The following is a 55983-nucleotide window of genomic DNA, read 5'->3' as shown; positions in this document are numbered from 1 at the left end:
GCGCCGCGGCGGCGGGCCTCATCGCGCGACGGCTGCGGCGGTCCTGGCTACCTGCGCCGACCGTGGACGATGCGCAGGCCGATGCGCACTACGTGGTCGACCGCATGCTCGCCCGCGGCGATGCGCCGCATACGCGGCCCTCGCACCTGCGGGCGGCGCTGCTCGCGATCGGGATGCTCGCACTCTGGATCGCGCCGGTGCTGGCGGCCGTCGCCTGGCTGGGGCCGACGCACGTGGTCGCCGCCGAGGGCCGCTTCTTCGGGCAGGCCGCCGTGCTGACCTTCGGCGGTGCGTATGCGGTACTCGCCTACGTGGCGCAGCGCGCGGTCGAATCGTTCGGCTGGCTGCGCCCGGGCGAAATGATCGACGGGCTCGCGCTCGCGGAGACGACGCCCGGCCCGCTGATCATGGTCGTGCAGTTCGTCGGCTTCGTCGCTGCCTACCGCGCGCCCGGCGGGCTCGATCCGTGGCTCGCCGCGGTGCTCGGCGCGCTGATGACGACATGGGTGACGTTCGTCCCCAGCTTCCTCTTCATCTTCGTCGGCGCGCCTTACGTGGAGTCGTTGCGGCGCCACGCCGGCCTGCACGCGGCGCTGTCCGCGATCACCGCGGCGGTGGTGGGCGTCGTGCTCAACCTGTCGGCGTGGTTCGCGGTGCACACGCTGTTCGGCCGCACGACCGCGCTGCGTTCGGGACCGTTGCGGCTCGACGTGCCGGTCTGGTCGACCCTCGACCCCGGCGCGCTGGTGCTCGGCACGCTCGCGATGCTCGCGCTGCAGCGTTTCCACATCGGGCTGGCGCGCGTGCTCGCCGGATGCGCGCTCCTCGGCGCGGCGTATCGCCTGGCGATCGCCTGACCGCACCGTGGCGCGCCGGGCGTGACGCGGCGCGGGCGGTTTATTCGATGTCCGGATCCGACAGCAGCAGCGCGGCCGCGGCGGCCGCCCACCATGGCCGGGCGCCCGCCGCGACCGTGGGGTCGAGATGCACCTGGCGCCCGTCGACCACGTCGACCAGCATCAGGCTGCGCGCCGGTTCGCCGACGATGTACCCGGTCGGGCTGGCGAGCGGCAGCGACGTGCCTTCCAGCGCGCGCGTGCTGCGCACGGGCAGTGGCGCGGTTTCTGGAAGCTCCAGTCGGCCTTCGAGGTCGCCGCCGGTGCGGGCGAGCGTGAGCCGGCCGCGGCGGTCGCCGTCGCGCAGTTCGCAGTCGAGCAACGGACCGGCGAGGCGGGTGAGGTCGACGCTCAGCCGTTGCGCATCGCCGCGGCCAGCGGTCCACGCGCGGTTGACGCAGGCGACTTCGATCGTGGGCGCATCCGACGATTGCAGCGAGAACGCGTAGCGGCGCGCGGCGCGCCCGACGTCCGCCCCGCCGAGCGGCACCGCCCAGGCGAACGTGCCGCCGTCGTCGACCTCGCGGGCCGTGTACGGCCCGATCGACACCGGCTGCCCGGCGCGGCGCGGCGAGATGCCGCGCACGTCGAGCACGGTGGCGGACGCGGCGAGGCTCGCGGGGTGTTGCACGCGCGCGGCGGTGCAGGCGGACAGCAGCGGCGCGAGCGCGAGTGCGCAGGCGAGGGTGACGTAGGTACGCGGCATCGATCGGCCTCCGGACGGTGGCCGCAGCCTAGGACGACCGCGCGCGGGCGACGCGACCGTCCATCGTCACGCCACGGCCGGTTCAGCGGCCGTTCGCGGCCCCGACGCGGCGCCGGATGCGCTTACTTGGGCGTCTTGCGCGGACGCTGCCAGCCTTCCAGCGTCGACTGCCGCGCGCGCGCGATCGTCAGCTCGCCCGCCGGCGCGTTCTTGGTCACGACCGAGCCCGCCGCGATCGTCGCCCCGCGCCCGATCGTGACCGGCGCGACCAGCGCGCTGTTCGAGCCGATGAAGGCCTCGTCCTCGATGGTGGTGCGGTGTTTGTTCGCGCCGTCGTAGTTGCAGGTGATCGTGCCGGCGCCGACGTTGACCTTCGTGCCGATCACCGCATCACCGACGTAGCTCAGGTGATTGGCCTTGCTCGACACGCCCATCAACGTGTTCTTGGTCTCGACGAAGTTGCCGATGTGCACGCCGTCGGCGAGCACCGTCCCCGGCCGCAGCCGCGCGAACGGGCCGATGCTCGCGGCGCCCTCCACGACGACGCCCTCGAGGTCGCAGTGCGCGCGCACCTCGGTGCCCGGGCCGAGCTTCACGTCCTTCAGCCGGCAGAACGGACCGATGCGCACGCCGTCGCCGAGCTCGACGTCGCCCTCGAGGATCACGTCCACGTCGATCTCCACGTCCATGCCGACATGCACCGTGCCGCGCTGGTCGAAGCGTTCGGGATCGGCGAGGCTCGCGCCGGCGACGCATAGCGCCTGCGCGCGACGGCGCTGCAGCGCGCGCTCGAGCTGCGCCAGCTGCCAGCGGTCGTTCGCGCCTTCGACCTCCACGGGATCGTCGACCAGCACGATCTCGGCGGGATCGAATTCGTCCGCCGCGGAGGCGAAGACGTCGGTGAGGTAGTACTCGCCCTGCGCATTGTCGTTCGACAGGCGCGCGAGCCAGCGCGCCAGCGGCGCGGCATCGGCGACGAGGATGCCGGTGTTGACGGTGGTGAGCTCGCGTTCGTCGTCGCTCGCGTCCTTGTGCTCGACGATGCGTGCGACCTTGCCGGCGGCGTCGCGGATGATGCGGCCGTAGCCGGTCGGATCGTCGAGTTCGGCGGCCAGCATCGCGATGCGGCCCTCGGCAGCCAGCAGTCGCGTGAGCGTCTCGGTGCGGATCAGCGGCACGTCGCCGTAGAGCACCAGCACGCGCGCCTCGCCGTCGAGCTGCGGCATCGCCTGCTGCACCGCATGGCCGGTGCCGAGCCGCACCGTCTGCTCGACCCAGTCGAGGTCGTCCTGGCCGTCGAACGCCGCGCGCACCTGCTCGCCGCCGTGGCCGTAGACCACGTGGATGCCCACCGGCTGCAGCGTGCGCGCGGTATCGACGACGTGCTGCAGCATCGGCCGGCCCGCGACCGTCTGCAGGACCTTCGGCCGCGCGGACTTCATGCGCTTGCCTTCGCCGGCGGCGAGGATGACGACGTGCAGGGGAGCGGCCATGGCGGGTTCGGCGGGGGCGAGGGCGACCGATTCTAGCGGCGCAGGCCCTGCGGCCGGCGTCGTCGTCGTGGGCGGCCGCCGGCCGAGGCCCTAGGATGCGCGCCATGTCCGCATCTCCCGCCTCGCCTCCGGGCGGCATCGCGCTGCAGCGCCGCCTCGTCGAGGCGGGCCTGTTCGCCTGCGTCGCCGGCCTGCTGGTACACCGCACCTGGCAGGCGCTGCCGGCCGCGCGCTTCGGCGAGTCGCTGGCGCTCGCGGCGCTATGGGCGGGACTGGCCGCGCTGCTCGCGCGCCTGCGTCCGCTGCGCATGGCCGAGGCGACCGCGTGGATCGGCGCCCTTGCGCTCGTCGTGATGGCCGGACCGGGGCCGGTGCTGGCCTCGTTGCTCGTCGTGGCGGCCGCGATCGCGTTGGGCCGGCTGCTCGTGGCGGACACGGCCATCGCCTTCGTCGTCGGCGCCGGCCTCATCGCCGGAGCCGTTGGCTGGGTGCTGCCGTGGCCCGTGCACCGCAGGGCGGTCTACGTCCCCCTGCTGTTGCTCGTCGTCGTGGCGCGGCGGCGCGACGTGGCGGCCTCGTTCGCGGATGCGCTCGCACGGACCCGCGCATCGATCGACGCGGCGCCGCGCGCGGCCGCGTTGGGTCTGCTGGCCGTCGGTCTCGCATCGACGGGTGCCTGGCTGCCCACGCTTCAGTACGACGATCTCGCCGGCCACCTCGCGCTGCCCTGGCAACTGATGCGGAACGGCCGGTACGCGATCGATGCGACGCATCAGGTGTGGGCCCTCGCGCCGTGGGCGGGCGACGTCCTTCACGGCGTCGTGCAGGTGGTCGCCGGGGCGGAGGCGCGCGGGCCGTGGAACGTCGCCTGGCTGCTCGCCTGCGTGGCGCTGGTCCATCGCATCGCGGGTGCACTGGGTGCGCCGGTCGCGCTTCGCTGGGCGGCGGTCCTGCTCGTCGCGACATTGCCTCCGGTGATCGCGCTGGTCGGCGGCATGCAGACCGAACTGCCGGCCACCGTGGCGATGCTGGCGCTGCTGGGCCTCGCGCTGGCACCGCAAGTACCGCGCAGCCTGCCCGGCATCGCCGTCCTCGCGGGATTCCTCGCGGCATTGAAGATCCTGCATCCCGTGGCCGCGCTCGGCGCACTGCTGTTCGCGACCGTCCGCGCGCGGCCGTGGACGGCGAAGGCCGTTGCAACGGCCGCGCTGCTGCTCGTGCTCGTCGGCGGTTCGAGCTATGCCTGGGCCGCGTGGCGGTGCGGAAATCCGGTGCTGCCGCTGTTCAACGACGTCTTCCGGTCGCCGTGTTTTGCACCCGTCGCGTTCGCCGATGCGCGCTGGCAGTCGGTGCCCGGCCTGCCGCGTGCATGGTCGATGACCTTCCTCACCTCGAAACACCTCGAAGGCTTCGACGGCGGCCTCGGTTTCGCGCTGGTCGCGCTCGCGGGCGCGGCGGTGGTGGCACTGCTCGACCGCCGCACCCGCGTGCCGATGCTGTGCGCGCTCGTCGCGATCGCCGTGCCGATGGGCGTCGTCGCGTATGCGCGCTACGTCGTGCCGGGTGTCGTCCTGCTCGTTCCGGTCGCCGTCGCGGCGATCGCGCGCACCCTGCCGCAACGGCGCGCGATGGGCCTGCTGCTCGCACTGGCGTTGCTCGACCTCGCCTTCCAGTCGAATTCGCAATGGATGCTGCACACGGGCGCGGTGAAACGCGCCGTCGCGGCCGGCGGTCGCGACGCGCCGGTGGTGGCGCGCTATGCGCCCGAGCGCCTGCTCCTCGCCCGCGTGCGCGAGCGCACGCCGGAGCTCGTCGTCCTCGATCTCGGCGGCGCCGCGCAGGCCGAGATGGCCGGTCACGGACGCACCACGCTCTGGTACGACCCGGCGCTGCATGCCGGCGCGCGGGCCGCCGATCGCGACGCGACGGGCGCCGCCTGGGCGCGCCTGCTGCGCGACGAGCGCATCGGCGGCGTCCTGCTGCGTGCCCCCGATGCGACGCCGGCGCGCCGTGCCGGGCTCGCCCGGGCCGGCGCCCACCTCGCGATGACCGAGGGCCCTGTAGAGTTCTGGGCCCTTCCGACCCGCCCCACCGAATGAGCCTGAGCCGACAGAGCCGCGCCTACCTCACGATCGGCCTCGTGCAATGGCTGGTCGACTGGGCGCTCGTCGTCGCGCTGACGCATGCGGGCATGGCGATCGAACCGGCGAACGTGCTCGGCCGCATCGCGGGTGCGTCGCTCGGGTTCTGGATGAACGGGCGCTTCACCTTCGGCGGCGACGAGACGACGATGGGGAGCACGCAGTTCACGCGCTTCGTCGTGATGTGGATCGCGACGACGATCGTGAGCACGTGGTCGCTCGGCGTGATCGACCAGTACGTCGGCCTGCACTGGGCGTGGCTCGCCAAGCCCGCCGTGGAGTTCGTGCTGGGCGTCGTCGCGTTCCTGCTCTCGCGACACTGGGTCTATCGACGCTGACATCGCGTCGCCTTGAAGCGCCGTTCATCGCCGGCGCGCTACATCCGTCTCCAGTCGGTCGCGTTCGGGCCGATAGCCGTGGCGAGGGCCGCGGCACCGGAGGTGATGCGATGGTTGACGTACGGCAGGGCGCGTCCGCCGAACTCTGGCAGGCGCTGGTGCACGAGGCGGGCGAGCGTGCGGGCTGCACGCTCGACGAATCGCGCGAGGCCTATCTCGTCTTCATGTTGCTGCGGCACCAGGCCGACGGCCGCGGGCTCGCACGCACGCAGGCGCTCGACTGGCTGCATGCGCAGTCGCTCGCCGGCCACGTCCGCGAGGATTCGCTGCGCGACGTCGGTGATCGTTGCCTGCTGATCGCAGGCCTGTATCCCGCGCTCGCCGAGCGGCGCCGCGTCAATGTCCGGTACTTCATCGACCTCGGGCGCAGCGCCTATCTCGGCATCGCCGAAGCGGGGCGCTCCGCGTACGCGGCGCTGTTCGGCCAGCTCGCGGACGGTTACGGCGAGCTCGTCTGCACGCTGCGCGCGATGCGCCCGGACATGGTCGGCGTGCCGGTGGACTACACACGCATGGCGCGGCTCATGCCCGCGCCCGGCCGGCACTGAAACGCGAACCGCCGGCTCGGGCCGGCGGTCGCGATGGCGCGGAAGCGTTCGATCAGGGCGTGTAGCGCAGCGTCACGAACAGGCCGCGACCGGGCTGGCGGTAGAACTCGACCGTCTCGTAGTCGCGGTCGAACAGGTTCTCGACGCGCGCCTGCAGGCGCCACGCCGCGGTGAACGCGTATTCGGCGCGCAGGTCGAAGGTCGCGAACGCGCCGAGGCGACGCCTGTTCGCGAGGTCGTCAAAACGTTCGCCTTCGCCCGCGGTCGTGAAACCAAGACGGAAGGCGCCGAAGCTTCGGTCGAGGTCCAGGCGGGCGCTCTGGCGCGCACGACGCGGCAGGGTGCGCGTGACGCCAGGCGTCGTGCGGTTGTCGGCATCCACCCAGCTCAGGCTGCCCGCCGCCGTCCAGCCGGCGAGCACGGTGTCGCCGCTGAGTTCGACGCCGCGCAGCTGCGCGCGCTGGATGTTCTCGGGCCGGAACGTGGTGGAGCTGTAGGCGATCAGGTCGTCCACCGAGGTGCGATAGGCATCGAGACGCAGGTTCGACGTCGCGCCCGTCCAGGCGAGCGACGCCTCCACGGTGCGCGAACGTTCCGGATCGAGGTCCGGGTTGCCGAAGCCGAACGGGTAGTAGAGCTCGTTGAACGTCGGCGCCTTGAACGCGGTGCCCGCGCCCACCGTCAGGCGCCAGGTCGGCGCGAGGTCGACGCCGAGCGCGAGGTTGCCGGTCGAGTGACCCCCGAACTGCTGGTTGTCGTCGTGCCGGGCGCTGGCCTGCAGGTCGAACGCGCCGAAGTCGCCGAGGTACTGCACGAACGCCGCGCGATCGATGCGACGGCGGAGCACGTAGTTCGTCGTGCTCTGCACTTCGTCGCGCTGCCATTCGACGCCGGTGCTCAGGCGGTGCCCGGTGGCGAGGCTGAAGTCGCCCTGCAGCGACGCGGTGTCGCGGTTCGAGGCGAAGTCGCCCATGAACGTGGCGCCGCTGAAGTTGTCCGACGCGTCGCGGTTGCGGCCGGCCTGCAGGCGCAGCGACGCGGCCTTAGAGGGCGTCCAGGTCACGCCGCCGCCGACGACCTGCTGCACCGTGGTCGAGCGGTTGTAGAAGCCGTCGTACTCGTTGTCGCCTTCGGCGCGCAGCGCGTTCGCATCGACCGTCCAGCCCGTGGCGATTTCGGCGCCGCCGCGCAGCGAGACGGAATTGCGGTTGTAGCCGTCGCGGTCGGGCTCGTTGGCGAAGCAGCCGCCGCTGAACGATCCGCGGCAGGAGTCGTAGCCCTGCGTCTGCTGGCGCGAGGCATCGACGCCGAACCAGCCGCGGCCGACGCGGCCGCCGACGCCCGCGCTCGCCTCGTAGGTGTCGCGGCTGCCCGCGCCGATCGAGAAGCGCGGGGCGAGGGCGCCGTTGTCGCGGCGCGTGAAGATCTGGATGACGCCGCCGATCGCCTCGCTGCCGTACAGGCTCGAGCGCGGGCCGCGCACGATCTCGATGCGATCGATCAGGTCGACGGGAAGGTCCTGGAACGACACGAGGCCCGACGTCGCCGAGCCCATGCGCACGCCGTCGACGAGCACGAGCACGTGGTCGGATTCGCTGCCGCGCAGGAACACGGTGGTGAGCTTGCCGAGGCCGCCCTGGTTGCCGATCGAGACGCCGGCGCGGCCGCGCAGCAGGTCGGGCAGGGACCGCGCCTGGCTGCGCTCGATCTCCTCGCGGTCGATCACTTCGACGGGCGCGAGGGCATCGCGCACGGCGACGGGCGCGCGGTTGGCGGTGACGATCACTTCGTCGAGGGTGTCGGCGTCCGAGGCGAACGCGGACGGAGCGAGCGTCGCCAGGACGGCGACGGTCAGGGTCTTCAGCATCATTCGGGAACATCTCCAGCGGGCACGGCCCCACGCCGTGCATGAGGGGAAGTCGCGTGGAGAGGAAGCACGAACGGAGCGCGCGCACGGGCGCACGAGCCGCCGCGACGCCCTCCGCATCGCAACCAGTGGGCTTCCGGGCCGGTCTCCGGACTCGCGAGGGGATGTCAGGGCCATCCGTCCAGGGCGCCTTCCCGTGACGTGTCGTCACAGTGGCCGATGCCATGGATGCACTCGCTTACCGTTGCGGGGGCAGTGCCGGGCTGGCGGATCGGATCGATCGCGCGTCACCGGCTTCCCGTTTCAACCCGACGCCGGACGGCGGCGGGTCACCCGAAAGCGCGCGCAGTCTACGTGAAAGCAGACGCGGACGTGCGCCCGCGATGGAACGCTGCCGCGATACGGCGTCAGAACGCGAGCGTGTCGGGCGCGTCCTCGGCGACGGGCGCGTCGTGCGCTTCGCCGAGCGTGGTGATGCATTCGGTCGGCACGGGGCCGCGACGCGAGGAGGGCAGCAGCGCGGTGGCCGCCTGCGCCTGCGCGGCGAGTTCGGCGCGGCGGTCGATCTCGACGTGCTGCCAGTGGCAACCGACGAGTGCGCCTTCCAGCGCGTACAGCAGGTTGAGACTCGGACGGAAGCCCGCGCGCTTGACGCGCATGAAGGCTTCGAGCGCGCCGATCGCATGCACGTCGTCCCACGTGCGCAGCCCGACCTGGCGCAGCCACGCCGCGGACTTGCCGCCGATGTTGAGGAGTCGCGGCGCGTCGGTGGTGCTCATGCGATCGATTCGACGAAGGCGCGCGCGATCGCTTCGAGGCCGGCCTGGTCGTCCGCGTCGAAGCGGTCGGGCTCCGGGCTGTCGAGGTCGAACACGCCGATGAGGCTGCCGTCCGCCGCCACCAGCGGCACGACGACCTCGGAGCGCGAGGCCGAATCGCAGGCGATGTGGCCCGGGAAGGCATGGACATCGGCGACGCGTTGCGTCTGGCGCGTCGAGGCGGCCGCGCCGCAGACGCCCTTGTCGAGCGGGATGCGCACGCAGGCGGGCAGGCCCTGGAACGGACCGACCACCAGTTCGGTGCCGTCGTACAGGTAGAAGCCGACCCAGTTGAGCGCCGGCAGCGCGTGGTAGACGAGCGCGGACAGGTTGGCGGCGTTGGCGATGCGGTCGTGCTCGCCGTGCAGCAGGCCGTGCACCTGGGTCAGCAGCTGCGCGTACTGCTCGGGCTTGCTGCCGCTGAGCGTGGAGGCGATGAAGGTCATGCCGGGAGTCTAGCGCGTCGATTCCGGCGCTCCGGGTGCCGGAAGTCGCACCAGCGGAACGCCGGGGGCGTTTGCCGGGACAGCGTGTTCCGCATGGCGTCGCATGACATGACTTTCCGCCCGCACGCCGCAGGCGGTCGATAGCTAAACTCCCCGGTGCACAAATCCCCCGCCGCCCGCCCCGTCGCGGGCGGCCGTCGTTTCCCGGAGATCCCGATGGCCTCTTCCCGTCCCTTCGTCGCGGCCGCCGCGCTCAGCCTGCTGCTCGCCGCCTGCGGCAAGGACGCCGCCCCGCAGGGCGGCGGTCCGGGCGGGGCGATGCCGCCGGCCGAGGTCGGCGTGCTCGAAGTCCGGCCGCAGGCCTTGCCGCTGCGTCGCGACCTCGTCGGCCGGCTCGCGCCGTACCGCACGGCCGACGTGCGCGCCCGCGTGCCCGGCATCGTCCAGCGCCGCGTCTTCGAGGAAGGCGCCGACGTCCGTGAAGGCCAGGCGCTGTTCGTGATCGACCCGGCCGAGCTGCAGGCGCAGTCCGGGCAGACGCAGGCGGCGCTCGCGCAGGCCGAGGCGCAGTTCGCCAACGCCCGCGCCACCGCCGCGCGCGCGCGCCAGCTCGCGCCGGGCAAGTTCATCTCCCGCAACGACCTCGACAACGCGATCGCGGCCGAGCGCAGCGCCGCCGCCGCCGTGCAGCAGGCCCGCGCCGCGCTGTCCAGCTCGCGGATCAGCCTCGGCTACTCCACCGTGCGTGCGCCGATCTCGGGCCGTGCCGGGCGTGCGCAGGTCACCGAAGGCGCGCTGGTCGGGCAGGGCGCGCCGACGCTGCTGGCCACCATCGACCAGATCGACCCGCTGTACGCCAACTTCTCGATCTCGATCGCCGAGCTCGACCAGCTGCGCCGCGCGCAGTCCGAGGGCGAGCCGGGCGACCGCGACGTGCAGGTGCTGCTGCCGGACGGCACGCCGTACGGCGCGCGCGGCAGCCTCGACTTCGAAGGCAGCGTGGTCGACCCGGCGACGGGTGCGGTCTCGATGCGCGCAAAGCTGCCGAATCCCGACCGCCGCCTGCTGCCCGGTACGTTCGTCACCGTGCGCGCCACGCTCGGCCGCCAGACCGGCGTCTTCCTCGTGCCGCAGGCCGCCGTGCTGCGCGACGCGCAGGGCGCCTACGTGCTCGTGGTGGGCGCGGATGGCAAGGCCGCGCGAAAGGACGTGGGCGCCGATCGCCAGCAGGACGGGCAGTGGATCGTCGACCGCGGCCTCGCGCCGGGCGATCGCGTGATCGTCTCGGGCATCCAGAAGGCGCAGCCGGGCGCGCCGGTGAAGGCGACCCCGTGGACGCCGGCGGCGCCCGCTACCCCGGCCGCGCCCGCCGCGCCGAAGGGCTGAGCCGCCATGTCCCGCTACTTCATCAACCACCCGGTCTTCGCCTGGGTGATCGCGATCATGATCGTGATCTCCGGCCTGCTCGCGATCCGCGGCCTCGGCGTGGAGTCGTATCCGAACATCGCGCCGCCGCAGGTGGGCGTGTCGGCGAGCTATCCGGGCGCCGACGCGCAGACCGTCGAGCGCGCGGTGACGCAGATCATCGAGCAGCAGCTGTCGGGCATCGACGGGCTCGACTATTTCAGCGCGTCCTCCGCGCAGGGCCAGGCATCGCTCAACCTGACGTTCAAGCCCGGCACCGATCCGGACATCGCGCAGATGCAGGTGCAGAACAAGGTCGCGCAGGCGACCCCGCGCCTGCCTGCCGACGTCACCCGCAACGGCGTCACCGTCGCCAAGGCGAACTCCGGCTTCCTGCTCGTCGTCGCGCTGCGCTCGTCCGATCCGGCGATCGGCAAGGATCGCCTGTCCGACCTGCTCGCCTCGAACGTGCTCGACCAGATCTCGCGCGTGCCCGGCGTCGGCGGCACGCAGCTGTTCGGTGGCGAGTACGCGATGCACATCTGGCTCAACCCGGCCAAGCTGCAGGCGTACGGGCTGTCGGCGAGCCAGGTGCTCGCCGCGGTGCGCGCGCAGAACGTGCAGTTCTCCGCCGGCCAGGTCGGCGGTGAGCCCTCGCCCGAGACGCAGATGTTCACCGCGACGGTCGCGGCGGAGGGCCGTTTCTCCACGCCGCAGGAGTTCGAGGAGATCCTGCTGCGCACGGATCCCAGCGGCGCGGCGGTGCGCCTGCGCGACGTCGCGCGCGTCGAGGTGCAGGGCTCCGCGCACGGCTTCGACCTCAAGTGGGACGGCTCGCCGGCCGCGGGCTTCGCGGTGCAGCTCGCCCCGGGCGAGAACGCCCTCGCGGTCGCGGCCGCGGTCAAGAAGCGCATGGACGAGCTGCAGCCGAGCTTCCCGAAGGGCGTGCAGTGGTTCTCGCCGTACGACAGCTCGGCCTTCGTGCGCGTCTCGGTGGACGAGGTCATCAGCACGCTCGCCGAGGCGATGGTGCTGGTGTTCCTGGTGATGCTGCTGTTCCTGCAGAACCTGCGCGCGACGCTGATCCCGACGCTGGTGATCCCGGTCGCGCTGCTGGGCACGTTCCTCGGCATGAAGGTGCTGGGCTTCACGATCAACCAGCTCTCGCTGTTCGGCATGGTGCTGGCGATCGGCATCGTGGTCGACGACGCGATCGTGGTGATCGAGAACGTCGAGCGGATCATGACCGAGGAAGGCCTCGGCCCGCGGGAGGCCACCTACAAGGCGATGGACCAGATCACGGGCGCGGTCATCGCGATCACGCTGGTGCTCGCCGCAGTGTTCATCCCGAGCGCACTGCAGTCCGGCTCGGCGGGTGCGGTCTACAAGCAGTTCGCGCTGACCATCGCGATGGCGATGCTGTTCTCCGCCTTCCTCGCGCTCGGCTTCACGCCCGCGCTGTGCGCGAACCTGCTCAAGCCGAGCGCACACCACGATGCGCGCAATCCGATCTTCCGCTGGTTCAACCGCGCCTACGACCGTGCCAGCACCACCTACGTCCGGCACATCGGCCATGCCGTGCAGCACGCGCCGCGCTGGATGGCGGTGTTCGCCGCGCTCGCGCTGCTCACCGGCTTCCTGTTCTGGAAGATGCCGGGATCGTTCCTGCCCGAGGAGGACCAGGGTTACGCGCTCGCCGTCGTGCAGCTGCCGCCGGGCGCGACCCTGCGCCGCACGCAGGCCGTGTTCGAGCAGGTGCGCAAGCAGGTCAATACGATCGACGGCTACGACGGCATGATGCAGGTCGCCGGCTTCAGCTTCATCGGCCAGGGCGAGAACGTCGGCATGGCCTTCATCAAGCTCAAGCCGTGGGATGCGCGCAAGATCACCGCGACGGAGTTCATCCAGCAGGCCAACCAGCGCCTGTTCGGGATCCGCGACGCGCAGATATTCGTCATCAACCTGCCCACCGTGAACGGCCTCGGCCAGTTCGGCGGCTTCGACATGTACCTGCAGGACCGCAGCGGACAGGGCCGCGAGGCGCTGATGGGCGCGATGGGGACGCTGCTGGCGAAGGCGGGCGAGGACAAGACACTCGTCGGCGTCCGCCCGAACTCGCTCGAGCCGTCGCCGCAGTTGAAGCTCGACGTCGATCGCGTGCAGGCGCAGGCGATGGGCCTGCAGGTCGGCGACATCTACAACGCGATCCAGATCATGCTCGCGCCGGTCTACGTCAACGACTACGTGCAGGGCGGCCGCGTCAAGCGCGTGACCATGCAGGCCGACGCGCCGTTCCGCACCGGTCCCGAATCGCTCGGCCGGTTCTACACGCCGGCCGCCGGCGCGGACGGCGCACCGTCGATGGTGCCGCTGTCGAGCGTGGTGCGCTCGCAGTGGACCGTCGCGCAGCCGTCGCTGACCCGCTACAACGGCTTCGCCGCGGTGGAGATCGTGGGCGCGCAGGCGCCGGGCAAGAGCTCGGGCGAGGCGATGGCCGCGATGCAGCGCATCGTCGAGAACGACCTGCCGGCGGGCTTCGGTTACGACTGGGCCGGCCAGTCCCACCAGGAGATCCTGTCGGGCAGCCAGACGACGATGCTGATGGTGCTGTCGATCGTCGTCGTCTTCCTCTGCCTGGCCGCGCTCTACGAGAGCTGGTCGGTGCCGGTGGCCGTGCTGCTGGTGGTGCCACTCGGCGTACTCGGCGCGATCGTGTTATCGATGGCGCGCCAGTTGCCGAACGACATCTACTTCAAGATCGGGCTGATCACGGTCATCGGCCTCGCCGCGAAGAACGCGATCCTGATCATCGAATTCGCGATCGCGGAGCGGCAGGCGGGCAAGCCGCTGCGGCAGGCCGTGGTCGAGGCCTCCAAGCTGCGCCTGCGTCCGATCCTGATGACGTCGTTCGCCTTCATCATGGGCGTGATGCCGCTGGCGATCTCGAGCGGCGCCGGCGCGAACTCGCGACATGCGATCGGCACCGGCGTCATCGGCGGGATGCTGTTCGCGACGTTCCTCGGCCTGCTGCTGATCCCGGTGTTCTACGTGATCGTGCGTCGCCTGCTCGGCGACACGCTCGACGATCCGCCGAAGCCCGATCCGAACGACCACCACCACCGCATCCCGCTCTGACGGCTGCGGCACACGAGCCCCCGCATCGCGGGGGCTTTTTTTTGCGACCGCGGTGCCGGCGCCGCATCGATGGCAAGTGCACCGGTGCCGGCATCGATCGACGCAGCGTCCGGATGGCCCCGGGCTGCGCCGCCGCGATCCGGCGCCCCGTTCCCGGGCACAAAAAAACCCGGCAGCGCGGGCTGCCGGGTTCGGGTTCCAGTGGGGACTGGAGAGAGAAACTTACTTCGCGGACTTGCCGGTCGCGGCGGCCGCGGCCTGTTCGGTCGCCTGGACGGTGCCCTTGGCGGCCTGCGCGAACTGGGTCTGCGCCTGCTGGACGGTCTCGTTCGCGGTGCGCGCGACGGCCTCGAACTGGCCCTTCGCGATCTGCGCGACGGACTCGTTCGCCTTGACCATGCGGCCGAGGACGTCCTGGCCGGTGGCGACCGACTTCTCGAGGTTCTCGCGGACGATCTGCGCGCCCTTCGGGAACAGGTTCTTGGCGCCTTCGAGGTCACGGACCTGCGAAGCCTCGCCGAGGAAGGCGAAGGTCGCGGTGGCGCGCTCTTCGACGGCCGCGAGCTGCAGGCCGAAGATCGCCTGCGCGTTCTCGAGGGTCAGGCGGTTGATGCGCGCGGCCGTGTCGGCGAACTGGCGGGTGGCGGCGGCGAACTGGTCATTCATCTGTGCGTACATGGCGGGCTCCTGAAGTGGCCGGAATTGGCCGATGCAGCGGGTTGGTGCGATGCAACATAGCTCGGTCTATGTTGCGGTGCAACAACCGCTCGTCGGCCGTTGTCGGCGGGTCAGGAAGCCCACGGCCGCTGGCTCGCAGCCGAGCGGCAGTCGGGCGGCCGCTAGGCGCCGGGGCCGCGGTAGCGGCAGCCGGAGGTGCAGGTCTCGTGGACGACCACCTCGGCGAGCAGGGGCAACTCGGGCTTGAGGCGCTCCCAGATCCAGGTCGCGAGGCGCTCGCTGGTCGGGTTCTCGAGCCCCTCGATGTCGTTGAGGTAGTGGTGGTCGAGCCGGTCGTAGAGGGGACGGAACGCCGCCTTGAGGTCGGCGAAATCCATCACCCAGCCGGTCTGCTCGCCGGGCTCGCCGCGCACGTGGATCTCCACGCGGAAGGAGTGGCCGTGCAGGCGCGCGCACTTGTGCCCCGGCGGCACGTTCGGCAGCCGGTGCGCGGCCTCGAGGGTGAAGACCTTGAAGATATCCATCGGCCCCATTGTACGGGCCACCCCCGCCGCGACGGCCCGTCGCGCGCGCTTTGCTACCGTAGCCGCGCTGCGGTCAAGGACGCTCCCGCGTGGCCGAATCTCCCGTGCTGTCCGCTTCCCCCGATCGCGCCCGCCCGCGGGTGCCGGGTGCACTGCGGACGACGGCCGGCATCGTCGCGCTCGCCATCGTCTATGCCGCGCTCGCCCTGCTGGGCCTGCGCTGGGGCATTGCGCGTGGCGTGGCCTCGCCGGTCTGGCCGGCGGGCGGCGTCGCGCTCGCGGCCCTCGTGCTGTCCCGTGGACGCTACTGGCCGGGCATCGCGCTCGGCTACCTCGCGGCAGCGGCGCTCAACCACTCGCCCAATCCGGCGTGGACGCTCGCGACCATCGCGGCCGGCAACACCGGCGCCGCGGTCGCGGGCGCATGGGTGCTCCGGTGCTGCCGCGTCAGCCCCGCGTTCGAGCGCTTCCGGGACTTCGTGGTCTTCTGCGCCGTCGCGCTCGGCGTGGCCGTGCTGGCGGCGACCGTGGGTTCGCTCGCGATCGGCCTGTCCATCCACCTTCCGTCCGAGCGCATCGGGGTCATGTGGATGCACTGGATGCTTGGCGACCTCACGGGCGTGCTGGTGGTGGGCACGCTGGTGCTGGCCTGGGCGCGCGGCCGCGAGCCGCGGCGGCTGCGCTGGTGGTTCGAGCTCGCCGCCTGCCTGATCGCCGCGGGGCTCATCGGCACCTTCGTGTTCCTGCGCGAAGGCGAGCGCATGTACACCTTCATCGCGTTCTGTCCGCTGATCTGGGCGGCGCTTTCGCTGCGGCTGCGCGGAGCGTCGGCGGCCTGCGCGCTGATGGCGGTGCTCGGCGTCACGGGCACCTCGCTGGGCACGGGCCCGTTCGCGATGCTGACGCCCCATGCGCGCTACCTCGACCTGCAGGTCTTCATCGCCGTCACCACCGTCGCCGCGCTCGTGCTCGCCGTCGTCGCGGACGAGCGCCGCTCGCAGCGCGCGCTGGTGCTGAGCGAAGCGCGGCTGCGGCTCGCGCTGGAGGCGTCGGACACGGGCCTGTGGAAGGTCGACCTGCACAGCGGTGCGGTGAACTTCTCGCCCGAATGCGCGGCCGTCACCGGCCTCACCGCGCAAGACGTGGAGCGCACGCGCAGCGGCGTGGTGCGCCTCGTGCACGAGGACGACCAGGCGCGCGTGCGGGCGGCGTTCCAGCAGGCGCTCGCGAGCCGCTCGCGCTTCGAGAGCGAGTTCCGCATCGTGCGACCGGACCGCAGCGAGATCTGGCTGCAGGCGCGCGGCCGCGCGCTCTTCGACGGCGACGGTCGCCCCACGACGATGCTGGGCACGATCACCGATGTCACCGCACGCCGTCGAAGCGAGCGCCAGCTCGAGGAGCAGGCGCGACTGCTCGACCTGACCCGCGACGCGATCCTCGTGCGCGACGTCGATGGCCGCATCCGCTACTGGAACGACAGCTCCGAGCGCCTGTACGGCTTCACGCGCGAGCAGGCGATCGGGCGCATGGCGCACGAACTGCTGCAGACCGAATTCCCGAAGCCGCTGCGCGAGATCGCCGCGGAGTTGCTGCGCGAGGATCGCTGGGAGGGCGAGCTCGTGCATCGTCGGCGCGACGGCGAGGCGCTGATCGTGCTCTCGCGCTGGGTGCTGACCCGCGATGGAACCGGCCGGCCGCAGTCGGTGATGCAGACGCAGACCGACATCACCGAGCGCAAGCGCGGCGAGCTGTCGAGCGCGTTCCTCGTCGAGCTCGACCACCGCATCGCCCAGGCCGCGAGCGCCGACGACGTGGCCGAGACCGGGCTGCACCTGCTCGGCGCGCACCTCGGGCTGCTGCGCTGCACGCTGTCGGACATCGACCTCGAGCATGCGCGCATCCGCACCCTGCACGAATGGACCGACGGCGCGCCGCGCGTGACCGGTTCGTTCGACGCGCGCGAGTTCTTCACCAGCGAACTCGGCATCGCGCTCGCCTCGGGCGAGGCAGTCGCGATCCGGGACCTGCGCGTGGATCCACTCACCGCGCCGTTCGCGGCCAACTACCTCCCGTACGGCACGGTGGCGCTCGCGGCGGCGTCGTACGTCATCGAGGGGCGTCTCGCGGGCACGCTCACCGTCGCCGCCGGCGAGCCGCGCAGCTGGCGCGTCGACGAGATGCTGTTGCTGCGCGAGGTGGTCGCGCGACTGTGGCCGGCGATCGAACGCGCGAAGGCGATCGCCGCCCTGCGCGAATCCGAACTGCGCTTCCGCCAGCTCGCCGACACCGCGCCGATCATGATCTGGGTCGCCGAGGCGGACGGCCGCTGCAGCTACGTCAGCAAGCGCTGGACCGAGTTCACCGGACGCGTCTACGAGGCCGAGCTCGACTTCGGTTGGCGCGCCGTCGTGCATCCGGAGGATCTTGCGGGCTATGCCGAAGGCTTCGAGCGCGCCGCCACCGCGCAGACGGCCTATTCCGCGGAATACCGCGCCCTGCGCTGGGACGGCGCCTGGCGCTGGCTGCACGCCACCGCGCGCCCGCGTTTCGGCGCCGGCAGCGAGTTCCTCGGCTACATCGGCGCGGTGATGGACGTGACCGAGCGTCGCGAGGCCGAGGAAGCGCTGCGCGAGGCCGATCGCCGCAAGGACGAGTTCCTCGCCACGCTCGCGCACGAACTGCGCAATCCGCTGTCGCCGATCCGCACCGGACTGCAGGTGCTCGACCTGACCGACGACGTCGAGACCGCGCGGCGCACGCGTCGCATGATGGATCGCCAGCTCGGGCACATGGTCCGGCTCATCGACGACCTGCTCGACGTCTCGCGCATCACCAGCGGCAAGGTGGTGCTGCAGCGCGAGCGCATTCCGCTGCAGGACGCCGCGCTCGCCGCGGTGGAGTCGGCGCGTCCGCAGATCGAGGCCGCGCGCCATCGGTTGACCGTCGACCTGCCCGAGGCGCCGCTGTGGATCGACGCCGATCCGACGCGCATCGCCCAGGTGATGGGCAACCTGCTGACCAATGCGGCGAAGTACACGCCGGAGGGCGGGGACATCGCGCTGCGCGTGCACGAATGCGACGGTGCCGCGTGCGTCACCGTCACCGACACGGGTCTCGGCATTCCGCCGGAGGCGCTCGGTGACGTCTTCGGCATGTTCGCGCAGGTCAACCGCACGCTGGACCGCTCGCAGGGCGGGCTCGGCATCGGCCTCGCGCTGGCGCGGCGCCTCGTGGAAATGCACGGCGGCAGCATCGTCGCCGAGAGCGCGGGCCTCGGTCAGGGCAGTGCGTTCACGGTGCGCCTGCCGATGGCTCTGCCTCCGGCCACCGTGATCGGCACGCCGTCGCGCAGCGGCCCCGACGGCGTGCGCCATCGCGTGCTGGTGGTGGACGACAACGAGGACGCGGCGACGAGCCTCGCGATGATGCTGGAGCTCGAAGGCCATGCCACGCGGACGGCCTTCGACGGCGCGGAAGGCCTGCGCCTGGCGGCCGAGTTCCGGCCCGACGTCGCCTTCCTCGACATCGGCATGCCCGGCATGAACGGCTACGAGCTCGCCCGCGCGCTGCGCCTGCAGCCGGGACTGGAATCGACGCTGCTCGTCGCGGTGAGCGGTTGGGGCGGTGCGAACGACAAGGAGCGCTCGGCCGAGGCCGGCTTCGACCTGCACCTCACCAAGCCGGTGAGCGTCGAGGCGATCGAGGACGCGGTGATGCATGCGGTGCGCACGCCCGCCGGGCCACGGCCCCAGCGCGCCGTCACGAAGTCTTGATCCGGGCTTGACCGCGGGCGTCGTAGAACGGCGGCGTCCGTTCCAGGCCCGCCGCCATGTCCGCGACCCGTTCCGACTGGACCCTTCTCCCCGCCACCTCGAGCGCCGTGCACGTCACCGGGCTGACCGTCGTCGCGCTGCCCGCGCGGGGTCGCACGCGCTACCGCACCGTTCCGCTGCCGGGCACGCTGCCGGCGCCCGGCCCGGGCCTGTCGGACGACGACGTGCAGACCGTCGCGCGCATCGTCGACCAGCGCGTGCGCGAAGGCGGACGCCTGCTGCGCGAGGCCCTGCGCCGGCGCCGACGGACGGCGACGCTGCACTGAGGGCCGCGTCACGCCGGCCGTCGCGGATCCGGTTAGACTCCAAGTTGTGCGCGCCGTCACGGTCTGCACCGTTCGACCGCGGGAAGGGGCCCTTGGTCGGATCGCATCGCATCGCATCGGGAGCCGTCGCGGCCGTGACTCTGCATCTGCTCCACACCCTCTTGGCGGGGCCCGACACGCCGGAACCCGATCCGGTCGGCCGCATGGACCGCGAGGTCATCGGCCAGGTCGACCTCGACCGTGCGAGCGCGCTCATCGAGCGCCGCAGCAGCTCCGCCCTGCTCGACGAGCTCGCCGGCATCGTGCAGGCGCTCGAGGTCGCCGACCTGCGCACCGCCCATCGCCGTCCCGGCATCGTCGCCCGGCTGCTGGCCCGCGACCTTTCGGCGCAGGCCCGGGCCCGACAGGCCCGCGACCACATCCGTATCCGCCTGCAGCTCGCCGAGCGCCGCGCGCAGGACGTGGCCGCGCACATCTGCGAACTCGACGAGGCCATCGCGCACGTCGCCCGCCAGAGCGCGCGGCTCGTGGAGATCGCCGAGCGCGGGCGGGGCGCGTTCGAGTCGCTCGCGATGCGCGGGGAATCCGGTCCCGATCCCATGGAGCGCCGGCTCGCGCACCTGGGCATGCTGATCCGTTCGTGGGACGTCGCGGTCGCGCACATGCGCCTGGTGCGCCAGTACGGCGAACTGCTGCTCGCACGCTATGCCTATGTGCGGGACGTCGTGGTGCCGGGCTGGCAGCGGGCCGTGGAAGCGCCCGGCGGCCCGGACGGCGCCGCGCCGGACGGCAGCCTGCGCGAGGCGCTCGCCTCGCTGCTGCATGCCACGTCGCCCGAGCCCGCGGTCTTCCCGCGCGGCGCGGACGTGCGCGTCTGAACGCCTAGCGCGCGAGGCGTTCCACGTCGCGCGGCGACCTCGGCCCGCGCGGATGTCGATGCCCTTCGAGGCCCGGCGCGTCGGCGCTCGCGGCGACGTCGATCGGCGTCGCCGCCACCGGCGCCGGTCGCATCGACTTCGGCGAACCGAACACCTGTTCGAGCAGCCACGGTCCCGGGGCCGGCGTCGCGGTGACGTCCGGGCCGGGCGCCACGCGGCTGCCGAGCGCCATGCCCATCGCGAGCACCAGCAGCCCGCACATCATCACCGTCCTCGGGTTGCGGACCATGGGGCAGCCTCGTCGCGGGCCTTCGAGGCTGTCATGCGTGCCTTGCACGCGGTGTGGACGCCGGGCGATCGCCGCGCACGCGTTCATGCGCGGTAGGCCGCGGTGTCGACGGCGTGACGTTTCCCGATGGCGCCCGCTCGCCTAGGATCGACGCGCGCACCACCGGAAATGGACGGGATGACCAGGACGTTCGTGATCGTAATGACAGCCACGCTGCTCGCGGGCTGCGCCGCCGCGCCCGCGCCTCGCGAGCGCCCGATCGTGGACGGCGCGTCGGTCGCGCGCGGGGTCGAGCTGTGCCGCACCCGGGTCGCCGAGATCGAGGCCCGCCTCGGTCCGCCGAGCCGCGACGGACGCCTCGGTCGTGCGCGACTGCTGACATGGATCGTCGACTGGGACCCGCTCGTGCGTTATCTCGGCGTCCTCGCCGACGCGGACGGTCGTGTCGTGGATGTCGTGTGGGACGCGCCGTCGGAAGTGCCTTGGACGCCGGTCGACCGCTGCCGATGACGCGGCCGCGATGGATGCTGGCCGCCGGCATCCTCGCGCTGCTGGTCGGTTTCGGCGCGTGGCTGCACGGGCAGCGTGCAGCGATCGTCGCTGCGACGGAAGCGCCCGCCGCCTCGGTGCCGGCCCGTGTCGAGCCGTCGCGGGCGCACCGCCTGCGCGAAGCGGAGTCGAATCGCAACGCCCAGTCGGACGACTGGAATGACGCCGCGCAGCGCGCAGTGGAACAGCACGCGCGTCGCCTCGCCGCCAGTCCCGATCCGCGGCAGCGTGTCCTCGGGCTGCGGATCCTGCTCGGCGGCAGCACCGATCGAGTGGCGCGACGCAAGGCGCAGGCGATCGCCGCCGCGCTGCTCGCCGAATCGCCCGACGACGAAGTGCTCGCGCTCGCGCAGACGTGGTTCTGCGACGACGCCGGAATCCCCTGCACCGACGCGCAACGCGAGGCCTGGGCGAAGGCGGCGCCCGACAACGCCGCCGCGTACCTGGGCCTGCTGGACGCGCATCGCGACGATCCGGTCGCCGTCGACGCGCTGCTCAAACGCGCCGCCGACGGCGACCGCTACGACGCGCAGACGGAGACGTTGCAACTCGAGACCATCGCGGCGTTCGACGGCCTGGTGCTGCCGCCTCTTTCTCCTACGCATCGTGCCGCGCTGCGGACGATGGGCTTTGGAGGCGACGACGCCAGCGTCCGGCGGATGCTCGTGCAGGGCAGCGTGTTCACGTTGCCGCTGCCGCCTCTGGGCTCGGTGACCCGCCTGTGCGTCCCGCCGATCAGCGCAACGCGTGCGCGCGATTGCCGCACCGTTCTTCTGCGCATGGTCGGCGCGCGCTCGCTGGTCGAGCACAACGTCGCGGTTGCGATGCTCGAGCGCCTCACCCGTGGCACGCCCGAGGGCCTGCACTGGCAGGCCGAAAAGCGCGACATTCGATGGCGCATGCTGAAGTTCGCGGGCGTGCGGACCGACGCCCGGTACTGGGACGACTTCCAGCGCCTCGGGGAGGTCGGCGCGATCGCGCGCGCCCTGCAGCGTGCCGGCATTCCCCTCCACGCCCCGCCCGGGTGGGCGCCGCCATACGGCTGAGCGGCGACCCCTCGTCGGCTCGACCGGTCCGCTCGCCTCCGCCGTCTTCAGCGCGACCGGGTACCGCCCGATACTGGGACAGGACCGGTGACCCCGCCGGTCGGGGGAGGGGCGCGATGGCGCGCGAGGCATCCGGACCATGCCGGCCGCGACCGACCGGCTGAGCGACGCGGCACCGCCGCGACGCCCGTCCGTACACGTCTGGCGCCTGCGCATCGCCGCCGTGCTCGTGGCGATGCTCGCGGGCATCGCTCCCGTGGGCGCGCAACAGCCCCTGAAGGACGACTTCGCCGAGGTCTGGACCACCCGTGACGGCCTGCCGCACAGCACGGTCAACGCGGTGCGCCAGACGGCCGACGGCTACCTCTGGCTCGCCACCTGGGAAGGCATCGCGCGCTTCAACGGCCGCGACTTCCGCCTGTTCCGGCGCGGCGACATCCCCGGCCTGCTCGACGACAGCGTGCGTGCCCTCGCCATCGGGCCGCGCGGCGACCTGTGGGCCGGCAGCACCCGCGGCGGCCTGGTGCGCTTCCGGAACGGTCGCTGGACCACGCTCCCGCCCGTCGACGGGCTGGTCAGCGACCTGATCGAGTTGCCGGACGGACGGCTCTGGGTCGCCACGCTCGCCGGCCTCGTCCGCATCGAGGCGGACGGCCGCCGCGTGTCCATCGGCACCGCGCAGGGCCTGTCCAGCGGCGCGGTCAATGCGATCGCCGTCGACGCGGGCGGGCAGGTCTGGGCCGGCACCAGCCGCGGGCTCGCGCGCATCGTCGGCGATCGCGCCGAAGCCGTCGCCGGCCTGCCGCCGGGCACGGTGCTTTCGCTGGCCGACACCCCGGACGGGCTCGCCGTCGGCACCGAACACGGGCCGTGGCGCCTGCGGTCCGGGCGCTTCGAACTGATGCATCCCGACCTCGCCGACGACGCGGTCATCCGCATCTGGCGCGATGCCGACGGCAGCTACTGGTTCGGCACCCTCGGCACCGGTCTCGCCCGCCTCGACCGCGGACGCATCGACCGCCTCGGCGTGGACGACGGCCTGCCCAACAACCGCGTGCTCGCGGTGCAGCGCGACCGCGAGGGCAGCCTGTGGCTCGGCACCAATGCGGGGCTCGTCCGCCTTCGCGATGCGCCGATGCGCGCGTACACGCGCGCCGGCAGCGGGCTGTCCGACGACTTCGTGCGCGCGGTGCTTGCCACGCGCGATGGCCGCGTCTGGATCGGCACCAGCAAGGGCCTGAACGTGCACGAGGCCGCGGACGCGCCGATGCGCGTCGTCGGCGCCGGCACGCCGCTCGCCACGCAGTCGATCCTCTCGCTCGCCGAATCGCCGGCAGGCGACGTCTGGATCGGCACCTTCCATGCCGGCGCACTGCGCTGGTCCGGCGGCCACGTGGTCGAGACCCTCGACACGCGCGCGGGCCTCCCGTCCAACGAAGTGCGCGCCGTGCTCGTCGGCCGCGACGGGCGCCTGTGGGTCGGCACGAAGCAGGGCCTCTACGTGCGCGATGCACGCGGCGGGCGCGTGCTCGACGTGGCGAGCGGGCTGCCGAGCGACTACGTGCAGTCGCTGCACGAATCGGCCGATGGCTCGGTCTGGATCGGCACCAACGGCGGCCCGGCGATCGTGCGCGGCGACCGCGTGCGCAGCGTCGACCTGCGCCGCGCCGAGGACGCGCGCTACGTCTTCGCGGTCTTCGAGGTGCCCGGCATCACCGGCACGTGGCTGGCGACGGACCGCGGCCTCGTGCACGTCGGCCCATCGGGTCGCGTGACCCAGGTCAGCCGGGCGCAGGGCCTGCCGTTCGAGAAGGTCTTCGCCGGGGTTGCCGACCGCGCCGGGGCGCTGTGGCTCACCGGCAACGAGGGCGTCGTGCGCACCTCCGTCGCCGAGCTCGCCGCCGTGCTCGACGGTCGGCGACGCGCGCTCGATACGCGGCTGTTCGGCCACGGCGACGGCATGATGAGTTCGCAGGCGAACGGCGGCTCCGGCCCCTCCGCCGCGCTGGATCGCGACGGCCGCGTCTGGGTGGCGACCGCGCTCGGCGTGGTGCGCGTGGACCCCGCCCGCGCAACGCACGGCCGACCCGCGCTGCCCCCGGTCGCGCTCGAGGTGTTCGAGGTCGACGGCCGCCCGCAGGCGCCGTACGCCCCGCACGTGCTGCCGGCCGGCAGCCACCGGCTCGCGGTCGAATTCGCATCGCCCAGCCTGGTCGCGGCCGGCCGCATCCGCTACCGCTACCGCCTCGACGGCTTCCGGCCCGACTGGATCGAGCTCGGCGACCATCGCGAAGTGCAGTTCACCAACCTCGATCCGGGCCACTACACGCTGCACGTGCAGGCCTACGTCCCCGGCGAGCGCGGCACCGCCGACATGCGCGTGCCGTTCACCGCGCAGCCGTACTGGTGGCAGCGCCGCGACGTGCAAATGATCGCCGCGCTGCTCGCGGGCGTGCTGCTGGCCATGCTGTACCGGCTGCGCATCCGCGTACTGCGCTCGCGCGAGCGACGCCTGCTCAGCCTCGTCGACGAGCGCACGCAGGCGCTGCAGGTGCAGACGCGCATCGCCGAGCGGCTCGCGCGCACCGATCCGCTCACCGCGCTCGCGAACCGTCGCGCACTCGACGAGGGCCTTGCCCAGGCGATCGCCGCGGCGCACGGGCAGACGCTCGCCCTGCTGCTCGTCGACATCGACCACTTCAAGCAGGTCAACGACACGTATTCGCATGCCGTGGGCGATCTCGCCCTGCGCGCGGTGGCGGAGATCCTGCAGGGGCAGTCGCGATCGTGCGACGTGGCTGCGCGCTGGGGCGGCGAGGAATTCGCGTTGCTCCTGGTGGACTGCGGGCCGGGGCAGGCCCGTGCGGTCGCCGAGCGCGTGCGAGCGGCGATCGCGATGCTCGACTGCGAGGCGTACGCGCCCGGCATGCGCCTGACCGCCAGCATCGGCGTCGCCCTCGGGGATGCCGAAGAGGGCGCCGAACGGCTCACCGCCCGCGCCGATGCCGCGCTGTACCGGGCGAAACGCACCGGACGCGATCGCGTCTGCGTGGACCGCATGGACCCCGTCGCGCACGCGGACTGATGCGCGTTGTAGATTTCGATCCGCCGGGCGGTCTGGGGCGGCAGGATCGGGACGCCGGTCGAATGTGGCCGTCGGCCGCAGGGACGCCGCTCCCTTGGCCCGGTTCACAAACAGGAACGCGCCGGCCGCGCGCTGAGACGCCGACGGGCGAGAATCGCGGCCGCTCCGCGCCGACCGCCTGCCTTCGATGACCAAGCCCGCCGTTCCCCGCGTCCTGGACGAGGCCGCCAAAGCCGCGGTGCGGCAGTCGTACGAGCAGGTCTCGACGCGCGTGCCCGGCTTCGTGCCGCGGCGTTCGCAGCGCAGCCTGATCGCCACCTCGTCGCGCGCGCTCGGCACCAGCGGCGGCTTCGCCGTGGCCGAGGCGCCGACCGGCACGGGCAAGTCGCTCGGCTACCTCATCGCCGGCATCCCGACCGCGCTGATCGGCAAGCGCAAGCTGGTGCTGTCCACCGCGACCGTCGCACTGCAGGGCCAGCTGGTCAGCAAGGACCTGCCCGCGTTCCTCGCCGCCACCGGCATCGAAGCGCGCGTCGCGCTCGCGAAGGGCCGGCAGCGCTACCTGTGCGTGCGCGATGCGATGGAGCTGGCGGGCGGACAGACCGCGCAGGCCGACCTCGGCTTCGACCTGCCGGTCGCCGGCTGGCCGCGTCCGCCGCAGCCGCTGGAGGTCAAGGCGGTCAACGCACTCGTCGGCGCCTTCGAGCGCGGCGAGTGGAACGGCGATCTCGACGAGGCGCCGCACCCGGTGCCGGAGGCCGTGCGTCCGCTGCTCAGCACCACGTCGGGCGCGTGTTCCAACAGCCGCTGCGCGCATTCGTTCCGCTGCCCGGTGCTGGCCGCGCGCAAGGATATGCGCGACGCCGACATCATCGTCGCCAACCACGCGATGGTGATCGCCGCGCTGGAGCTCGACGGCAATGCCGACCCGGAGGCGCAGTCGGAGAACTTCCTGATCGGCGATCCGGCCGCGTGCACGTTCGTCTTCGACGAAGGCCACCACCTCGCCTCGGTCGCGATCGAATCGGGCGCCTCGCGCCTGCACATGGGGGCGTTCGGGCGACGCCTCGCGAAGATGGACCCGGTGTTCGCCGCGCCGTTCCGCCTGCTCGACAAGACGAAGATCGGCAATCGCGAACTGGCCGACGCGCACGCCGACCTCAAGCGGCTCACGGATGCGGCGAAGGCCTTCGAGCGGCTGCTCGAGGCGCACTGGGTGCCCGACGCGAACGAGCGCGAGCCGATGTGGCGCGCGCGCCTCGGCGTGCTGCCCGACGACTGGCGCGCGCACGCCAAGGCGCTCGCCAGCGACACCGGCAGCCTGCTCGAATGGCTCGACGCCGCGCGCCGTCGCGTCCTGAAGGCGGAAGGCTCGCCCGCGAACGAGCGGGTCACCCGCGCGATGGGCACCGCGGTCGAACAGCTCCGCGAGGCGTTCGACCTGTTCTTCGCGTGGGGCCAGCAGGACCCGGCCGGCGAGGCGCCGCATGCGCGATGGATGACGGTCGGCCTCGACAAGGGCCTGGTCTGCCACGCCTCGCCGGTGTCGGCGGCGAAACTGCTGCGCCGCCGGCTGTGGTCGCAGGCCGATTCGGCGCTGGTGACCTCGGCGACGCTGAGCGCGGGCGGCGACTTCCGCGCACTGGCGGCGTCGATCGGGCTGCCACCGGAGGCCGAGTGCGTCTCGCTGCCGTCGCCGTTCGACCTCGACCGCCAGGCCGTCCTGCAGGTCCCCAAGTTCCCGGTGACGCCCGACAGCGAGGCGCATCCCGCGGCGGTCGCCGACTGGCTGGCGCGCGAACTCGTGTGGAGCCGTGGCTCGCTCGTGCTGTTCACCTCCCGCCGCAAGATGGACCAGGTCTTCGCGCTCATGCCCGAAGCCTGCAAGCCGGACATCCGCATGCAGGGCGCGATGGGCAAGCAGGCGCTGGTCGACGCGCACTGCGCCGCGATCGACGCGGGCGAGGGCAGCGTGCTGTTCGGCCTCGCCTCGATGGGCGAGGGCCTCGACCTCGCCGGCGAATACTGCTCGACCGTGGTGATCACGCAGCTGCCGTTCGCGGTGCCGACCGAGCCGGTGCTCGCGACGAAGTCCGAATGGCTCGAATCGCGCGGGCAGAACGCCTTCATGCTGGTGTCCGTGCCCGAGGCGACGCGCATCCTCACCCAGTACGCCGGCCGGCTGATCCGCACGCAGCACGACACCGGCCGCATCGTGCTGCTCGATCGCCGCGTGGTCGAGAAGCGTTACGGCCGCGACATCCTCGACGCGTTGCCGCCGTTCCGGCGGGACGTGGCCAAGTAATGAAGTCGGGCAGCGCTCGGGCCGTGCCCAAGCGTTCGAACCGGCTCGCAACGCGCGACGGGGCGCTTCTGCGGGCACAAAAAAGCCCGCGAATTCGCGGGCTTTTTCAGGTTCACCGACTGGTGGCTATGGGTGGACTCGAACCACCGACCCCAGCATTATGAGTGCTGTGCTCTAACCGGCTGAGCTACATAGCCATTCGGTGAACCGCGAATTCTTCCGGTTCCCCTGCCGCCTGTCAATGCGTCGCACGGCCGGTGGCGTTCGCTTGTTGTCCACGGAACCCCGTGGCAGAGTCGGTCGAAGTGGCCCCGCGCCGAGCAGACCGAGGTCCGCATCGTGATCGATCCGGACGGCTATCGCCCCAACGTGGGCATCGTGATCATGAACACCGAAGGCCGGGTGTTCTGGGCGCGTCGCGTCCATCGTGACGGCTGGCAGTTCCCGCAGGGCGGGATGAACACCGACGAGACGCCGCTGGAGGCGATGTACCGGGAGCTCCAGGAGGAGACCGGCCTGCAGCCCGACCACGTCGAGGTGCTGGCCGCCACCCCGGGCTGGCTCCGCTACCGGCTACCGCAGCGCGCGATCCGCCGCCGGGACCGCATGGTCTGCATCGGCCAGAAGCAGGTCTGGTTCCTGCTCCAGCTCAAGGGCGAGGAATCCCAGGTCCGGCTCGATGCCACGGACTCCCCGGAGTTCGACCACTGGCGCTGGGTCGACTTCTGGTATCCGCTCGACCACGTGGTGACCTTCAAACGCGGCGTCTATTCGCGGGCGCTGCGCCACCTCGCGCCGACGGCCCGGCGCATCGCCGGCCCGGCCGCGATCCCCCAGCCGACGCCGGACGTCCACGACGCGCGCGGCGCCCGCGGGCAGAGCCGGCAGCGGCCCCGATCGCCGGGACCGTCGCTTCCTTTCCCGGGCCTGACGGGCGAGCCCGCATCTAATTGACAATCATTCGCATTCGTAGTGGACTGGGCGCAGGTTCCCGACTCGTCCCGCCCGCCATGTACGTCTGCATCTGCAACGGCGTCACCGATCGCGACATTCGCCAGGCCGCGGAGGCCGGCTGCCGCACGATGACCGAGCTCACCATGCGCACGGGCGCCGGCTCGACCTGCGGCAGCTGCATCGAGATGGCGACGTCACTGCTCGACGAGGTCCACGCCTCGCGCGCGCTGCCCTTGCCGCAGTTGTCGCAAGCGGCCTGACGCCTGCGGCGATGCACTCGATTCGCGTTCCGTCGCTGCGTCGCGCCAACCGCTAGAGTGGCGGCCCCGCGTCATCGCAACGGCAGGCCGTCATGAAAGGCGATCCCAAGGTCATCGAGTTCCTCAACCGCGCGCTCTACAACGAGCTCACCGCGATCAACCAGTATTTCCTGCACGCCAAGATGCTGAAGAACTGGGGCCTGAACGAACTCGCCGACCACGAGTACCACGAGTCGATCGACGAGATGAAGCACGCGGACAAGCTGTCCGAGCGCATCCTCTTCCTCGACGGGCTGCCGAACTTCCAGGCGCTGGGCAAGCTGCGCATCGGCGAGAACGTGCGCGAACTGCTCGCATGCGACCTGGCGCTGGAGTACGAGGCGCTGCCCGCGTTGCGCGAAGGCATCGCGCATTGCGAGCAGGTCAACGACTACGTGAGCCGCCAGCTGTTCGCCGACATCCTCGCCTCCGAGGAAGAACACATCGACTGGATCGAGACGCAGCTCTCGCTGATGGATCGTCTGGGCGACGCGCTCTACCTGCAGAGCAAGATCGAATCCTGATCCATCAGCCGGCCCGCCGCAGCGCGGGCCGCCGCCGCAAGAGCGCGCGCATCCGGCGCCACAGCCACGCGAGCGCCACCGCCACGACGATCGTCAGCAGCGTGACGAGGCCCAGCGCGGCCAGCGGATGCGCGACGAGCAGCGCGAGGATGCCGACCGTCGCCACGTCCTCGCCGGTCGAGGCGGTCCAGTTGGTCACCGGCTCCGGCGACGTATTGAGCAGTGCGCGCGTGCCGGCCTTGAGGGCATGGCTCGCGAAGGCGACGCCGGCGCCCGTCGCGAGCGCACCCGCGCCGAGGTCGCCATCCGGCGACAGCGCCGCGGCCGCGAGGAAGGCGCCCACGGGGACCCGCAGCAGCGTGTGGACGAGATCCCAGGCGCTGTCCACGCCCGGGATCTTGTCGGCGAAGAATTCGACGAGCGCGAGCACGCCGGCCACGCCGAGGACCCACGGCGACTGCGCGACCTGCAGGCCCGCAGGCAGGTCCATCCAGCCGAACGCACCCGCGAGCCCGATGCCGAAGACGGTGAGGTAGACGCGCACGCCGGCGAGCCAGGCGAGCACGAGGCCGAGGGCGAACAGGGGCGCTTCGGGCATGGCGGGACTCCGGCGGCCGTGAGGCATGGAAGCGCCCCGGACGTGCAGGCGCCGTCGGCATACTAGGCCCGACCCCGTCATCGGATTCGCCATGGACCCCACGCCGCCGCATGCCGCCCGCGCCGGAATCGGCCTGGTCGTCGCCCTCGGCGTGTTCCTGGTGGCGCTGCTGTTCGGCGCCTGGGGCGTCTGGCAGGTGGCCCGCGGCGTGCGGCCGCCGCCGTGCGACACCGCGACGACCGAAGAACTCGCGCAGCGCGTGGCGACACTCGCCCGTTCGGACCAGATCAGCCGCGACGCCAACGGCCGCCTGCAGTCGGTGCTGGCCGAGCGCGAGGAGCAGATCGCGCAGCTCAAGGCCGACGTCGACTTCTACGAACGCCTCGTCGGCGCCACCGGGCGTCGGCACGGGCTCAGCGTCCACGGGCTGCGCATGCAGCGCCAACCCGGAGGCGCCTGGCACTTCACCGCGGTGCTCACCCAGAACCTCGACCGCGGCGGGGTGACCAGCGGCGAACTCGCGCTGTCGGTGGAAGGCAGCCGGCAGGGCCGGCTGGAGACGCTCGACTGGGCCGCGTTGCGCCAACAACCGCGTGCGGCGGGCACGCCGTTCTCGTTCCGCTATTTCCAGGAAGTGGAGGGCGACGTCTTCCTGCCCGCGGGCTTCACCCCGGTACGCGTGAGCGTGCGGCTGCGGCCGAGCGGCGGCAGTGCCGTCGAGCATGCGGTGACGTGGGCGGAGGCGACGGCGCCGCCGCCCTGATCCCCGCGGTACCGCGACGGCGTGCGCGGCCGCACACGGGCGTCGTCGGGCCGGACGCCGATGCGACGCAGCATCGCGTGCGTTGGCCGGAGGTTCCGCGAGGCGCTGGTATCCTCGTCGCATGGAAATGATCGACCTGCCGACGGCGCCGGGATACCAGTCGCTCGACCGGCCGCTGGTGTTCACGACCGCGGCTGCCGGAAAGGTGCGCCAGCTCATCGCGGAGGAGGGCAACGAGGCCCTCAAGCTGCGCGTCTACATCCAGGGCGGCGGGTGCTCCGGCTTCCAGTACGGCTTCGAGTTCGACGAGGCCCAAGGCGAGGACGACCTCGCGGTGGTCACCGACGGCGTCGCGCTGATCGTCGATCCGCTGAGCCTGCAGTACCTGATGGGCGCGGAAGTCGACTACACCGAGAGCCTGCACGGCGCGCAGTTCGTGATCCGCAACCCGAACGCGAAGACCACCTGCGGCTGCGGATCCTCGTTCTCGGCATGAGGCTGCCCACCGACGCGCCGTATTCGCTCGTCGGCCCCGATCCCTGCATCGCGCCGCTCGACCGTGCCGACCACCTGCGCGCCGACGCGGGCGCGCTCGATGCCGCGTGGCCGACGTCCGCGGTGCTGCGCCTCGACGGCGAGGGCCATGCGGCCTGCGACGAGGCGCGGATGCCCTCGGTGTTGCGCGGCGACGCCTGCGGTGCGCGTCCTGCCGATGCGGACTTCCTCGGCATCGACGGCGACGGCCGTGCCTGGTTCGCGACGATGCTGGGCGACGACGGCGTCGCGCGCATCGACCTGCGTTCGGCGACCGCATTGTGGCCGTGGCGCGAGGCCGGGGCCTTCGCCACCGCGCATGCCTTGCACCACTGGCACAACCGGCATCGTTACTGCGGCACCTGCGGCGGCGGAATCGAGTTCGTGCGCGCCGGCTGGCTGGGGCGCTGCCTGCATTGCGCGCGCGAACACTATCCGCGCACCGATCCCGCGGTGATCGTCGCGGTCGGCAAAGGCACGCGCCTCTTGCTCGGCCGCCAGGCCTCGTGGCCCGCGCGCCGGCATTCGGTCATCGCCGGTTTCGTCGAGCCCGGCGAAACGCTCGAGCAGGCCGTCGCGCGCGAAGTGATGGAAGAGACCGGCATCCGCGTCGTCGACTGCCGCTATCTCGGCTCGCAGCCGTGGCCCTTCCCGACCTCGCTGATGATCGGTTTCATCGCGAACGCCGCGCCCGGCGAGGTCCGCGACAGCGACGAGCTCGAATATGCGCGCTGGTTCGAGCGCGAGGACGTGGTCGCTGCGCTCGACGCGGAAGCCCGCGGCGAACCCGAGGCTGCACCGTTCCTGCCGCCGGCGCGCATCTCGATCGCGCACTGGCTGGTGCGCGAGTGGGTGGCCGCGACGGCCTGAGGCTCAGCCCGGCGCGAGCGCCGTGAACGGCGGCCACGGCAGGTTGCGCAGCAGCATGAAGACCAGCGCCGCGGCGATCCAGAACTTTCCGTTGTAGACGGCCGCGCGCCAGCGGCCCTGCAACAGCGTGCGGCCCGACCATTCGTTGAGCGCGAGCGTGCCGAGCACCGGCAACCCCGCGAGCGCCAGAACGTTCATCGACGCCGCGCGCGCGACGTCGCCGTGCACGAGCGCATGCAGCATGCGCGTCATCCCGCAGCCCGGGCAGTACAGCCCGGTCGCGAGGCGGAACAGGCACGGCGGGAAGAGGCTTCCCGCCGCACTCGGATCGAAATTCCACAGCAGCCACGCACCGACCGCGGCGACGGCGAGCGCCGTCGTCGCGAGGGCATTGCGCGGCAGCGTCGCGATCACTGGCCGCGTGCCGCCTGCACCTGCTGCATCATTTCGGCGTACTGCGCCATGCCGCCGGTCGCGATCCAGGCGATGTTCATGAGCAGGCCCACGATGATCAGGCCGGTCGTGATCCAGCACCACAGCTTGGCGGTGTCGGAGGCGCGCTTGGCTTCCGCGAAGTCGCCGCGGTCGAGTGCACCGTTGACCTTCGACGCGAACACGATCGCGACGATGCCCGGGATCGCACCGACGAAGCAGCACAGGCACAGGCCGAGGATGGTCGCGATGATCGACCACACCATGTAGTTCGGGATCGGCGCGCCGCCGGCCTGCGGCGGCATCGGGGCGGGGGGCGGCTGGATCGGCGGGGGCGTGCTCATGCGGTGCGGGCTCCGGAACGGAAAAGTGAAGACGTCGTGATCGATGCTAGCAGGGCGCGCGGTCAGGCCGCACTGCCGCGCAGGGTTCGCACCTGCGCTTCGAGCGATTCGGCGCTGACCGATTCACCCGCCACCGGCGGGGCCGCGACGACCTCGACGTGCGCCCGGAACCGGCGCGGCACGCGCATACGGCCCAGGCGGCCGTCGCGACGGCTCCACATGCTCGACCACATGCCACGCAGCGCCATCGGCACCACCGGCACCGCGCGGCGCTCGAGGATCTTCTCGACGCCCGACTTGAACGCGGCGATCTCGCCGTCCTTGGTCAGTGCGCCTTCCGGGAAGATGCCCACCAGCTCGCCCTCGGCGAGCGCGGCGTCGATCTCGTCGAACGCGCGGCGCATCAGTTCGGGATCCTCGCGCGCACCGGCGATCGGGATCGCCTTCGCGGTCGTGAAGATCCAGCGCATCACCGGCACGTTGAAGATCTTGTAGTACATGACGAAGCGCACCGGCCGCGGGATCGCGCCCGCGAGGATCAGCGCGTCCATGTAGCTCACGTGGTTGCAGACGATCAGCGCCGGGCCCTCGTCGGGCACGTGGGCCTCGATGCCCTCCGCGCGCAGGCGGTACAGCGTGCGCACCAGCACCCAGCTCACGAAACGCATTGCGAACTCGGGCACGATGCTGAAGATCCACAGCGTCACCAGCGCGTTCGCGACCGCGAGCGCCAGCAGCAACTGCGGGATCGACCAGCCCAGCAGGCGCTGCGTGCCGAGCGTGAGCCCGGCCGCGATCACGATCAGCAGCGCGTTCTGGATGTTCATGCCGGCGATCACGCGCGACATCTCCGCCTTCGGCGTGCGGCTCTGGATCAGCGCGAACAGCGGCACCACGAACAGGCCGGCCGACAGGCCGATGCCGAACAGGTCGAGCGCGATGCGCACGCTGCCGGGTTGGCGCAGGAAGCCGGCGAGGTCGAGGTGCGACGCGACCGCAGTGCCGGGCTGCCCGAAGTACAGATGCACGAGGAACGCGCTGATGCCCAGTGCGCCGATCGGCACGAGGCCGATCTCCACCGTGCGCGCCGAAAGCTTCTCGCAGAGCATGGAGCCGATGCCGGTGCCCACCGAGAACACCGCGAGCGCGAAGATGTACAGCGTCTCGTTGCCGCCGAGGTTCGCTTCCGCATACGCGGGCAGCACGGAGGTGAGCACAGTGCCCACGAACCAGAACCACGAGACGCCCAGCACCGCATTGCGCACCGCGAGCTGGCGCCGCGTGAGGCGGAGGATCGCGAGCGATTCGGGCAGCGGGTTCCAGCCGATGCGCAGGTCGGGTGCATTGGCGCCGGCGTCGGGCACGAGCCGGCTCACGAGGTTGCCCGCGATCGCGAGCGCGATGACCAGGCCGCCCGCCACGTACGGGCCGTGCGCGCCGGCGACGGTGAACACGAGCCCGCCCACCAGCATGCCGAGCAGGATCGACACCGAGGTGCCCATCTCGACCAGGCCGTTGCCGCCCGTGAGTTCCTCGGGCTTCAGCACCGAGGGCAGGATCGAATACTTCACCGGGCCGAACAGCGTGGACTGCACGCCCGTGCAGAACAGCGCGACCAGCAGCACCACGAGGTTCTGCGTCGCGAAGCCGACCGCGGCCAGCGACATGATCGCGATCTCCATCGCGGTGGTGATGCGGATGACGCGCGCCTTCTCGAGCTTCTCGGCAAGCTGCCCCGCGATCGACGAGAACAGGAAGTACGGCAGGATGAACAGTGCCGGCGCGAGGCTCGCGTAGAGCGCCTTGTCGTCGGGCGTCGCGCCCATCCAGAACAGCAGGCCGATGATCGCCTGCCGGTAGACGTTGTCGTTGAACGCGCCCAGCGCCTGGGTGAAGAAGAACGGCGCGAACCGCCGCTGGCGGAGCAGCTCGAACTGGTTGTGCGCCATGCGGCGTGGTCTCCCCCGGGACGTGGCAAGGCTAGCAGAGCGACGCGGCCACCCGACCGGCGGCCGCGCCCGCGCCGGGGCGCGACAGCATCATCGGCGTCGCGCGGGGAGCGCGAACCCGAGGACTCGACATATGAAAGGCCAGCTGTTCCTGCGGACCGGCGTGCTGCTGCTGATCGGTGGCATCGTGATGGGCATGGTGATGGGCGCCCGCCAGGACTTCACCTACGCCCCGGTGCATGCGCACCTCAACCTTGTCGGCGGCGTGCTGATGATGGTGGCGGGGCTGTTCTACAACGCGCGGCCGGACCTGTCGCCGCGCATGGTCACTGCGCACTACGTCAGCCATCTGCTCGGCGGGGCGCTGCTGCCCGTCGGCATCTACGGCTCGATCGCGGGAACGCCGTGGGCGGGCCCCGTGGTCGGCTCCGGTTCGGTGCTGACGCTGCTCGCGCTGCTGCTGTTCGCGGTGAACCTGTTCCGTCCGTTGCCGCGCGATTCGGCGTTGGCGGCACCGGACCGGGCACGCGCGCCGTAACCAACGGCGACCGGACCGCTCGCCACGATGCGAAGGCGTCGCGCGTCGCATCACGTCGCGTACGACGCCACGCTCGCGACGCGGTGCCGCGGCCGGCAAGAGCCGAGCGTCGCCCTCGCGCGCCGCAGGCGACGATCGCCGGGCGGATAGGCGCTCTTCGGCCGTGCAAACGCATCCCGCGCGACGGGCGGCGCGCCACGGCCTCGCCGATCGGCGTCGCATCTCGTCCGTCTGCCCCTGCATCCGCCACGCCCTCTTCATGAGGCTTACACGTTCAGCTGGGACCCTGTCGCATCGCCGCCGCTGGTCCCCTCCATGTCCATAGCGGCGCCGCCGCTCCACCGTCCAGGTCGCCTGCAGGTGCGCCTTGCCCGGTCGCCCGACGAAGTGCGTGCCGCGCAGCGACTCCGGCACGAGGTCTTCCACGTCGAACGCGGCGCGCATGGCGCACTCGACCGGCTCGACCGGGACCGGTACGACGAGACGATGGACCACATCGTGGTGCTCGACCCCGACCGCACCGTGGCCGACGGGCACGTCGTCGGTACCTACCGGGTGCGGGTGCACGGCTCGCTGGCCAGTGCCGCGCGGGGTTATGCGGCGCGGGAGTTCGATCTGTCCATGCTCGAACATGTCGCGCAGCCCCTGCTCGAGCTCGGCCGGTCCTGCGTGCTCGCGCCCTATCGCACGCGCGGCGTCATCAACCTCCTGTGGCGCGAGATCGGCCGCGTAGTGGCGCTGCACCGCATCGGGTTGATGTTCGGCTGCGCGAGCATCGCCGCGGAGGACATGTCCGCGGCGTACCGCCAGCTGGCCTACCTGCACCGGCATCACCTCGCGCCCGTCGGCCTCCGCCCGCGCGCGCACGGTCCCGGCGCGGTGGAGGTGGAACCCGCTGACGACGGCGCTCCGGCGCCCGAACTGGAACCCCTGATCAAGGGCTACCTGCGCCTCGGTGCCTACATCGGCGAAGGGGCCTACGTCGACCATGCGTTCAATTGCATCGACACCTGCATCGTCCTACCGACCGAGCGCCTGACGATGCGCTCGGTGCGTCGCTACCGGCCAGTCGCGGACGAGGTGCAGTCGCCGGTGCCGGCGGTCGCGCATGCGGTCGCGGGACGCTGATGCGGTGAGGCGCGCGCTGCGGGCCGTCGGCCTCATCGCATGCGTGCTCGTGCTCGGCGGCGCGCAGGCGCTGGTGCTGCTTGTCGGCGGTGCGCGCTGGCCGATCGCGACGTCCATCCCCCGCCTCTTCCACGCTTCGGCCGGGCGCTTGCTGGGCTTGAGGGTTCGGGTCGCCGGTCGGCCGATCACCGCGCCGCGAACGGTCTGGGTGTGCAATCACCTGTCCTACCTGGACATCGTCGTGCTGGGAGCACTGCTGCCCGGGCGCTTCGTGGCCAAGCGCGAAGTGCGCGACTGGCCCGCGTTCGGCGTCATGGCGAGATTGCAACGCACCGTATTCATCGGCCGTCGCGCGCGCGACAGCATCGAGGCCGTCGACGCGATGGGCGCCGCGCTCGACGAGGGCGCGAGCCTGATCCTGTTCCCCGAAGGCACCACCACGGACGGGTGCCACGTGCTGCCGTTCCGCTCAGCGGCGTTCGCGCCACTCGTCGCGCGCGCAGGCATCACCGTGCAGCCGGTGACGCTGCGCGTGCAGGGCGGATCGCCGGCCGGGCCACGGCGTGCCTATGCCTACATCGACGACGACCGGCTGCTGCCGCATCTATTGCGGTTCCTCGACCGCCGCCGCACGGACGTCGAGGTGACGTTGCACCCGCCGCTGCACTGCGACGCAGGGGGTAACGATCGCAAGGCCGTGGCATGCGCGGCGCAGCGTATCGTCGCCGCCGCGCTCGCGCTGCCCGCGCCATGAACCGGCGCCTGCGTTGGGCGCTCGGCGCGGTCGCGGCGCTCGCCGTGCTTGTCGTCGCAGGCCATGGCGTCTGGCGCGCGTCGCACGCGACGCATCTCGCCGATCTCGCCGACGCGCTGCGGACGATGCCGACCTCCGCCCTGTCGGTCAGCGCGCTGTGGACGCTGGGGAGTTTCCTCGCGCTCGGCGCGCTGGAGGCCCTCGCGTGCCGGATGCTGCCGCGACACACGGTGCCGCCGGGCGCCGCGATGGGCCATGGCGCCATCGCCCATGCCCTGTGCAACACGCTCGGCTTCCATGCCGTACTCGCGCCGGCGCTGCGGCTCGTGCTGTACCGACCGTACGCCTGGGGCGCGACGGACGTCGCCCGCCTGCTGGGCGTGGTCGCCGTCGGCATCGCTGTCGGTGTTGCCGGAGTCGCGGCGATCGCCTTCGCGGCATCGGCGCGAGACGCGGTGCCGTGGCTGCCGATGCTCATCGCCGCAGGTCTGGTGGGCGCCGCCTTGGCGTGCATCCGGCGCGGCACCGGCACAACCCTTCGCCTCGGCGCCCCGATCGCGCTCGTCGCCATCGCCGAATGCGGATGTGCGATCGCCGCGTTGTACGTGCTGCTGCCGCAGGAGGCGACCGCCGCCTGGCCGCTGTTCGCACTCGCGTTCCTCGGCGCGTCCGTCGCGGGGGTCGTGGCGCATGTGCCCGGTGGCCTTGGCGTCTTCGAGGGCATGCTGCTTGCCGCGCTACCCGGGGACCGCACCGCCGTGCTGGCGGCGCTCCTCGCGTATCGCCTCGTCTACAACCTCCTGCCCGCCGCGATCGCGGGCGTTGCATTGGCGCTGCTGCTGATCTCGCGCGGGCGGGGCGTCAGTTCGACCGTGGATACCCACGGATCGCACGTTGCTGGGCGAGGTACAGCCGCGCGAGTTCGGACAGGCGGATCGGGCGATGGCCCCGCCGGCGGTTGGCATCGCTGATGCGGAACAGCAGGCGCTGTTTCGCGAACACGATGCGGTACACGTCCCGGATGGAATAGCGCGGGTCCCACGCATGAACGGCCTCGCTGCCGGCGCCGTTCACCTCCATGATGGTGAACTCGCCCGCGCGCAGTCGATCGAGGCTCGCATAGCGGACATCGAAACGGCCGACGTGGAACGGGCCCATGTCACGGGCGATCGCATCGACGCGCCGCGTCAGCGCCGGGGTCGCGTGGACGGAGCCGTCCTCGTACGCACCTCCCACCCGGGTGGAGGCGACCGTGGACAGCCGCACCACCTCGCCCGGCGCGGGGATCCGCGACGCGTCACAGGCGATCTCGTGCGCGGCGTCCTGCGCGCCGCGGCGCAGGCGCGCGTCGCGCCGCACCAGCGTCGCGACGTCGTCGCGGCCGTTGCCGACGACCGCGGGCGCGTGGCGCAGGAGGATCCCCAGCAGGCGGCCCGTCTCCGCCCCCGGCTCGCGCACGTAGAACAGGCCCGCCTCGCCCGCTTCGCGCAGGTAGCGCTGCAGCAGGAATCGCGAGGCTTTCGGAAAGCCCGCCATGTAGTCGCCCAGATCGTGTGCGGAGGCCAAGCGCCGCACCCCGTAGCCACACCAGCCGACGTCGGGCTTGGCGACGACGGGGAACTCCAGGCCGGACGCCGCCATCGACCCGAGCACCGCCTCCATTGGGTCGCCGGGATCGACCGCGATGAATTCCGCCGTTGCCGAGCGCGCAATCGGACCCATCGCAGCGAAGTACTCGAGCTTGCCTTCTCCGACTAGGCCGCCGGACGTGATGCCGGGGTTCGCGGCCGAGGGCAGTGTGAAGCTGCGATACCGCACGCCCAGCGCAATCCATTGCAGCACCATGGGGACGAGGTTGAGCGCTTTCGGCAGGCGCTCGAACGCCCCGACACGGCGCGGCGCCGCGACCTCCGTGTCGACGTCAGCCGCGGGCGCGGAGGACACGGTAGTCGATCGGCTTGTAGCGGAAGTTGTTGGACTGTCCGGCCGAACAGGCCGTCATGCCCACGATCAGCGGCATGAGCGCGCGCAGGCGGATGAAGTCGCCCGGGCCGCTGCGCGGCGGCAGCACGCGGATCGCGCCGCTGGCGCTGTCGACGTCGACGTTCATGAAGACGTTGAAGGCGATGGGGATGCGATCGACCTCAATACCGTGCGGCGCCAGCGCGGTCGCGAGATTGCCCTCGCAGCCCGGCCGCTCTTCCGTCTCGCCGTAGATGATCGAGAACGTGTCCTTGGAACACGGCGTCAGGGTGAAGTCGTGACGGCCGCAGGTGTCCTCCACGATCTCGAACATCGGCCGGCTGCGATTGGAATAGAGCACGTCGCCGGTGGTGAGGAACAGGCGCGAGGCGTAGTCGATCGAGCGTCCCGACGACAGGTATTCGCGCGTGTCGTCATGGTTGAACGCGGTGAGATCGCTCACCTGCTGGCCTTCCGGGTCGATCACGATGAGCTCGTCGCCTTCCCCGAGCGTGATCGCGTGGGCGGAGCAGGGCGGAATGCGGTGGGTCGGGTCCATCAGTGCGGGCGTCCAGTGCGGATGTGGAGCGGGCAGCGCCAGTCGGGCTCCACCGCGCGGCCACTGTACTGCCGCGTCTCCGCCGCGGTGCCGAAGTCGGCGAGGTTGGGGTTGATCGACCCCTGCAATGCCACGTCGCGCCCGCGGGTGGCCGCCTGCATCTTCGCGTACCGACCGTCGGCGCGCAGCTGGTCGAACTGGCGATGCGAGTTGAAGACGAGCACGGGCGTCGGGAAGCGCCGCGCGACGCGCGAGGCACCGTCGTGCAGGCCGATCACGAAGAACGGATGCCCGGCCACGCTCAGGCTGAAGCGCGAGCTGTCGGGATTCGTGTCGACGTCCTTGGCCCAGGCATGGCCCCGCGCGCGGTCCAGATCGTGCAGGCGCTGCAGTTGCGCCCAGAGCAATGCCTCGAAGCGTGGTTCGTCAAGGCCGCCGGGGCCGTCGAAGACGGCCGCGAACGAATGGACGGTAGTGCTCGACTCGGGCTGCGCGTCGACGAAATCGGCGAACGACGCGAGCCCGTCATGCAGGCGCGCATCGCCGCGCGGGCAGCCGAGCGTGCCGAGCTCCAGCGTGCGGATCGCCCCACGTGCGAGCGCGGCCTTGGCCCCGACGCAGGGGAACGCGGCATCGGCGACGCGATCGAGGAAGGCCTCGACCGCCGGCGATGCGTTGAGCGGCGCGCCGTCGGGCGCCGACTCGTGGGACGGGAAGGAGTGGAAATCCATGACGGCCGCTGCAGGAGAATGCGGTCACCGTAGCGGCCGGTGGCTCGTCGGAACGTGGAGGACAGGAGATAGCGCCGGCGGGCATTCAGCGCGGCGAGCATGGTGTGACGGCCACCGTCACGGCATGTCAGGCGATCGCCGTACGTCGTGTCGGTTCGAGCGCTGCGCGCCTTTCGGGACCGCTTCAGCGCCGTTTGCGACACCCGGCGGTGGCTGATCGGTCCGGGGAAATGTTCGCCGCGTCGGCGCGCCGCTTGCACACGTACCGCCCGGTCGCACCCCGTCCTGTTGGGGGCGTGCCGCGCTGCGGACGCGTGGTGCGGCACGTACGCGGCGGTTGGCCGCGAGGGAACGGCGTCAACCCTTGCCCCGGACGGAGCCCGGCGGCCATGGGGCCCGTCAATGCGACCGCATGGCGGCATCAGGTCGCGGCGGCGGCGGTGGCAGGCGCAGTTCGAAGGCACATCCGGCACCGTCCCGCTCGACGCAGCGGACCCGGCCGCCGTGCTGCTCGGCGATCTGGCGCACGAGGGCCAGCCCGAGTCCCCAGCCGTTGCCGGACTCCCGCGTGTTCGCGGGCCGGTAGAACGGCTCGAAGACGAGCTCGCGCTCCGCGGGATCGATGCCGGGCCCGCGGTCGAGCACGCGCACGCAGCCGTCGCCTGCCGCATCGACGTGCACCACCGCCTCCACGCCGACCCGGCCGTGTTTCAGGGCGTTCTCGAGCAGGTTGCGCACCAGGCGCCGGAGCAGGCGCGTGTTACCGCGGACGCATACGGACTCGACGTCGAACGGCACGTCGAGCCGCCCGCATTCCTCGGCGACGACGACCGACAGATCGACGTCCTCGGTGAGCTCGATGCCGCCGGCCTCGAGCTTGCTCGCGAGCAGAATCTCCTCGAGCAGCCCGTCGATTTCCCGACAATCGTGGCGGATCTCCTCCAGCAGTGCCGGGCGCGGATGCGCCTCGTACAACTCGAGCGCCATGCGGATGCGCGCGAGCGGCGATCGCAGTTCGTGCGAGGCGTTGGCGAGCATGCGGCCGTTCGCCGCCATCAGCTGCTGCACGCGGTCCGCCATCGCATTGAAGCTCTGCGCGAGCCGTCCGACCTCGTCCGCACCGCCGGGTGGCGCACGCGTGTCCAGCTCGCCTGCGCCGAAGCGATCCATGCGGGTCGCGAGCGCTTCGATCTCTCCGGCCAGGCGACGCGAAAGCGGATACATCGCCACGCCCACGGCCGTCGCGATCAGCGCCACGAGCACGAAGCCGTCGAAATGGAGGCGGATCGCATCGGAATGCAGGTTCCGCAACCACAGGGAACCGCCGGGCTGCCGCAGCACCAGCCACCACGCCGCGCTGAACAGCGCGACCACCGACGCCAGTGCGCCGAGGGTCGCCAGGTAGATGCGCAGGTAGAGGCGGCGGATCACGTGCCGTCGTCCCCGTCCTGGATGCGGGTGAAGAGATAACCCGCGCCACGCATGGTGAGGATACGCCGCGGCTTGCGGGGATCGTCCTCAATCGCGGCGCGCACCGCGGAGATATGCACGTCGATCGTGCGGTCGAACGCCTCGCTCGCACGGCCGGCGGTCGCCTCCAGCAACTGGGCGCGCGTCACGACGCGGCCTGCGCGCTCGGCGAGCACGACCAGGATGTCGAACTGGTGGCCGGTGAGCGGTCGTGGCTGGCCGTCGATCCGCACCTGGCGGGCCTCGCGATCGATCTCGAGCCGCCCGAAGCGGAGGGTCGGATTCACGACGTGGCTGCCGCGTCGGAGCACCGTCCTCAGCCGGGCGAGCAGCTCCCGCGGCTCGAACGGCTTGGGCAGGTAGTCGTCCGCACCGAGTTCGAGCCCGACCACGCGGTCCATCGGGTCGCCGCGCGCGGTCAGCATCACGATCGGTACGCCGCTCTGCTGGCGCAGCCGCGTGCAGACGTCCAGCCCGCTCGCATCCGGCAGCATGACGTCGAGGATGATCGCGTCGGCCGGGTTGCGCCGCTGCTCGGCCAACCCGTCGGCCGCGGTGTGCCGCGCCAGCACGCCGTAGCCGGCCTGCGACAGGTACTGGACGAGCATCGCGCACAGGCGCTGGTCGTCATCGATGATCAGCAGTCGGTGGGACATGGCGGGGACGGGCGGCGGCCGTGCGGCACGGCCGCCGCGCAAGGGTCAATGACCGGCGTGGTGGCCGGCGTGCGAGGCCATCATCCCATCGATTTCGACGGACAAGGCGCGGCGCTGCGCCGGGGTCAGGACCTTCGCGATGCGCAGCAGCGCTTCGGTGATGCGGCGATCGCTGTCGAGCAGCACCTGGTCCTGCTGCGCGCGCACGCGTTCGACCGCCGCCACGTCGATGGCCGGTGCCGCGAGAAGCGACTTCATCGCGCCGAGGCCGGCGTGGTAGCGGGCCATGTCGCCGTGTTCGGCGACCATCGTCTCCTTGATGATCCCGTCGATGGCCTGCCGTTGCGCATCGCTGGCCCCGGCGTCGCGCAGCACCTGCTCGAAATGCTCATGCAGCGCGGCATGGCGATGGCCGTGCGGGAACCACGGCGTGCCGTCGATCCCGGCGGTCACGGTGGCGGCCAGTGCTGAGGGCGCCGTCGCGGCGTAGGTGATCGCACCGCCGGCGCAGAGCGCGACGGCCAGGGCGAGCGTGCGGGTGACGGCGGCGCCGCGGTGGATCGAGGAGGAAGGACGGGAAGTGTTGGCGGTCATGGTTGCACCTGTTCAAGGAGGGATGTCCATCGGACAGGTTCAGCGTCGCGCCCGGGCGTTCAGCGATGACGAACGCTCTGTAAAGTTTTGTTGTGCTGCCGAGGCGATTCGTGCGGAAGTAACCGCGCCTTCACGGCGCCAGCTCACGCGCGCACTTGGTGGCAGTCGCGCTTCGACGGCGGCGTCAAACCGTTCAGCGCGTCTCCGGGCTTCGCGCCAGCAGGGCTTCGAGGACTTCGATGCGATGCCGGTGGGGCGTGGTGATCGCATAGAAGCGCTCCTGCAGTTCGCTCGAATGGCCGACCGCCACCAGCAGGCCCGCGCGCAGCTCGTCCTGCACGACCACTTCCGGCAGCGCCGTCAGCCAGCCACTGTCACGCGCGATCAGTCGCAGCATCGCCATGTCGTCGACTTCGGCGCGCAGTCGCGGCGTGACGCCGGCGGAAGCGCAGAGGGCGTCGAACTGGGCGCGCAGTGCATGCCGCGGGCCCGGCAGGGCGATGTCGACGCCGTCGAGGTCTTCGGGAATGCGCAGCGTCTTCGAGGCCCAGCGTTCGGCCGGGCCCACCAGCGAGATCGACTGGCTGCCGAGGAATCGACAGTGCAGCGGACGGTCGGGATCGGTGGGCACCGACTCGTTGGCGAGCACCACGTCGAGCTGGTGCTGCAGCAGCCGCGCGACCAGGCCGTCGAGCAGCCCCGACTCCAGCGTCAGCACCACGGCCGGGTCGGCCAGCATCGGGCGGATCCAGTTTTCCTGGTAGTTGCGCGACAGGGTGGCCACGCTGCCGACGCGCAGGCGCGTGATTCCGGCCGAGCGCCCCTGCAGGCGCCCGAGCATCTCCCGGCCCAGCCCGAAGATGTTGTCGGCATAGGCGAGCATGAGCTGCCCGGTGTCGGTGAGGACGAGGCGCCGGCCTTCGCGGTGGAACAGGGCCTCGCCCGTGCGTTCCTCCAGCTGCCGGATCTGCGCCGAGACCGCCGACTGCGAGACATGCAGTTCCTCGGCGGCGCGGGTGAGATGCCCCAGCTTGGCCACGCGCCAGAAGTAGAAGAGATGGTTGAAGTTGAGCTGGCTGAGCTGCATCGTTCGCTTTATACGATGGAATAGTTCGGATTATCGTATTTTACAGAACGGACCCCGGCCCGCAGCATCCTCACCGCAATTCCGGCGAGGGGCGAAGGGATGGAATTTCCACAGGGCTTGAACGTGGCGGGCGCGGTCGCGCCGGCGGTGGCGATGGTCGCGATGGCGCTCGTCGCAAGACGCGCTTCGCTGCCTGTTGCGACCCTGTGGCGAGCCTTCCTCGTGGGGTCGTCCGGCGCGCTGGCGCTGGCGGTCGTCGCCCTCCTCGGCGGGGCGGATCGCGCACCGTGGCCGGGCGTCCTCGACGCGACGCCGCTGAGCCGGAGCCTCGCCGTGCTGGTGCAACTGCTGGGGACCGTCATCGGTGCGTTCTCCGCGCGGTACCTGCAGGGCGAACCCGGGCAGCGACGCTACGTCGCGGCGCTCGCGACGGTGCTCGCCGCAGTGCACGTTCTGTTGATGGCCGATCACTGGGCGGTGCTGATCGGCGCCTGGGCCGCGGTCGGGCTCGCGCTGCAGCCGCTGCTCTGCTTCTACCCCGATCGCCCGTTCGCGCTGCTGGCGGCGCACAAGAAGCGCATCGCCGACCGCGCGGCCGACGCCCTGCTGCTCGCCGCGGCGGCCCTCGCATGGCACGAGGTCGGCAGCGGCTCGCTGTCCGCGCTGGCACGACACGTCGCCGACCACGGCCTGTCCGCGCCCTTGCAGGTGAGCGCCGTCGCGCTGGTGCTTGCCGTCGTCCTGCGCTCGGCGCTGCTGCCCGTGCACGGCTGGCTGATCCAGGTGATGGAAGCGCCCACGCCGGTGTCGGCGCTGTTGCATGCGGGCGTGGTGAACCTCGGTGCGTTCGTGCTGATCCGTTTTGCCCCGCTCCTCGAACAGGCCGGCGCGGCGCGCGCGCTGCTGCTGCTGTTCGGTCTCGCGACCGCGGTGATGGCGGGGATGGTCATGTTGACCCGCGTCAGCATCAAGGTGCGGCTGGCGTGGTCCACCGTCGCGCAGATGGGCTTCATGCTGGTCGAGTGCGCGCTCGGGTTGTACACGCTCGCCGCGCTGCACCTGATCGGCCACTCGCTGTACAAGGCGCATGCCTTCCTCGCGTCGTCGACGGTGGTGCGGCAGACACGCCTGCAGGCCCTGCACGGCGCGCCGTCCCCCGCCGCCACGAGCCTCGTGCTCGCGCCGCTGGCGACTATCACCGTGGTGCTGCTGGTGCTGAACCTCGTCGGCCCGTCGTGGCCGTGGTGGTGGAGCGCCGTGCTCGGCCTCGCCTGGGCGCCGATGCTGTGGCTGCCGGCCGCGTCGGCCGGCGTGTGGGGCCGCGGGTGGCAGGTACTGGGCGGGCTGGCGATGGTCGTCGCGCTCACGCTGGCCGGCGTCGCGGCCCATGCGCTGCCGCTGGGCCTGCGCGATGCACCGCATGCCGGGCTCGGCGTCGTCGCATTGGTCGGCATGGCCGCGCTCTACGTCTGCCAGGTGCTGCTGCAGCGTCGGCCTCGGCTGCTCTCACGCTGGCGACGCTGGAGCTACGCCGGTTTCTACGTCGACGAGGCCTATACCCGCCTCGCCCTGCGCCTGTGGCCGGGGCGCTGGACGCCGAATGCGAGCGCGCGTGTCGCGGTCGCCGCGTCCCCGCTGATCGATGCCCCGCGCTGATCGAATCACAGGAGAACGACGATGGATGCACTGATGCATGCAGGCGCGGACACCCCGCGCGCCGCACCGGACCGCACGCCGTTCGATGCGCTGCACGCGCACGTCGAGCAGGCCTGCAGCGAGGCCTGCAGCGCCATCGCGCCGGCGTGGCCGCTGGACCGCGCGATCGCGGTGAACCCGCACTGGTCGCGGATCGGCATGCCGCTGCGGCGCGTCGCGGCGCGGATGGCGGTGCTCGGCGGCATCCAGGTGTTTCCCGCGCGCGAGCAGCAGTGGCAGGCATGGCGCGAGGAGCGCATCACCGCCGACGACCTCGAGGCCGCGCTACGCCAGTTGCCCGCCGCAGCGACAGCAGGGCTGACGCCCCAGGCCTGCATCGACGCGCTGCAGTCGAGCGCGCCGATCGCGCAGCTGCCGTTGCTGATCGACGTGCTCGACAACGACCCGGATCGCGAATCGCGCCTGTCCTGGCGACAGGCGATCACGCACCAGGTCAGCCAGACTTGCGCCGCCTATTTCGACGAGCACCAGGCTTACTGGCAGCCCGAGCGCACGCAGGGTCTGTACGCCTTCTGGCGCGACACGGTGCAGCACGATCTCGGCATCGGCCTGTTGATGGGCCTGCCGCGCCTGGGCCGTGCCTTGGACACGCTGCCCGCGAACGCGCAAGACGCCGAGCGCTGGGCGCTGGAGCGCCTCGGCCTGCCGCAGGCGGTATGGGCGGACTACCTGGAATCCGTGCTGCTCACCGTCAACGGCTGGGCATCGTGGTGCGCCTACCTCGGCTGGCAGGCGCGCCTGGCGGGGGGCACGGATGCGCACACGCGCGAGTTGCTGGCGATTCGTCTCGCCTGGGGCGCGCTGCTGCTCGAATGCAAGGACGACGTCGCGACGCGGCAGGCCTTCGCCGCACTCCAGCAGGCCTGGCGCAATGCATCGCAGGTGCTCGACGCGGCCGAACAGGCGTTGTTCGTCGACGAAGTCTGGCAGCTGGCGCTGGACATCGGCTACCAGCGCGACCTCGCACGTCGACTCGCCTCGGCCGACAACATTGCAGCCCATCCGCAGGACATCGAAGTGCAGGCCGCGTTCTGCATCGACGTGCGCAGCGAACCGTTGCGGCGTGCGATCGAGGCCGTCTGGCCGGGCGTGCAGACGCTGGGATTCGCCGGCTTCTTCGGCCTGCCGGTGGCCTACACGCCGCTGGGGACGCAGGCGCGGCGACCGCAGCTGCCGGGCCTGCTGGCGCCGGCGGTCGAGGTGGGCGACTGCATCGTCAGTCGCAATGCCACGCAGCGCGGTGCGGACGGCGCGCGCCAGGACGCCGCCGCGCGCGAGCGCCATACGCGGCTGGCCCTCAGCGACCAGTGGCAGACCGCCGCGCGCTGGCCCGGTGCCGCGTTCTCGTTCGTCGAGGCGGCGGGCCTGGGCTACCTGGGCCAGCTCGGGCAGTGGCTGCGGCCGTCGACGAGCGATCGCGCGCGCGACGACCTTCAAGGCCTGCCCGCGCGCTACCGCGACCTCTGCCGACCGCAGCTGCTCGGCCTCGACCTCGATGCACGCGTCGCCGTCGCCGCGCAGGTGCTGCATGCGATGGGCCTCGAGCGCGACCTCGCGCCGCTGGTGCTGCTGGTCGGGCACGGCAGCCAGTCGGCGAACAATGCGCATGCCGCCGCGCTCGACTGCGGCGCCTGCTGCGGGCAGACCGGGGAGGTCAATGCACGCAGCCTCGCGCAGCTGCTCAACGACGCCGCCGTCCGCACCGGCCTGCTCGCCCGTGGCATCGAAATCCCGCCGTCCACCGTCTTCGTGGCGGCGCTGCACAACACCACCACCGACGAGATCGAGGGCTTCGACCTCGACCTGTTGCCGCCGCCGGCGCGCGCGCGATGGACGCGCCTGCAGGGCGTGCTGGCGCAGGCCGGCGACCAGGTCCGCCGCGAGCGCGCTCCCACGCTGCAGCTCGACCCGCGCGCCCCGCACGACGAACTGTTGAAGCAGTTGCGCCGCCGCGCCAACGACGGCGCGCAGACGCGACCCGAGTGGGGGCTGGCCGGCAACGCAGCCCTCGTGATCGCGCCGCGGCACCGGAGCCGAGGCGCGGTGCTCGGCGGGCGCAGCTTCCTGCACGACTACGACGCCGCGCAGGACCCCGACGGCAGCGTGCTGGAGCTGCTGATGACCGCGCCGATGCTGGTCACCCACTGGATCAACTGGCAGTACCACGCGTCCACCTGCGACCCGCTGCGGCTGGGCAGCGGCAACAAGGTGTTGCACAACGTCGTCGGCGGCCGCATCGGCGTTTTCGAAGGCAACGGCGGCGACCTGCGCATCGGCCTCTCACGCCAGTCGCTGCACGACGGCGAACGCTGGATGCACGAGCCCATGCGCCTGACCGTGGTGATCGACGCGCCGCAGTCGGCCATCGACGCCGTGATCGCCCGGCACGCGGTCGTGCGGCAGCTGCTCGACAACGGCTGGTTGCACCTGTGGCGGTTCGAGGAGAGCGGCTTCCAGCGGTATGAGCAGGGCATCTGGCGCTCGGTCGAGTTGTAGCGCCTTGGGAAGTGCGAACCCGCCCTCGTGGCGGACGCCGTCGCAGCTTCGACAGAGCCCGGATGGCAGATCGGCCTTACGCAAACTGCGGGACGCGGTCTCGGCTACCGCGCCGCCTGCCATGCGACTTCGCGACACCTACCGGCGACGCGCCCGCGCACGTCCAAAACGTCAACTACTCACCCGGGCGTCCGTATCGCGGTGCCGATACTCAGCGCGGCGCGAGCTCGAGGTGCGTCAGGTACAGCCGCAGGTCGAACTCCAGCTGGTGGTAGTCCGGCGCCATGTGCGTGCAGAGGCGGTAGAACGCCTTGTCGTGCTCGGCTTCCTTCAGGTGCGCGAGCTCGTGCACCGCGATCATCTGCAGGAACTCCGGCGGCGCATCGCGGAAGACGGTGGCGATGCGGATCTCGCGGCTGGCCTTCAGCCGCCCGCCCTGCACGCGCGAGATGCTGGTGTGCGTGCCGAGCGCGTGCTTCATCACCTGCAGCTTCGCGTCGTACACCACCTTGTCCAGCCGCACCGACTGCCGCAGGTGGCGGTCCTTGAGGGCCTGCACGTAGTCGTAGAGCTGGCCGTCGGTGCGCACCGCATGCGTGCCGCCGTAGCGCGCCGCGAGCACCTCGCCCAGCCGGCCGCCGTCGATCAGCGTGCGCACGCGGTCGAGCACGTCCGGCGGATAGCCGGTGAGGTACTTCAGCGGCGGCGTCGGGGTCATGGAACGCGCGGTCGACGTGCGAAGGGACGGGTGCGGAGCGCGCGCCTACGCGGCGCGCGACGGGCCCGAGACGATGTCGAGCGCCACCGCCTCCGCGGTACGGATGCCGTCCACGCCCGCCGACAGGATGCCGCCCGCGTAGCCCGCGCCTTCGCCCGCAGGGAACAGCCCACGGGTGTTGAGGCTGTGGCCGTCCTCGCCGCGCGTCACCCGGACCGGGGACGACGTGCGCGTCTCCACGCCCGTCAGCACCGCGTCGCGCATCGCGAAACCGCGAATCTGCTTGTCGAAGGCGGGCAGGGCCTCGCGGATCGCGGCGATCGCGTAGTCGGGCAGCGACGGCGCGAGATCGCCCAGGCGCACGCCCGGCTTGTAGGAGGGCAGCACCGTGCCGAACTCGCGCGAGGCGCGGCCCTGCAGGTAATCGCCGACGAGCTGCCCCGGCGCCTCGTATTCGCCGCCGCCCAGCTCGAACGCGCGGGCCTCCCAGTGGCGCTGCAGCGCGATGCCGGCCAGCGGGCCCTCGCCGTAGGGTGCGTAGTCCTCCGGCGTGATGCCGCAGACGATCGCCGCGTTCGCATTGCGCTCGTTGCGCGAGTACTGGCTCATGCCGTTGGTGACCACGCGGCCCGGCTCGCTGGCCGCGGCCACCACCGTGCCGCCCGGGCACATGCAGAAGCTGTAGACCGAGCGCCCGTTGCGGCAGTGGTGCACCAGCTTGTAGTCGGCGGCGCCCAGCAGCGGATGCCCGGCCTGCGGGCCGAAGCGCGCCTGGTCGATGAGCGACTGCGGATGCTCGATGCGGAAGCCGATGGAAAACGGTTTCGCCTCGAGGAACACGCCGCGCCCGTGCAGCATCGCGAAGGTGTCGCGCGCGCTGTGGCCCAGCGCCAGCACCACGTGGTCGGCGCGCAGCTGCTCGCCGCTGTCGAGCGTCACCCCGCGCACGTGGCGCGTGCCCGCGGCATCGGTCTCCACCAGCAGGTCGTCGACGCGGTGGCTGAAGCGGATCTCGCCGCCCAGCGACTCGATCGTCGCGCGCATCTGCTCCACCATCGACACCAGCCGGAACGTGCCGATGTGCGGCTTGCTGACGTAGGCGATCTCCTCGGGCGCGCCCGCGCGCACGAACTCGTTGATCACCTTGCGGCCGTAGTGCTTCGGGTCGCTGATCTGGCTCCACAGCTTGCCGTCGGAGAACGTGCCCGCGCCGCCCTCGCCGAACTGCACGTTGGATTCCGGGTCCAACACCTTCTTGCGCCACAGGCCCCACGTGTCCTTGGTGCGCTCGCGCACGGCCTTGCCGCGTTCGAGGATGATCGGCCGGAAGCCCATCTGCGCCAGCACGAGCCCGGCGAACAGCCCGCACGGCCCCATGCCGATCACCAGCGGCCGCAGCGGCAGGCCGGCCGGCGCGTGCGCCACGAACTTGTAGGTGGTGTCGGGCGTGCGCATCACCTTGCCGCCGTCGCCGGCGCGCGCGAACTCCGCGGCCTCCGCGTCGAGCTGCAGGCGGCGCAGGATGTCGGCCTCGCGCGGCGTGTCCACGTCCACCGAATAGATCAGCACGATCGCCCCGCGCCGCCGCGCGTCGTAGCTGCGCTTGGCGACGGTGAAGCCCGCCAGATCGTCGTCCGCGATGCCCAGCCGCGCCAGGATCGCCTCCCGCAGGGCCGCCTCCGGATGGTCCAGCGGCAGCTTGAGATCGGTGAGTCGCAGCATGAGGCATCCGGCAAACGGGGTCGCCGGGGCATTTTAGGCGGGTGAGGTGGGTACTCGCCCGGCGGACCTGCTCACCGACGCCAAATCCAGCATCAGGGTGCCGTGCTGTGCGCTTCTGGAAGTGCTCAGAACGCTTTCGGAACCACTCCCAGTGCTTCTTGAAGGGCCGTCGGCGCTTCAGCAATGGCTGGGGGCGCCTTAGAGCTGCCTGTTCGGCGCCGAAGCACGTTGGCCCGTCGGGAGCGATAGACGGTCCGCAGGGGCCGAGGCCGCCTAGGACACTGCGGCGGCGAACTGGGCAAAGAGGTCGCCCGAGAGCTCGCTCTCCAGCTGCCACTTAATCGCCATTGGCCGCTCACCTTCGTGTGAAACGTAAGTGGCCGGCCCTAGGAGCCAGAACGCGCGGTCGTCCTGCGTCAACCGGGCAAACAGGAGCACATGGCTGCCACGGGTGGCGTGCTGCTGGTAGCGCAAGCCTGTCTCGCTGCTTTCCCGAGTCGTGGACTGGCTCTCCCAGTGGATCAGCTCGCGGCTGATTGCGTAGTCCCTGTAGCGGGTGGTCGGCGCGAATCGGCCGTCGGACTTGTCCAGCGTGAACACGAAGGCGTCGACGCACTCCTCGGGAAACCAGCGTACGCCTTCACGCCAAGTGGGAATGGACGCGCTCGAAGCCGGGCCCAAGGCAGCCAGAATCTCTCGCCGTGTATAGCGGGCATGGACGTTGAGCGGGACTTCCGCAAGTGTCGCCAGCGGCTCCTGGACGTGGTCAATCCGCTCCTGCAGTACGGTAAGGAGCTCTAGCAGCTCAGCCAACACTTGTGGGTGCTGCCGGAGCAGTGCGGCCCCAGCCTCGAGTGATTCTGCAGCGCCCGGCACCGTTTCAAGCAGAACGGCAATCAGCATGTGCAACAGCCGGCGCTCGCGTAGTTTTTGGACCTTAAACGTCGGCTCGTCAGCGCTCGTCACAAAGGCTCGATACGCCTCAATGCGCTCGGGGTCGTCTACATGCAGCATGCGTCCTAGGCCACGGCGCAGCGCCAATTCATGGGGACCTTGGGGCAAGGTCGGGATGCCTCCCGCTTCCAGCAGGTCAGACCAGCAGTGATTGGCGGCGTAGATCTCCTCAAGGGAGAGGCCGGTTTCGTCCAGAAACCGCGTAAGGGTCGGGCGGTCGACGTGCTCTGCAACGCGCCGTAGCTCGTTGGCTTTTGCCGGCCAAGTACTGGGTACGCTGTTTTTCAGGTTGTCGAGAACGATCCGAGCCGCCACGGGGTCGAGCTGCATGTGGCAGCCGCTAGGCAGAAACGGGAAGCCCTGCTCGACCTGTTCAATCACCTGCTTGCGCGTTCCACCGAGTAGTGCGCCTAACCGGTTTTGGAGCCGGAATTCCTTTCGGTGCTGCGCGACGAAGTCCAACACGGTGCAGAACGTCTTTTCTGGGTGGCGTCTCAGGCCACGGCCGAGTTGCTGAAGGAAGACGGTTGAGCTGTCGGTGTGCCGAAGTAGCAGCAGGGTGTCGATGCTGGGAATGTCGACCCCTTCGTTGAAGAGGTCGACGGTGAATACCGCCCGCAGCGCACCCGATGCCAGCTGCTGCAGCGCATCGGCGCGGGCGGGTGATGGTGTCGTGCCTACCACGGCCACGGCCGGCAGGCCGGCGGCGCGGAAATGTGCCGCCATGAACTCTGCGTGGCGTACCGAAACGCAGAATCCGAGTGCCCGCATCTTGTGAAGGTCGGGCACGGTCCTCTCGACGTTGGCGATGACGAGGCGAGCGAGGACGTCGCTGCCCGTCACCAGCTTTTCCAGCTCGCCGACGTCGTACCCCGTACCGCGGCGCCACGTAACGTTGCGCAGGTCCGTGCCGTCACTGATGCCGTAGTAGGCGAAGGGGGCAAGCCGCTGCTGGTCAATGGCATCCCACAAGCGGAGCTCAGCGGCGATCCGCCCGCCGAACCACTGCAGGATAGGCGCGCCGTCGCCGCGTTCGGGCGTGGCGGTCAGGCCCAACAGTTCCCGCGGAAGCAGGTGTTCCAACAATTTGGAGTAGGTAGGGGCAGCCGCATGGTGGAACTCGTCGACGATCACGACGTCGAATTGGTCCGGCTGAAGGTTTGCAAGGGTGGCGGCAGCCAGGGTTTGGATCGACGCAAAAACATGCTCGAACGCTACAGGGCGCTGGCCGTCGACCCAGAGCTCGCCAAAGGCCGCATCTCTGAGCGCGTGTCGGAACGTCGCTAAGCTCTGTTGAAGAATTTCTTTCCGGTGAGCGACGAAGAGCAGCCGTGCCCGGGGCAACCGAGCTCGGAGTCGCTGGTAATCGAGCGCAGCCATCACGGTCTTGCCGGTTCCGGTCGCGGCGACCAGCAGGTTCCTGTGGCGCCCTTGAAGTCGAGAAAGTTCGATGAGTTCAAGCAGTCGCGACTGGAACGGCTCAGGCCGCAATTCAATGGGGCTCAGATAGACACGCGGCCCCGAGTTGGCAGGCACCTGCGTAAGCAGCCGGAACTCGGCGGGATCGAACGGCCGGAAGTCTTCGTTGCTCCAATAACTCTCGAAGACCGCGGAAAACTTGTCGATCACATCGGGATTGCGAGCGCCGGCAACGCGCACGTTCCACTCAAGGCCGGTCACCTGGGCTGAATGGGTGAGGTTCGAAGAGCCGATGTACGCGGTTGAATACCCTGACGCCCGATGAAACAGCCAAGCCTTGGCGTGCAGCCGAGTGCTGGACGTGTCGTAAGAGACTCGGATCTCCGCGCCCAGCTCATGCAAGGCTTCAAGCGCAGCCAGCTCGGTCGATCCCGTATAGGTAGTGGTCAACAGGCGAAGGCGCCGTCCGTTCTCGAAATGTCGACGTAACAGGTCAGTGAGCTGCCGAATACCGGTTTGCCTGACAAACGCCATGAGCACGTCAATGCGATCAGCCGATGGGATTTCTGTCCTTAGCTGGTGCCCAACACGAGGTTCGCCGGGCGCGTTGGTCAGCAGCGTCGTGTCCAGAAGTGGTGTGGCGGGCAGCGACACGGCCGCAGCTGCGCCGTCAGGTAGCAGACCCATGATTGCGCGAAGCACGCTTCCGTCGTCGTGGAGATTGTCCTTTTGATCGACGCCAGAACTCGGAATGCCTTGGAGGAGCCAAATCACTTGCTGGGCGAGCGCGATTCCCAGCGATGCACGCTGCTTGCGGTCCAGCGAGGAGACTGTTTGCTTAAGCAGCTTGCCTAGATGCAGTGCGATTCGGTCTGCGGCTTCTTCCGGATGCAGCTGGGTGCGCTCTGCCACAATCTGCTGACCCAGCTGCTGCAGACGCTCTTCGAGCCCGCGGGTGATCAATACCTCGTACAGGCCGGGCTGCAAGTCACTCATTGGGGTATCCGGGATCGGGGTGCTGCGCGCGGCGGGCGGGCAGGACGCGTGGATGCGCTCGGGCTGAGTGTAGGCAGTGGGAGAGGACTCGCCCAGGGCAACACTTCTGGGTGTTTGGCCGATCAGCAGTGGGTTGACCTGCGGTCCTACTGGGGTGCGGTATGCCAGCGTCTCAACGCTCACGAAGCTGACACGTCCTACCGAAAGAAGGGTCAGGTTCCACTTCCTAGACGAAAAAAAGGTCCGTGGTGCGCTTCGGAAACGTGGGTAAAAGTTCATTTTCACAGCCAGCTGTCTGCAACTGAGCCGAGCATGGCAGGTGCTGTGCTCTCGACACTCCCATGCACGCACGTCGTGCAGTGCTGTCGAGCCGGGATCGGGCCTGCGCACACGCTGGCCGCGAACCGCCTCCCGTCCCCGTTCATCCAGCTTGCGTAGGCCAGGATGCGACCCCGCGCCCGGGACGGTATAACGGCGCGGGGACAGGGGAGAGGTCATGGGGATCCGCAGCAGGCGGGCGGGGGCGGCCTTCGCCATCGCCGCGGTCGTTCTGCTCGCCGCGGCGGCCGGCGCGTTCGACGCGCCTGATCGCGCGCTCTTCGACGCGGCCATGCGGGCGAACCGCGCGGCGGCGCCGGTGCCCGTGCCGGATCGCGTCGTGGTGGTCGGCATCGACGAGGCGTTCCTCGACGGCGTGGCCGAGCCCCTCGCGCTGAGCCATGCCTACGTCGCGCGCTTCCTCTCCATCATGGCGGCGCACCGGCCCGCGGCGGTCGGCCTCGACGTCGTGCTGCCGGAGAAGCGCTTCGACACGCTCGCACCCGTCGCGGCGCCCGACACCGACTACCACAGCCTGCTCGTTGGCGGCTTGCTGCAGGCGACGCAGCGCGTGCCGGTCGTCGTCGCGAAGGCCTGGGACGTCGACCGCGGCCACTACCGCGACCTGCAGCTCGACTACGCAGCCGTGCTCGCCACGCAGTCCGGCGCGTTCTCGCCGCAGGGCTCGGCGCTGTTCTGCCTCGACCCCGACGACGTGCTGCGCGACTACCCGGGGCGCGACTGCCAGCCCGACCGCAGCGACCGCACGTTCGCCAGCGAGCTCGTCACCGCCGCGACCGGCCGGCGCCCGATCGGGGGCGGCCGGATCGATTACCGCGTCGGCGGCGAATTCCTGTACGTGCCGCTGCAGGAGGTCTTCCGGCTCGACGCGGCGGGCGACACGCGCCGGCTCGAGCAGCTGTTCGAGGGCCGCATCATGATGCTCGGCGCGATCCTCGACGACACCGACCTGGTGCGCCTGCCGGTGCCGATGGCCGAGTGGCGCCCGGGCGACGTGCGCGTCCCCGGCGTGCTGGCGCATGCGCAGCTCGTGCGCGACCTGCTGCACGATGGCTTCGTGCGCACGCCGGGCCTCCCCGGGCGCATCGCCCTTCTCATTGCCGTGCTCGCGCCGCTCACGATCGGGCGTGCGCGTGTCGCGCTCGCGACCGCTGCGATGCTGTCGATCGCGCTCGCCGCGGGCACGGTGTTCGGCCTGCGAGCCGGGTGGTGGCTCGAGCCGTCCTCGCCGGCCGTCGCGATCATCGCGATGCTGGCTTGGCGCCTCGGCGTAGACGCGCGGACACGCCGCCGACGGCGCGTCGCGGTGCGCGAGGCGTTCGCCGGGCACGTCGACGCGGCGACGCTCGCGACGCTCGTCGACGGCACCGCACCGCCGCCTGCGGCGCGACGCGTGCACGTTGCCGTGGTCGAGTGCGAGATTGCGGTCGCGACCGGTCGCGACGTCGCGGCCGACGCCCTCGCGCGCCGCACGACCGACGCGCTCGAACTCGCGGCCGCGGCGGTGCATCGCCACGCCGGCACCGTGGACGTCGTTGCCGGCACGCGGCTCACCGCCTTTTTCGGCGCCAT

The 55983-nt window shown here is 71.2% G+C and carries 48 protein-coding genes, 1 tRNA gene and 1 riboswitch (1 of these 50 only partly in view); of the genes, 26 read left to right on the top strand and 23 right to left on the bottom strand.

Annotated features, from left to right (window positions below; genetic code table 11):
* Positions 1 to 857, top strand: the 3' portion of a protein-coding gene (gene chrA / locus ACY35P_RS04170) for a chromate efflux transporter (RefSeq protein WP_462114577.1). Its footprint begins 505 nt before the window's first position; the window shows 857 of its 1362 coding nt (coding positions 506-1362); its start codon lies beyond the left edge, outside the window; it ends in the stop codon at positions 855 to 857.
* Between the two features lie 40 nt (positions 858 to 897).
* Here chrA and ACY35P_RS04165 read toward each other — a convergent pair whose 3' ends face one another.
* Positions 898 to 1602, bottom strand: a complete 705-nt coding sequence (locus tag ACY35P_RS04165; RefSeq protein ID WP_462114576.1) for a hypothetical protein — start codon at positions 1600 to 1602, stop codon at positions 898 to 900.
* 122 nt (positions 1603 to 1724) lie between these two features.
* Positions 1725 to 3095 carry a bifunctional UDP-N-acetylglucosamine diphosphorylase/glucosamine-1-phosphate N-acetyltransferase GlmU gene (glmU, locus tag ACY35P_RS04160; RefSeq protein ID WP_462114575.1) on the bottom strand — a complete coding sequence of 457 codons (1371 nt, stop codon included), beginning with the start codon at positions 3093 to 3095 and terminating at the stop codon, positions 1725 to 1727.
* A gap of 104 nt (positions 3096 to 3199) precedes the next feature.
* On the opposite strand from glmU, the gene ACY35P_RS04155 reads away from it, so the two are divergent.
* The 3 genes from ACY35P_RS04155 (at position 3200) to ACY35P_RS04145 (ending at position 6182) form a co-directional block, all read left to right on the top strand.
* Positions 3200 to 5194 (top strand): hypothetical protein, encoded by a 1995-nt coding sequence (locus ACY35P_RS04155; RefSeq protein WP_462114574.1) that lies wholly within the window; start codon positions 3200 to 3202, stop codon positions 5192 to 5194.
* Positions 5191 to 5574 carry a GtrA family protein gene (locus tag ACY35P_RS04150; protein ID WP_462114573.1) on the top strand — a complete coding sequence of 128 codons (384 nt, stop codon included), beginning with the start codon at positions 5191 to 5193 and terminating at the stop codon, positions 5572 to 5574. The genes ACY35P_RS04155 and ACY35P_RS04150 overlap by 4 nt, the downstream gene beginning before the upstream one ends.
* Positions 5575 to 5684: 110 nt before the next feature.
* A complete protein-coding gene (locus ACY35P_RS04145) occupies positions 5685 to 6182 on the top strand; it encodes a hypothetical protein (RefSeq protein WP_462114572.1) in 498 nt (165 codons plus the stop codon).
* 52 nt (positions 6183 to 6234) lie between these two features.
* Here ACY35P_RS04145 and btuB read toward each other — a convergent pair whose 3' ends face one another.
* The 3 genes from btuB to ACY35P_RS04130 all read right to left on the bottom strand — a co-directional run bounded on the left by btuB (position 6235) and on the right by ACY35P_RS04130 (position 9313).
* Positions 6235 to 8052: a TonB-dependent vitamin B12 receptor gene (btuB, locus tag ACY35P_RS04140; protein WP_462114571.1), complete on the bottom strand. Its 1818-nt coding sequence runs from the start codon at positions 8050 to 8052 to the stop codon at positions 6235 to 6237.
* 119 nt (positions 8053 to 8171) lie between these two features.
* Positions 8172 to 8401, bottom strand: a riboswitch (cobalamin riboswitch).
* Between the two features lie 55 nt (positions 8402 to 8456).
* Positions 8457 to 8828, bottom strand: a complete 372-nt coding sequence (locus ACY35P_RS04135) for a TfoX/Sxy family protein (RefSeq protein ID WP_462114570.1) — start codon at positions 8826 to 8828, stop codon at positions 8457 to 8459.
* Entirely contained in the window at positions 8825 to 9313 is a 489-nt protein-coding gene (locus ACY35P_RS04130; protein ID WP_462114569.1) for a GAF domain-containing protein, read from the bottom strand. The genes ACY35P_RS04135 and ACY35P_RS04130 overlap by 4 nt, the downstream gene beginning before the upstream one ends.
* 216 nt (positions 9314 to 9529) lie before the next feature.
* Between ACY35P_RS04130 and ACY35P_RS04125 the strand changes: the two genes are divergently transcribed.
* Positions 9530 to 10699, top strand: coding sequence for an efflux RND transporter periplasmic adaptor subunit (locus tag ACY35P_RS04125; RefSeq protein WP_462114567.1), 1170 nt, complete (start codon positions 9530 to 9532; stop codon positions 10697 to 10699).
* A gap of 6 nt (positions 10700 to 10705) precedes the next feature.
* Positions 10706 to 13852 carry a multidrug efflux RND transporter permease subunit gene (locus ACY35P_RS04120; RefSeq protein WP_462114566.1) on the top strand — a complete coding sequence of 1049 codons (3147 nt, stop codon included), beginning with the start codon at positions 10706 to 10708 and terminating at the stop codon, positions 13850 to 13852.
* Positions 13853 to 14074: 222 nt separating this feature from the next.
* Here ACY35P_RS04120 and ACY35P_RS04115 read toward each other — a convergent pair whose 3' ends face one another.
* Both ACY35P_RS04115 and queD read right to left on the bottom strand, forming a co-directional pair.
* Positions 14075 to 14530, bottom strand: a complete 456-nt coding sequence (locus tag ACY35P_RS04115) for a phasin family protein (protein WP_462114565.1) — start codon at positions 14528 to 14530, stop codon at positions 14075 to 14077.
* A 161-nt stretch (positions 14531 to 14691) separates the two neighbouring features.
* Entirely contained in the window at positions 14692 to 15054 is a 363-nt protein-coding gene (gene queD / locus ACY35P_RS04110; RefSeq protein ID WP_462114564.1) for a 6-carboxytetrahydropterin synthase QueD, read from the bottom strand.
* 89 nt (positions 15055 to 15143) lie between these two features.
* Here queD and ACY35P_RS04105 point away from each other — a divergent pair, with 89 nt between their 5' ends.
* From ACY35P_RS04105 to ACY35P_RS04095, 3 genes are all read left to right on the top strand, one after another.
* The gene (locus ACY35P_RS04105; protein WP_462114563.1) at positions 15144 to 18827 is read left to right on the top strand and encodes a PAS domain S-box protein; all 3684 of its coding nucleotides are present in this window, start codon (positions 15144 to 15146) and stop codon (positions 18825 to 18827) included.
* Positions 18828 to 18883: 56 nt separating this feature from the next.
* Entirely contained in the window at positions 18884 to 19153 is a 270-nt protein-coding gene (locus tag ACY35P_RS04100) for a hypothetical protein (protein WP_462114562.1), read from the top strand.
* A 134-nt stretch (positions 19154 to 19287) separates the two neighbouring features.
* Positions 19288 to 20031: a hypothetical protein gene (locus tag ACY35P_RS04095; RefSeq protein WP_462114561.1), complete on the top strand. Its 744-nt coding sequence runs from the start codon at positions 19288 to 19290 to the stop codon at positions 20029 to 20031.
* A gap of 4 nt (positions 20032 to 20035) precedes the next feature.
* On the opposite strand, the gene ACY35P_RS04090 is transcribed toward ACY35P_RS04095, so the two are convergent.
* Positions 20036 to 20320: a hypothetical protein gene (locus tag ACY35P_RS04090; RefSeq protein WP_462114560.1), complete on the bottom strand. Its 285-nt coding sequence runs from the start codon at positions 20318 to 20320 to the stop codon at positions 20036 to 20038.
* A 177-nt stretch (positions 20321 to 20497) separates the two neighbouring features.
* Here ACY35P_RS04090 and ACY35P_RS04085 point away from each other — a divergent pair, with 177 nt between their 5' ends.
* The 4 genes from ACY35P_RS04085 (at position 20498) to dinG (ending at position 27305) form a co-directional block, all read left to right on the top strand.
* Positions 20498 to 20830 carry a hypothetical protein gene (locus ACY35P_RS04085; RefSeq protein ID WP_462114559.1) on the top strand — a complete coding sequence of 111 codons (333 nt, stop codon included), beginning with the start codon at positions 20498 to 20500 and terminating at the stop codon, positions 20828 to 20830.
* The gene (locus ACY35P_RS04080) at positions 20827 to 21915 is read left to right on the top strand and encodes a hypothetical protein (RefSeq protein WP_462114558.1); all 1089 of its coding nucleotides are present in this window, start codon (positions 20827 to 20829) and stop codon (positions 21913 to 21915) included. The genes ACY35P_RS04085 and ACY35P_RS04080 overlap by 4 nt, the downstream gene beginning before the upstream one ends.
* Before the next feature lie 139 nt (positions 21916 to 22054).
* Entirely contained in the window at positions 22055 to 25000 is a 2946-nt protein-coding gene (locus tag ACY35P_RS04075; protein WP_462114557.1) for a ligand-binding sensor domain-containing diguanylate cyclase, read from the top strand.
* A 187-nt stretch (positions 25001 to 25187) separates the two neighbouring features.
* Entirely contained in the window at positions 25188 to 27305 is a 2118-nt protein-coding gene (gene dinG / locus ACY35P_RS04070) for an ATP-dependent DNA helicase DinG (RefSeq protein WP_462114556.1), read from the top strand.
* A gap of 120 nt (positions 27306 to 27425) precedes the next feature.
* Here the strand turns inward: dinG and ACY35P_RS04065 are convergent.
* A tRNA-Met gene (locus ACY35P_RS04065) sits at positions 27426 to 27502 on the bottom strand.
* A gap of 142 nt (positions 27503 to 27644) precedes the next feature.
* Between ACY35P_RS04065 and ACY35P_RS04060 the strand changes: the two genes are divergently transcribed.
* The 3 genes from ACY35P_RS04060 (at position 27645) to bfr (ending at position 29082) form a co-directional block, all read left to right on the top strand.
* Positions 27645 to 28259: an RNA pyrophosphohydrolase gene (locus tag ACY35P_RS04060; protein ID WP_462114555.1), complete on the top strand. Its 615-nt coding sequence runs from the start codon at positions 27645 to 27647 to the stop codon at positions 28257 to 28259.
* A gap of 56 nt (positions 28260 to 28315) precedes the next feature.
* A complete protein-coding gene (locus tag ACY35P_RS04055) occupies positions 28316 to 28519 on the top strand; it encodes a (2Fe-2S)-binding protein (protein WP_462114554.1) in 204 nt (67 codons plus the stop codon).
* Positions 28520 to 28611: 92 nt separating this feature from the next.
* On the top strand, positions 28612 to 29082 hold the full coding sequence (bfr, locus tag ACY35P_RS04050) for a bacterioferritin (RefSeq protein ID WP_462114553.1): 471 nt from the start codon (positions 28612 to 28614) through the stop codon (positions 29080 to 29082).
* A 4-nt stretch (positions 29083 to 29086) separates the two neighbouring features.
* Here bfr and ACY35P_RS04045 read toward each other — a convergent pair whose 3' ends face one another.
* On the bottom strand, positions 29087 to 29680 hold the full coding sequence (locus ACY35P_RS04045) for a DUF4126 domain-containing protein (RefSeq protein ID WP_462114552.1): 594 nt from the start codon (positions 29678 to 29680) through the stop codon (positions 29087 to 29089).
* A gap of 91 nt (positions 29681 to 29771) precedes the next feature.
* On the opposite strand from ACY35P_RS04045, the gene ACY35P_RS04040 reads away from it, so the two are divergent.
* The 3 genes from ACY35P_RS04040 (at position 29772) to nudC (ending at position 31847) form a co-directional block, all read left to right on the top strand.
* A complete protein-coding gene (locus tag ACY35P_RS04040) occupies positions 29772 to 30443 on the top strand; it encodes a DUF6776 family protein (protein ID WP_462114551.1) in 672 nt (223 codons plus the stop codon).
* Between the two features lie 127 nt (positions 30444 to 30570).
* Entirely contained in the window at positions 30571 to 30939 is a 369-nt protein-coding gene (gene erpA, locus ACY35P_RS04035; RefSeq protein ID WP_462114588.1) for an iron-sulfur cluster insertion protein ErpA, read from the top strand.
* Entirely contained in the window at positions 30936 to 31847 is a 912-nt protein-coding gene (nudC, locus tag ACY35P_RS04030; protein WP_462114550.1) for an NAD(+) diphosphatase, read from the top strand. The genes erpA and nudC overlap by 4 nt, the downstream gene beginning before the upstream one ends.
* Before the next feature lie 3 nt (positions 31848 to 31850).
* Here the strand turns inward: nudC and ACY35P_RS04025 are convergent, their stop codons facing one another.
* From ACY35P_RS04025 to ACY35P_RS04015, 3 genes are all read right to left on the bottom strand, one after another.
* Positions 31851 to 32261 (bottom strand): DUF2752 domain-containing protein, encoded by a 411-nt coding sequence (locus ACY35P_RS04025; protein WP_462114549.1) that lies wholly within the window; start codon positions 32259 to 32261, stop codon positions 31851 to 31853.
* Complete coding sequence (locus ACY35P_RS04020; RefSeq protein ID WP_462114548.1) at positions 32258 to 32623, bottom strand: CD225/dispanin family protein; 366 nt, start codon at positions 32621 to 32623, stop codon at positions 32258 to 32260. The genes ACY35P_RS04025 and ACY35P_RS04020 overlap by 4 nt, the downstream gene beginning before the upstream one ends.
* A 62-nt stretch (positions 32624 to 32685) precedes the next feature.
* Entirely contained in the window at positions 32686 to 34572 is a 1887-nt protein-coding gene (locus ACY35P_RS04015; RefSeq protein WP_462114547.1) for an MFS transporter, read from the bottom strand.
* Between the two features lie 133 nt (positions 34573 to 34705).
* Here ACY35P_RS04015 and ACY35P_RS04010 point away from each other — a divergent pair, with 133 nt between their 5' ends.
* The 4 genes from ACY35P_RS04010 to ACY35P_RS03995 all read left to right on the top strand — a co-directional run bounded on the left by ACY35P_RS04010 (position 34706) and on the right by ACY35P_RS03995 (position 37963).
* Positions 34706 to 35110: a hypothetical protein gene (locus ACY35P_RS04010; protein ID WP_462114546.1), complete on the top strand. Its 405-nt coding sequence runs from the start codon at positions 34706 to 34708 to the stop codon at positions 35108 to 35110.
* 315 nt (positions 35111 to 35425) lie between these two features.
* A complete protein-coding gene (locus ACY35P_RS04005; RefSeq protein WP_462114545.1) occupies positions 35426 to 36238 on the top strand; it encodes a GNAT family N-acetyltransferase in 813 nt (270 codons plus the stop codon).
* Between the two features lie 4 nt (positions 36239 to 36242).
* A complete protein-coding gene (locus ACY35P_RS04000) occupies positions 36243 to 36992 on the top strand; it encodes a lysophospholipid acyltransferase family protein (RefSeq protein WP_462114544.1) in 750 nt (249 codons plus the stop codon).
* Positions 36989 to 37963 (top strand): putative bifunctional lysylphosphatidylglycerol flippase/synthetase, encoded by a 975-nt coding sequence (locus ACY35P_RS03995; protein WP_462114543.1) that lies wholly within the window; start codon positions 36989 to 36991, stop codon positions 37961 to 37963. Before ACY35P_RS04000 ends, ACY35P_RS03995 begins: the two co-directional genes overlap by 4 nt.
* On the opposite strand, the gene ACY35P_RS03990 is transcribed toward ACY35P_RS03995, so the two are convergent.
* From ACY35P_RS03990 to ACY35P_RS03960, 7 genes are all read right to left on the bottom strand, one after another.
* Complete coding sequence (locus ACY35P_RS03990) at positions 37854 to 38936, bottom strand: ATP-grasp domain-containing protein (RefSeq protein WP_462114542.1); 1083 nt, start codon at positions 38934 to 38936, stop codon at positions 37854 to 37856. The genes ACY35P_RS03995 and ACY35P_RS03990 overlap by 110 nt on opposite strands.
* Positions 38914 to 39513, bottom strand: a complete 600-nt coding sequence (locus ACY35P_RS03985; protein WP_462114541.1) for a DUF1989 domain-containing protein — start codon at positions 39511 to 39513, stop codon at positions 38914 to 38916. Before ACY35P_RS03985 ends, ACY35P_RS03990 begins: the two co-directional genes overlap by 23 nt.
* Entirely contained in the window at positions 39513 to 40244 is a 732-nt protein-coding gene (gene gntA / locus ACY35P_RS03980) for a guanitoxin biosynthesis heme-dependent pre-guanitoxin N-hydroxylase GntA (protein WP_462114540.1), read from the bottom strand. Before gntA ends, ACY35P_RS03985 begins: the two co-directional genes overlap by 1 nt.
* Before the next feature lie 399 nt (positions 40245 to 40643).
* Positions 40644 to 41675 carry a sensor histidine kinase gene (locus tag ACY35P_RS03975; RefSeq protein WP_462114539.1) on the bottom strand — a complete coding sequence of 344 codons (1032 nt, stop codon included), beginning with the start codon at positions 41673 to 41675 and terminating at the stop codon, positions 40644 to 40646.
* Positions 41672 to 42370, bottom strand: coding sequence for a response regulator transcription factor (locus tag ACY35P_RS03970; protein ID WP_462114538.1), 699 nt, complete (start codon positions 42368 to 42370; stop codon positions 41672 to 41674). The genes ACY35P_RS03975 and ACY35P_RS03970 overlap by 4 nt, the downstream gene beginning before the upstream one ends.
* 45 nt (positions 42371 to 42415) lie before the next feature.
* The gene (locus tag ACY35P_RS03965; protein WP_462114537.1) at positions 42416 to 42964 is read right to left on the bottom strand and encodes a Spy/CpxP family protein refolding chaperone; all 549 of its coding nucleotides are present in this window, start codon (positions 42962 to 42964) and stop codon (positions 42416 to 42418) included.
* Positions 42965 to 43157: 193 nt separating this feature from the next.
* A complete protein-coding gene (locus ACY35P_RS03960; RefSeq protein ID WP_462114536.1) occupies positions 43158 to 44051 on the bottom strand; it encodes a LysR family transcriptional regulator in 894 nt (297 codons plus the stop codon).
* Positions 44052 to 44150: 99 nt separating this feature from the next.
* Between ACY35P_RS03960 and ACY35P_RS03955 the strand changes: the two genes are divergently transcribed.
* Both ACY35P_RS03955 and ACY35P_RS03950 read left to right on the top strand, forming a co-directional pair.
* Complete coding sequence (locus ACY35P_RS03955) at positions 44151 to 45707, top strand: NADH-quinone oxidoreductase subunit L (protein ID WP_462114535.1); 1557 nt, start codon at positions 44151 to 44153, stop codon at positions 45705 to 45707.
* Between the two features lie 21 nt (positions 45708 to 45728).
* Positions 45729 to 48263, top strand: coding sequence for a YbcC family protein (locus ACY35P_RS03950; protein ID WP_462114534.1), 2535 nt, complete (start codon positions 45729 to 45731; stop codon positions 48261 to 48263).
* Positions 48264 to 48474: 211 nt separating this feature from the next.
* Here the strand turns inward: ACY35P_RS03950 and ACY35P_RS03945 are convergent, their stop codons facing one another.
* The 3 genes from ACY35P_RS03945 to ACY35P_RS03935 form a co-directional block, all read right to left on the bottom strand.
* Positions 48475 to 48981: a YgjP-like metallopeptidase domain-containing protein gene (locus ACY35P_RS03945; RefSeq protein ID WP_462114533.1), complete on the bottom strand. Its 507-nt coding sequence runs from the start codon at positions 48979 to 48981 to the stop codon at positions 48475 to 48477.
* A 45-nt stretch (positions 48982 to 49026) separates the two neighbouring features.
* On the bottom strand, positions 49027 to 50703 hold the full coding sequence (locus ACY35P_RS03940) for an NAD(P)/FAD-dependent oxidoreductase (RefSeq protein WP_462114532.1): 1677 nt from the start codon (positions 50701 to 50703) through the stop codon (positions 49027 to 49029).
* A 273-nt stretch (positions 50704 to 50976) separates the two neighbouring features.
* A complete protein-coding gene (locus tag ACY35P_RS03935; protein WP_462114531.1) occupies positions 50977 to 54072 on the bottom strand; it encodes a DUF3427 domain-containing protein in 3096 nt (1031 codons plus the stop codon).
* Between the two features lie 496 nt (positions 54073 to 54568).
* Between ACY35P_RS03935 and ACY35P_RS03930 the strand changes: the two genes are divergently transcribed.
* On the top strand, positions 54569 to 55983 hold a 1415-nt coding region (locus ACY35P_RS03930), incomplete at its 3' end, for a CHASE2 domain-containing protein (protein ID WP_462114530.1).

This window comes from Lysobacter xanthus, assembly GCF_047159895.1.
The sequence above is the reverse complement of the archived record's forward strand: the minus strand, read 5'-3'. Positions and strand labels throughout refer to the sequence as shown.

Excerpts from the sequence above, each read along its gene's own strand:
- queD (WP_462114564.1), bottom strand. The coding sequence starts at position 15,054 with ATGGATATCTTCAAGGTCTTCACCCTCGAGGCCGCGCACCGGCTGCCG.
- ACY35P_RS04080 (WP_462114558.1), top strand. The coding sequence starts at position 20,827 with ATGACGCGGCCGCGATGGATGCTGGCCGCCGGCATCCTCGCGCTGCTG.
- btuB (WP_462114571.1), bottom strand. The coding sequence starts at position 8,052 with ATGATGCTGAAGACCCTGACCGTCGCCGTCCTGGCGACGCTCGCTCCG.
- nudC (WP_462114550.1), top strand. The coding sequence starts at position 30,936 with ATGAGGCTGCCCACCGACGCGCCGTATTCGCTCGTCGGCCCCGATCCC.
- gntA (WP_462114540.1), bottom strand. The coding sequence starts at position 40,244 with ATGGATTTCCACTCCTTCCCGTCCCACGAGTCGGCGCCCGACGGCGCG.
- ACY35P_RS04115 (WP_462114565.1), bottom strand. The coding sequence starts at position 14,530 with ATGTACGCACAGATGAATGACCAGTTCGCCGCCGCCACCCGCCAGTTC.
- ACY35P_RS04165 (WP_462114576.1), bottom strand. The coding sequence starts at position 1,602 with ATGCCGCGTACCTACGTCACCCTCGCCTGCGCACTCGCGCTCGCGCCG.
- ACY35P_RS04020 (WP_462114548.1), bottom strand. The coding sequence starts at position 32,623 with ATGAGCACGCCCCCGCCGATCCAGCCGCCCCCCGCCCCGATGCCGCCG.
- ACY35P_RS04085 (WP_462114559.1), top strand. The coding sequence starts at position 20,498 with ATGACCAGGACGTTCGTGATCGTAATGACAGCCACGCTGCTCGCGGGC.
- ACY35P_RS04125 (WP_462114567.1), top strand. The coding sequence starts at position 9,530 with ATGGCCTCTTCCCGTCCCTTCGTCGCGGCCGCCGCGCTCAGCCTGCTG.
- ACY35P_RS04055 (WP_462114554.1), top strand. The coding sequence starts at position 28,316 with ATGTACGTCTGCATCTGCAACGGCGTCACCGATCGCGACATTCGCCAG.
- ACY35P_RS03960 (WP_462114536.1), bottom strand. The coding sequence starts at position 44,051 with ATGCAGCTCAGCCAGCTCAACTTCAACCATCTCTTCTACTTCTGGCGC.
- ACY35P_RS03970 (WP_462114538.1), bottom strand. The coding sequence starts at position 42,370 with ATGTCCCACCGACTGCTGATCATCGATGACGACCAGCGCCTGTGCGCG.
- ACY35P_RS03955 (WP_462114535.1), top strand. The coding sequence starts at position 44,151 with ATGGAATTTCCACAGGGCTTGAACGTGGCGGGCGCGGTCGCGCCGGCG.
- ACY35P_RS04075 (WP_462114557.1), top strand. The coding sequence starts at position 22,055 with ATGCCGGCCGCGACCGACCGGCTGAGCGACGCGGCACCGCCGCGACGC.
- ACY35P_RS04130 (WP_462114569.1), bottom strand. The coding sequence starts at position 9,313 with ATGACCTTCATCGCCTCCACGCTCAGCGGCAGCAAGCCCGAGCAGTAC.
- ACY35P_RS04145 (WP_462114572.1), top strand. The coding sequence starts at position 5,685 with ATGGTTGACGTACGGCAGGGCGCGTCCGCCGAACTCTGGCAGGCGCTG.
- dinG (WP_462114556.1), top strand. The coding sequence starts at position 25,188 with ATGACCAAGCCCGCCGTTCCCCGCGTCCTGGACGAGGCCGCCAAAGCC.
- erpA (WP_462114588.1), top strand. The coding sequence starts at position 30,571 with ATGATCGACCTGCCGACGGCGCCGGGATACCAGTCGCTCGACCGGCCG.
- ACY35P_RS03985 (WP_462114541.1), bottom strand. The coding sequence starts at position 39,513 with ATGGACCCGACCCACCGCATTCCGCCCTGCTCCGCCCACGCGATCACG.
- ACY35P_RS03950 (WP_462114534.1), top strand. The coding sequence starts at position 45,729 with ATGGATGCACTGATGCATGCAGGCGCGGACACCCCGCGCGCCGCACCG.
- ACY35P_RS04045 (WP_462114552.1), bottom strand. The coding sequence starts at position 29,680 with ATGCCCGAAGCGCCCCTGTTCGCCCTCGGCCTCGTGCTCGCCTGGCTC.
- ACY35P_RS04135 (WP_462114570.1), bottom strand. The coding sequence starts at position 8,828 with ATGAGCACCACCGACGCGCCGCGACTCCTCAACATCGGCGGCAAGTCC.
- ACY35P_RS03965 (WP_462114537.1), bottom strand. The coding sequence starts at position 42,964 with ATGACCGCCAACACTTCCCGTCCTTCCTCCTCGATCCACCGCGGCGCC.
- ACY35P_RS03995 (WP_462114543.1), top strand. The coding sequence starts at position 36,989 with ATGAACCGGCGCCTGCGTTGGGCGCTCGGCGCGGTCGCGGCGCTCGCC.
- ACY35P_RS04010 (WP_462114546.1), top strand. The coding sequence starts at position 34,706 with ATGAAAGGCCAGCTGTTCCTGCGGACCGGCGTGCTGCTGCTGATCGGT.
- ACY35P_RS03945 (WP_462114533.1), bottom strand. The coding sequence starts at position 48,981 with ATGACCCCGACGCCGCCGCTGAAGTACCTCACCGGCTATCCGCCGGAC.
- ACY35P_RS04005 (WP_462114545.1), top strand. The coding sequence starts at position 35,426 with ATGTCCATAGCGGCGCCGCCGCTCCACCGTCCAGGTCGCCTGCAGGTG.
- ACY35P_RS03940 (WP_462114532.1), bottom strand. The coding sequence starts at position 50,703 with ATGCTGCGACTCACCGATCTCAAGCTGCCGCTGGACCATCCGGAGGCG.
- ACY35P_RS03935 (WP_462114531.1), bottom strand. The coding sequence starts at position 54,072 with ATGAGTGACTTGCAGCCCGGCCTGTACGAGGTATTGATCACCCGCGGG.
- bfr (WP_462114553.1), top strand. The coding sequence starts at position 28,612 with ATGAAAGGCGATCCCAAGGTCATCGAGTTCCTCAACCGCGCGCTCTAC.
- glmU (WP_462114575.1), bottom strand. The coding sequence starts at position 3,095 with ATGGCCGCTCCCCTGCACGTCGTCATCCTCGCCGCCGGCGAAGGCAAG.
- ACY35P_RS04090 (WP_462114560.1), bottom strand. The coding sequence starts at position 20,320 with ATGGTCCGCAACCCGAGGACGGTGATGATGTGCGGGCTGCTGGTGCTC.
- ACY35P_RS04100 (WP_462114562.1), top strand. The coding sequence starts at position 18,884 with ATGTCCGCGACCCGTTCCGACTGGACCCTTCTCCCCGCCACCTCGAGC.
- ACY35P_RS04120 (WP_462114566.1), top strand. The coding sequence starts at position 10,706 with ATGTCCCGCTACTTCATCAACCACCCGGTCTTCGCCTGGGTGATCGCG.
- ACY35P_RS04015 (WP_462114547.1), bottom strand. The coding sequence starts at position 34,572 with ATGGCGCACAACCAGTTCGAGCTGCTCCGCCAGCGGCGGTTCGCGCCG.
- ACY35P_RS04040 (WP_462114551.1), top strand. The coding sequence starts at position 29,772 with ATGGACCCCACGCCGCCGCATGCCGCCCGCGCCGGAATCGGCCTGGTC.
- ACY35P_RS04150 (WP_462114573.1), top strand. The coding sequence starts at position 5,191 with ATGAGCCTGAGCCGACAGAGCCGCGCCTACCTCACGATCGGCCTCGTG.
- ACY35P_RS04155 (WP_462114574.1), top strand. The coding sequence starts at position 3,200 with ATGTCCGCATCTCCCGCCTCGCCTCCGGGCGGCATCGCGCTGCAGCGC.